56 protein-coding genes and 1 riboswitch (1 of these 57 only partly in view) are annotated in these 54,586 nt (G+C 41.9%); of the genes, 13 read left to right on the forward strand and 43 right to left on the reverse strand.

Translation table 11 applies throughout. From position 1 onward, the window contains the following. On the forward strand, positions 1-93 hold the end of the coding sequence (locus FILTAD_RS09070; protein WP_124070289.1) for a hexameric tyrosine-coordinated heme protein. Its footprint begins 132 nt before the window's first position; only the last 93 of its 225 coding nucleotides appear in the window; the start codon falls outside the window, past its left edge; it ends in the stop codon at positions 91-93. A 401-nt stretch (positions 94-494) separates the two neighbouring features. Here the strand turns inward: FILTAD_RS09070 and FILTAD_RS09075 are convergent, their stop codons facing one another. Further along, a complete protein-coding gene (locus tag FILTAD_RS09075; protein ID WP_124070290.1) occupies positions 495-710 on the reverse strand; it encodes a hypothetical protein in 216 nt (71 codons plus the stop codon). A 219-nt stretch (positions 711-929) separates the two neighbouring features. Between FILTAD_RS09075 and FILTAD_RS09080 the strand changes: the two genes are divergently transcribed. Next, positions 930-1,304, forward strand: a complete 375-nt coding sequence (locus FILTAD_RS09080; protein ID WP_238988203.1) for a hexameric tyrosine-coordinated heme protein — start codon at positions 930-932, stop codon at positions 1,302-1,304. A gap of 159 nt (positions 1,305-1,463) precedes the next feature. On the opposite strand, the gene FILTAD_RS09085 is transcribed toward FILTAD_RS09080, so the two are convergent. The 14 genes from FILTAD_RS09085 to FILTAD_RS09150 all read right to left on the reverse strand — a co-directional run bounded on the left by FILTAD_RS09085 (position 1,464) and on the right by FILTAD_RS09150 (position 13,817). Continuing rightward, positions 1,464-2,420, reverse strand: a complete 957-nt coding sequence (locus FILTAD_RS09085) for a tRNA dihydrouridine synthase (protein WP_203229684.1) — start codon at positions 2,418-2,420, stop codon at positions 1,464-1,466. A gap of 149 nt (positions 2,421-2,569) precedes the next feature. After that, positions 2,570-2,890, reverse strand: coding sequence for a hypothetical protein (locus tag FILTAD_RS09090; RefSeq protein ID WP_124070294.1), 321 nt, complete (start codon positions 2,888-2,890; stop codon positions 2,570-2,572). A 107-nt stretch (positions 2,891-2,997) separates the two neighbouring features. Beyond that, entirely contained in the window at positions 2,998-3,264 is a 267-nt protein-coding gene (locus FILTAD_RS09095) for a hypothetical protein (RefSeq protein ID WP_124070296.1), read from the reverse strand. Positions 3,265-3,449: 185 nt separating this feature from the next. After that, positions 3,450-3,692: a hypothetical protein gene (locus FILTAD_RS09100; protein WP_238988204.1), complete on the reverse strand. Its 243-nt coding sequence runs from the start codon at positions 3,690-3,692 to the stop codon at positions 3,450-3,452. A gap of 531 nt (positions 3,693-4,223) precedes the next feature. Next, on the reverse strand, positions 4,224-4,985 hold the full coding sequence (locus FILTAD_RS09105) for an energy-coupling factor transporter transmembrane component T family protein (protein WP_345788894.1): 762 nt from the start codon (positions 4,983-4,985) through the stop codon (positions 4,224-4,226). Beyond that, a complete protein-coding gene (locus FILTAD_RS09110) occupies positions 4,972-6,420 on the reverse strand; it encodes an ABC transporter ATP-binding protein (protein WP_203229685.1) in 1,449 nt (482 codons plus the stop codon). The genes FILTAD_RS09105 and FILTAD_RS09110 overlap by 14 nt, the downstream gene beginning before the upstream one ends. Then, a complete protein-coding gene (locus FILTAD_RS09115) occupies positions 6,413-6,994 on the reverse strand; it encodes an ECF transporter S component (RefSeq protein ID WP_124070298.1) in 582 nt (193 codons plus the stop codon). Before FILTAD_RS09115 ends, FILTAD_RS09110 begins: the two co-directional genes overlap by 8 nt. A 1-nt stretch (position 6,995) precedes the next feature. Then, entirely contained in the window at positions 6,996-7,601 is a 606-nt protein-coding gene (locus FILTAD_RS09120) for a YkoF family thiamine/hydroxymethylpyrimidine-binding protein (protein WP_124070300.1), read from the reverse strand. Between the two features lie 80 nt (positions 7,602-7,681). After that, positions 7,682-7,788: riboswitch (TPP riboswitch) on the reverse strand. Between the two features lie 183 nt (positions 7,789-7,971). Further along, the gene (gene glpX / locus FILTAD_RS09125) at positions 7,972-8,931 is read right to left on the reverse strand and encodes a class II fructose-bisphosphatase (RefSeq protein ID WP_124070398.1); all 960 of its coding nucleotides are present in this window, start codon (positions 8,929-8,931) and stop codon (positions 7,972-7,974) included. A gap of 115 nt (positions 8,932-9,046) precedes the next feature. Then, positions 9,047-9,697 carry a dihydroxyacetone kinase subunit DhaL gene (gene dhaL / locus FILTAD_RS09130; RefSeq protein ID WP_124070302.1) on the reverse strand — a complete coding sequence of 217 codons (651 nt, stop codon included), beginning with the start codon at positions 9,695-9,697 and terminating at the stop codon, positions 9,047-9,049. 13 nt (positions 9,698-9,710) lie between these two features. Beyond that, positions 9,711-10,715, reverse strand: coding sequence for a dihydroxyacetone kinase subunit DhaK (locus tag FILTAD_RS09135; protein ID WP_124070304.1), 1,005 nt, complete (start codon positions 10,713-10,715; stop codon positions 9,711-9,713). Then, on the reverse strand, positions 10,712-11,182 hold the full coding sequence (gene rpiB, locus FILTAD_RS09140; protein ID WP_124070306.1) for a ribose 5-phosphate isomerase B: 471 nt from the start codon (positions 11,180-11,182) through the stop codon (positions 10,712-10,714). Before rpiB ends, FILTAD_RS09135 begins: the two co-directional genes overlap by 4 nt. A gap of 175 nt (positions 11,183-11,357) precedes the next feature. After that, a complete protein-coding gene (locus tag FILTAD_RS09145; RefSeq protein WP_124070308.1) occupies positions 11,358-12,623 on the reverse strand; it encodes an MFS transporter in 1,266 nt (421 codons plus the stop codon). Between the two features lie 72 nt (positions 12,624-12,695). Then, positions 12,696-13,817: an MDR/zinc-dependent alcohol dehydrogenase-like family protein gene (locus tag FILTAD_RS09150; protein ID WP_124070310.1), complete on the reverse strand. Its 1,122-nt coding sequence runs from the start codon at positions 13,815-13,817 to the stop codon at positions 12,696-12,698. A gap of 469 nt (positions 13,818-14,286) precedes the next feature. Here FILTAD_RS09150 and FILTAD_RS09155 point away from each other — a divergent pair, with 469 nt between their 5' ends. Further along, the gene (locus tag FILTAD_RS09155; protein ID WP_203229689.1) at positions 14,287-15,066 is read left to right on the forward strand and encodes a DeoR/GlpR family DNA-binding transcription regulator; all 780 of its coding nucleotides are present in this window, start codon (positions 14,287-14,289) and stop codon (positions 15,064-15,066) included. 68 nt (positions 15,067-15,134) lie between these two features. Here the strand turns inward: FILTAD_RS09155 and FILTAD_RS16235 are convergent, their stop codons facing one another. Together FILTAD_RS16235 and FILTAD_RS16240 are read right to left on the reverse strand one after the other, a co-directional pair. After that, complete coding sequence (locus tag FILTAD_RS16235) at positions 15,135-15,464, reverse strand: SDR family NAD(P)-dependent oxidoreductase (protein ID WP_345788896.1); 330 nt, start codon at positions 15,462-15,464, stop codon at positions 15,135-15,137. Positions 15,465-15,583: 119 nt separating this feature from the next. After that, the gene (locus FILTAD_RS16240; RefSeq protein WP_345788897.1) at positions 15,584-15,904 is read right to left on the reverse strand and encodes an SDR family NAD(P)-dependent oxidoreductase; all 321 of its coding nucleotides are present in this window, start codon (positions 15,902-15,904) and stop codon (positions 15,584-15,586) included. Between the two features lie 805 nt (positions 15,905-16,709). Between FILTAD_RS16240 and FILTAD_RS09165 the strand changes: the two genes are divergently transcribed. The 3 genes from FILTAD_RS09165 (at position 16,710) to FILTAD_RS09175 (ending at position 21,929) form a co-directional block, all read left to right on the forward strand. Next, positions 16,710-18,740, forward strand: a complete 2,031-nt coding sequence (locus FILTAD_RS09165) for a catalase (RefSeq protein ID WP_124070314.1) — start codon at positions 16,710-16,712, stop codon at positions 18,738-18,740. Between the two features lie 867 nt (positions 18,741-19,607). Further along, on the forward strand, positions 19,608-20,123 hold the full coding sequence (locus FILTAD_RS09170; protein WP_124070316.1) for an STM3941 family protein: 516 nt from the start codon (positions 19,608-19,610) through the stop codon (positions 20,121-20,123). A gap of 303 nt (positions 20,124-20,426) precedes the next feature. Continuing rightward, complete coding sequence (locus FILTAD_RS09175; protein WP_203229686.1) at positions 20,427-21,929, forward strand: arylsulfotransferase family protein; 1,503 nt, start codon at positions 20,427-20,429, stop codon at positions 21,927-21,929. Between the two features lie 166 nt (positions 21,930-22,095). On the opposite strand, the gene FILTAD_RS09180 is transcribed toward FILTAD_RS09175, so the two are convergent. Next, the gene (locus tag FILTAD_RS09180; protein WP_124070318.1) at positions 22,096-22,839 is read right to left on the reverse strand and encodes an IclR family transcriptional regulator; all 744 of its coding nucleotides are present in this window, start codon (positions 22,837-22,839) and stop codon (positions 22,096-22,098) included. A 268-nt stretch (positions 22,840-23,107) separates the two neighbouring features. Here FILTAD_RS09180 and FILTAD_RS09185 point away from each other — a divergent pair, with 268 nt between their 5' ends. From FILTAD_RS09185 to FILTAD_RS16340, 3 genes are all read left to right on the forward strand, one after another. Further along, on the forward strand, positions 23,108-24,472 hold the full coding sequence (locus tag FILTAD_RS09185; RefSeq protein ID WP_124070319.1) for an alanine/glycine:cation symporter family protein: 1,365 nt from the start codon (positions 23,108-23,110) through the stop codon (positions 24,470-24,472). Between the two features lie 22 nt (positions 24,473-24,494). Then, the gene (locus FILTAD_RS09190) at positions 24,495-26,180 is read left to right on the forward strand and encodes a M20/M25/M40 family metallo-hydrolase (RefSeq protein WP_124070321.1); all 1,686 of its coding nucleotides are present in this window, start codon (positions 24,495-24,497) and stop codon (positions 26,178-26,180) included. 64 nt (positions 26,181-26,244) lie between these two features. After that, on the forward strand, positions 26,245-26,466 hold the full coding sequence (locus FILTAD_RS16340; RefSeq protein WP_486599173.1) for a DUF2798 domain-containing protein: 222 nt from the start codon (positions 26,245-26,247) through the stop codon (positions 26,464-26,466). Between the two features lie 134 nt (positions 26,467-26,600). Here the strand turns inward: FILTAD_RS16340 and FILTAD_RS15975 are convergent, their stop codons facing one another. From FILTAD_RS15975 to FILTAD_RS09230, 10 genes are all read right to left on the reverse strand, one after another. Continuing rightward, complete coding sequence (locus FILTAD_RS15975; protein WP_203229687.1) at positions 26,601-26,771, reverse strand: hypothetical protein; 171 nt, start codon at positions 26,769-26,771, stop codon at positions 26,601-26,603. A gap of 56 nt (positions 26,772-26,827) precedes the next feature. After that, entirely contained in the window at positions 26,828-27,337 is a 510-nt protein-coding gene (locus FILTAD_RS09195) for a hypothetical protein (protein WP_238988205.1), read from the reverse strand. Positions 27,338-27,365: 28 nt separating this feature from the next. Beyond that, a complete protein-coding gene (locus FILTAD_RS09200; RefSeq protein WP_124070323.1) occupies positions 27,366-27,992 on the reverse strand; it encodes a hypothetical protein in 627 nt (208 codons plus the stop codon). 78 nt (positions 27,993-28,070) lie between these two features. Next, positions 28,071-29,060: a helix-turn-helix transcriptional regulator gene (locus tag FILTAD_RS09205; RefSeq protein WP_160117591.1), complete on the reverse strand. Its 990-nt coding sequence runs from the start codon at positions 29,058-29,060 to the stop codon at positions 28,071-28,073. Positions 29,061-29,152: 92 nt separating this feature from the next. After that, positions 29,153-29,614: a hypothetical protein gene (locus tag FILTAD_RS09210; protein WP_124070327.1), complete on the reverse strand. Its 462-nt coding sequence runs from the start codon at positions 29,612-29,614 to the stop codon at positions 29,153-29,155. Between the two features lie 81 nt (positions 29,615-29,695). Further along, positions 29,696-32,410 (reverse strand): MBL fold metallo-hydrolase, encoded by a 2,715-nt coding sequence (locus FILTAD_RS09215; protein ID WP_124070329.1) that lies wholly within the window; start codon positions 32,408-32,410, stop codon positions 29,696-29,698. Between the two features lie 58 nt (positions 32,411-32,468). Continuing rightward, on the reverse strand, positions 32,469-32,747 hold the full coding sequence (locus FILTAD_RS09220; RefSeq protein ID WP_148085398.1) for a hypothetical protein: 279 nt from the start codon (positions 32,745-32,747) through the stop codon (positions 32,469-32,471). Between the two features lie 17 nt (positions 32,748-32,764). Continuing rightward, complete coding sequence (locus tag FILTAD_RS15820) at positions 32,765-32,914, reverse strand: hypothetical protein (RefSeq protein ID WP_160117592.1); 150 nt, start codon at positions 32,912-32,914, stop codon at positions 32,765-32,767. Positions 32,915-33,033: 119 nt separating this feature from the next. Next, positions 33,034-34,260 carry a zinc-dependent alcohol dehydrogenase gene (locus tag FILTAD_RS09225; RefSeq protein ID WP_124070333.1) on the reverse strand — a complete coding sequence of 409 codons (1,227 nt, stop codon included), beginning with the start codon at positions 34,258-34,260 and terminating at the stop codon, positions 33,034-33,036. Beyond that, entirely contained in the window at positions 34,257-35,378 is a 1,122-nt protein-coding gene (locus FILTAD_RS09230; protein ID WP_124070335.1) for an MBL fold metallo-hydrolase, read from the reverse strand. The genes FILTAD_RS09225 and FILTAD_RS09230 overlap by 4 nt, the downstream gene beginning before the upstream one ends. 153 nt (positions 35,379-35,531) lie before the next feature. Here FILTAD_RS09230 and FILTAD_RS09235 point away from each other — a divergent pair, with 153 nt between their 5' ends. Then, complete coding sequence (locus FILTAD_RS09235) at positions 35,532-36,449, forward strand: LysR family transcriptional regulator (RefSeq protein ID WP_160117593.1); 918 nt, start codon at positions 35,532-35,534, stop codon at positions 36,447-36,449. A gap of 248 nt (positions 36,450-36,697) precedes the next feature. On the opposite strand, the gene FILTAD_RS09240 is transcribed toward FILTAD_RS09235, so the two are convergent. The 9 genes from FILTAD_RS09240 to FILTAD_RS09275 all read right to left on the reverse strand — a co-directional run bounded on the left by FILTAD_RS09240 (position 36,698) and on the right by FILTAD_RS09275 (position 45,219). Further along, positions 36,698-37,504 (reverse strand): transglycosylase domain-containing protein, encoded by an 807-nt coding sequence (locus FILTAD_RS09240; RefSeq protein WP_124070339.1) that lies wholly within the window; start codon positions 37,502-37,504, stop codon positions 36,698-36,700. A gap of 182 nt (positions 37,505-37,686) precedes the next feature. Continuing rightward, positions 37,687-39,180, reverse strand: a complete 1,494-nt coding sequence (gene glpK / locus FILTAD_RS09245; protein ID WP_124070341.1) for a glycerol kinase GlpK — start codon at positions 39,178-39,180, stop codon at positions 37,687-37,689. Between the two features lie 75 nt (positions 39,181-39,255). After that, the gene (locus FILTAD_RS09250) at positions 39,256-40,053 is read right to left on the reverse strand and encodes an MIP/aquaporin family protein (protein WP_124070343.1); all 798 of its coding nucleotides are present in this window, start codon (positions 40,051-40,053) and stop codon (positions 39,256-39,258) included. Positions 40,054-40,219: 166 nt separating this feature from the next. Next, entirely contained in the window at positions 40,220-40,780 is a 561-nt protein-coding gene (locus tag FILTAD_RS09255; protein WP_124070402.1) for a glycerol-3-phosphate responsive antiterminator, read from the reverse strand. 51 nt (positions 40,781-40,831) lie between these two features. Continuing rightward, complete coding sequence (locus tag FILTAD_RS09260; RefSeq protein ID WP_124070345.1) at positions 40,832-42,469, reverse strand: glycerol-3-phosphate dehydrogenase/oxidase; 1,638 nt, start codon at positions 42,467-42,469, stop codon at positions 40,832-40,834. A 185-nt stretch (positions 42,470-42,654) separates the two neighbouring features. Beyond that, a complete protein-coding gene (locus FILTAD_RS16205; protein WP_282432579.1) occupies positions 42,655-42,783 on the reverse strand; it encodes a hypothetical protein in 129 nt (42 codons plus the stop codon). Between the two features lies 1 nt (position 42,784). Further along, on the reverse strand, positions 42,785-43,084 hold the full coding sequence (locus FILTAD_RS09265; protein ID WP_124070347.1) for a hypothetical protein: 300 nt from the start codon (positions 43,082-43,084) through the stop codon (positions 42,785-42,787). 330 nt (positions 43,085-43,414) lie between these two features. Then, a complete protein-coding gene (locus FILTAD_RS09270) occupies positions 43,415-44,275 on the reverse strand; it encodes a YitT family protein (protein ID WP_124070349.1) in 861 nt (286 codons plus the stop codon). Between the two features lie 275 nt (positions 44,276-44,550). After that, positions 44,551-45,219 (reverse strand): hypothetical protein, encoded by a 669-nt coding sequence (locus tag FILTAD_RS09275; protein ID WP_124070350.1) that lies wholly within the window; start codon positions 45,217-45,219, stop codon positions 44,551-44,553. Positions 45,220-45,391: 172 nt separating this feature from the next. Here FILTAD_RS09275 and FILTAD_RS09280 point away from each other — a divergent pair, with 172 nt between their 5' ends. The 3 genes from FILTAD_RS09280 to FILTAD_RS09290 all read left to right on the forward strand — a co-directional run bounded on the left by FILTAD_RS09280 (position 45,392) and on the right by FILTAD_RS09290 (position 48,000). Next, positions 45,392-46,642, forward strand: a complete 1,251-nt coding sequence (locus FILTAD_RS09280) for an MBL fold metallo-hydrolase (RefSeq protein ID WP_238988206.1) — start codon at positions 45,392-45,394, stop codon at positions 46,640-46,642. A 3-nt stretch (positions 46,643-46,645) separates the two neighbouring features. Next, on the forward strand, positions 46,646-46,909 hold the full coding sequence (locus FILTAD_RS09285; protein ID WP_124070351.1) for a DUF3006 family protein: 264 nt from the start codon (positions 46,646-46,648) through the stop codon (positions 46,907-46,909). 185 nt (positions 46,910-47,094) lie between these two features. Further along, positions 47,095-48,000, forward strand: coding sequence for a cation diffusion facilitator family transporter (locus tag FILTAD_RS09290; RefSeq protein WP_124070352.1), 906 nt, complete (start codon positions 47,095-47,097; stop codon positions 47,998-48,000). Positions 48,001-48,061: 61 nt separating this feature from the next. Here the strand turns inward: FILTAD_RS09290 and FILTAD_RS09295 are convergent, their stop codons facing one another. The 6 genes from FILTAD_RS09295 to FILTAD_RS09320 are packed head-to-tail and all read right to left on the reverse strand — an operon-like array spanning position 48,062 to position 54,174. Further along, positions 48,062-49,036, reverse strand: a complete 975-nt coding sequence (locus FILTAD_RS09295; protein ID WP_124070406.1) for a quinone oxidoreductase family protein — start codon at positions 49,034-49,036, stop codon at positions 48,062-48,064. A 39-nt stretch (positions 49,037-49,075) separates the two neighbouring features. Next, complete coding sequence (locus tag FILTAD_RS09300) at positions 49,076-50,848, reverse strand: acyl-CoA dehydrogenase family protein (protein WP_124070353.1); 1,773 nt, start codon at positions 50,846-50,848, stop codon at positions 49,076-49,078. Further along, a complete protein-coding gene (locus FILTAD_RS09305) occupies positions 50,838-51,605 on the reverse strand; it encodes a 2-phosphosulfolactate phosphatase (RefSeq protein WP_124070354.1) in 768 nt (255 codons plus the stop codon). Before FILTAD_RS09305 ends, FILTAD_RS09300 begins: the two co-directional genes overlap by 11 nt. Next, positions 51,605-52,672 carry a phosphotransferase family protein gene (locus FILTAD_RS09310; protein WP_124070355.1) on the reverse strand — a complete coding sequence of 356 codons (1,068 nt, stop codon included), beginning with the start codon at positions 52,670-52,672 and terminating at the stop codon, positions 51,605-51,607. The genes FILTAD_RS09305 and FILTAD_RS09310 overlap by 1 nt, the downstream gene beginning before the upstream one ends. A 46-nt stretch (positions 52,673-52,718) precedes the next feature. Then, positions 52,719-53,603: a 3-hydroxyacyl-CoA dehydrogenase family protein gene (locus FILTAD_RS09315; protein WP_124070356.1), complete on the reverse strand. Its 885-nt coding sequence runs from the start codon at positions 53,601-53,603 to the stop codon at positions 52,719-52,721. A gap of 1 nt (position 53,604) precedes the next feature. Next, complete coding sequence (locus tag FILTAD_RS09320; RefSeq protein WP_124070357.1) at positions 53,605-54,174, reverse strand: TetR/AcrR family transcriptional regulator; 570 nt, start codon at positions 54,172-54,174, stop codon at positions 53,605-53,607. Positions 54,175-54,586: the final 412 nt, after the last annotated feature.

Here is a 54,586-nt window from a genome sequence, read left to right on the forward strand (position 1 = left end):
TACGCGGAAAATGCCGATAGTCTCACGATGGCATCACATGTTGTTGCAACACATTTTCAAACCGTCGCAGCTGCGAATAATTATTGGAAGTAAGTGAAAAAACAGCATAGGTATCTAATATTAGTTTAATCATATACAATACGGTTCTAGCCACTCATACAAACATGAACGTTTGAGCAATTACCACCCTATTACTCTGTAAAAAATAGCGCCAATTTCTCTTTTACTAGAAATCGGCACTTCGTTTTTCCCGCATTAACGGGCAGTAAGACCCCCAACTTCAAGTCCTTGAGAAAACAAGAAGAATAAGTGGGGGATCAACTGCCCGAAGTGCTTGCGGAATAAAATGCGATTCCGCTTTAAAGCCCGAATGGCTCAACTAACAATCAGTGGGGGATGAGGCAGACTAAATGCGCGACGTCCTGTCGCAACGTCTGCACTAGCACGTCCTGTGCGTCGAAAAACCCCCACTGATTGAAGTTTCGCTTTATTTGCTATTCGCCGCGTGATGTTTTTGGCGGTTGGCACACGTCACATTTACGTTGGTTATTATTGTTAAACTTTGTAAGTGTTTTTTCAAAGTTACTACCACATGCACATTTAAATAGTAGCTTTTGAGAAAAACCATGATATTCCGTCGTTAACAACTTACTATCCGAATTGTTCTCAACAAATATTTTAATTTTATCGATTGTCCATCGTTTGCTCATTCTCTTATACCTCCATATTTTATCGATAGGCGGAGGCTTTTTTCGGCATCCGTTCAATTATGAATAATTATCCTAATCCCCTCATTATAACATGTGCGAGCACACAATTAAACAGAGGGAAGGAATCTTATTCAACTGACCTGTTCCGCTGTAGAATAAGTACCTAGGTCGTACTCAAGAACCAAACGGACGCTACATCATTACCCTTTGATGTAGCTGATGAAGTTCACTGATGGGACAGCTATCAAACTCTTAATGCATTCATTACAAAATGGAAAACAGACACCCGCCGGTTTGCATACGCATATGTATAGTAGTATAAAATATGCAAAGGAAGTGGACTACATGCCAAACGACCAGCTGCAAATGCTGCTAACACAAACGCCGGAAGAAGGGTATAAACTGGCGGTTAAGCTTGCACAAAAAGGGATAGAGCTTACACAGCCTTCTGAAGAAATCAGGCAAATGTTGCGTCCGGTATATTCCAGAAATCCGGATAGCTTAATAGCGGCATCACAAGTCGTCGCGATTCATTTTCAAACAGTAGCTGCCGCAAACAACTATTGGAGGATGTGGACACCACTTTATCGGTAACACCTAATTGATTGGATAGTGAAAGGTACCGGGTTATAAAGCAATTCAAAGTTGTTTTATAACCCGGTACCCAAAATTAATTATTTAAACTTTTACGATCATTTCTTGCATACATCACATTGTTCAATTCTTCTGTTGCGTCGTTCCAACAACATTCTTTCACTCGAAGTTACTAAGCAGTTCGCGCACTTCATCTGTTGACTCTGTGCTCATCAATTGATTTCTCAATTCACCTGCCCCTTTGAACTCACGAATATAGATCTTAAAAAAGCGACGAAGAGGCTTGAATGGTAGAGGCTCCAATTCTGTTGAATATTTATCGTGGAGGTCAAGCTGCAACCTTAAAAGATCAAGCAATTCCTTACTACTATGTTCTCTTGGCTCTTTTTCAAAAGCAAATGGATTTTTGAAAATACCTCGTCCAATCATAACCCCATCCACACCGTATTGTTCAGCGAGCTCCAAGCCAGTTTGACGATCAGGAATATCCCCATTGATTGTCAAAAGTGTATCTGGCGCTACCTCATCACGAAGTTTCTTAATCTCCGGGATTAGTTCCCAATGCGCATCTACTTTGCTCATTTCCTTTTTGGTACGCAGATGAATGGATAGATTTGCGATGTCTTGTTCCAATATGTGTGTCAACCAGCCGCGCCACTCGTCCACGTCCGTATAACCAAGCCTTGTCTTCACACTTACAGGCAATCCTCCTGCTTTTGCTGCTTGTATGATATCTGCTGCATTATCAGGATAATTAATCAGCCCGCTTCCTTTCCCTTTTGCCGCCACATTAGGCACAGGGCAGCCCATATTGATATCCACCCCCTTAAAACCTTGTTTCGCCATACCAATACTCATTTCCCGAAAGTTTTCAGGCTTATTCCCCCATATATGGGCCACAATGGGTTGTTCATCTTCTGTAAAAGTCAAACGTCCGCGCAAACTAAAGATACCTTCTGGATGACTGAAACTCTCCGTATTCGTAAACTCAGTAAAAAACACATCAGGCTTTGCTGCTTCACTCACTACATGGCGAAAAACAACATTCGTTACATCTTCCATTGGCGCTAATATAAAAAACGGTCGTGGTAACTCACGCCAAAAATTATCTTTCATACTCGAATTCAAATCCTTTCATTATTTTCCCGTACCTGGAACGATCAATTATGATTGTTTAAACCTTCACGATAGTATCTTACATAGGCACGTTAAATTCATGTTAATCTTACCACAAAAAGTAGAAAACGAAGGCGCCTAGATTTTTTTTAGTTACCTAGGTTATCGTCTTTCATTTTCATATTTAAAGCATCATAATCCTCTTTACTAAAAGTTACGGTTACCCTGGCGACTCTTTTTGAATTTGGATACAAATATAATTGTTGATTAAACTTCACCCCTAGCGGAGCAATCATTTGATAGATCAGATTTAAAATATGGAAACAATCTAAATCCACGCCATCTTTCAAATGATTTTTCATACTTATAACCACAATATTCTCAATGGTTTCGAATCTAACTTTTCTGAGAGAAATATCATTAACCTTGCACATTTTCTTTATAAGTTGCTTGAAAACATCCGAATCCACTTCATTTCCCCCTATAGTAACTTGTACTTCCTAAACAATCTGGCCCGATCAAGCAAAAATGGGCGCAATGCTTATTCTGCGAAAGTCCGGATAATGGAAATCAATAATTAAAGATGATAGTCAAATACAACGTATACAACACGCCAAATTAGGTATGCAGTAATAATTACGTTGAAAATAATCGGTACCACTTTTTTTAATTCAATATCAAAGTTATTGAGAATAAAGCGGTATAAAAGAAAAATGACAGTTATTAAAACGAAATTAAACAGTGGGAAGCCGACACTATAAACAAGTTTTGAACCAATACCAATGTCACCAGGCGGTCCATCAGCAGCTGTAAAACGTACACTGTAAGTCCACAATATTAGCATCCAGTGAAACCCATAAGTCCAAGCGATTACTCCCATGAAATAAAACAAGTTAGCAAAAAAACCTTCACTTTACATTCTCCTAAAAGACACTCTTAATTAGTATCACTGCAACAAAGTGGCCCTAATACTGAATAAGCGCAGATCCTTACTTTGGAAATGCGCCCATTTATCGAACAAGTTGATACTTATTTTTTAGGCATAGCGAATGTCGCAGAAATACCATTGTTTTCTTCAATTTTCATAAATATTTCATTAAGAACTTCTAATGCTCTTTCTTTTGATTCATACTTCCCCAAGTCTTTACTCCATTCGTCTAAAGTCGAACTGCTAACAAAACCTTTTATTTTTTTCCCGTTTACAGTAACTTCTTTTACATTTATCAAACTTTGGTTATCTTGTGTAGAAATCCATAACATAGAAAAACTCATCCCTTTCATCCATACTTATTTCCAATCTATACCACAACTTGGCCCGATCTTTGAAGTCAGTTCTTATTGAAATTAAATCAGACTAGCACAACAAGTATAACATTTATAATTCACCATACGTATGGCTTTCACATTAATCATCCAGAAGATGTGAAGGGGTAAGCGCCTATCTTTTACAGGTACATTTGTAGTCATTCAGAGAGAAAGCATTTTACGGTGACAGTCACTCACACTTTAGAGTTTTCCATGAAATACGCTTCGGCGACCACTATGAAGGCGCCTGCGCTAGATTTACTTAATTGCGTGAGTGCTGTGCATTGTAAAATGCCATCCTAACACCATAATCCCTGAACCCAGCAACGTTTTCTTACCACACAACATATTCTCGAAAGCTCACAACATAATCCCCGAACCTCGCAACGTTTTCTCCACACCTCACAACGACTAAGGATGCCAGGTACCGCCACCATTTGCGCACTACAAATCGTGGCGGTACCTGGCATCCCGTGACAAATTTTAGTTATTCGTTTTTCATGTCCACAAAACCCCTACTATACAACTAGCGAACAGAAGGAGTAGAAATAAGGCAGAGAGTATCCAGTCATTAATTCCCAGCGGTATTGGTTTATAGAATTCGCTACGCGGCGCACCCGTGAAACCTCGTGCTTCCATCGCGAATGCCGCCCGTTCAGCTTTTCGTACCGCAGCCGCAAGGAGAGGGATCAGTATTCTTTTCATCCCAAAAATGCGCTGCCACCACCATTTTTCATCCCCAACGCCTCGCAACCTATGGGCGTGCCGGATTTGAATGAATTCATCTTTGACAACAGGCAAGAATTGATAGCCAACCAACATCCCATAAGCAAGTTTCGGCGACAGTCGGAACTGCTGCATTAAACTCATCACGAATTTCACCGGTTGTGTTGTCAAGGCAAAAAGAAGCGAAATAGAAGAAAAGGCGATGACGCGAAAGGATAGCGATAACGCCCGTGACAATTGTTCGTTCGTTACGACAATACTTTTCCATGTCCAAATGACCATACCTCCAGTTTCAGCGGCAAATAAAACCGTCGTCCACAAATAACCGAAAGCCGTAATAGAGAAAGGAATCATCATAAGTAGCCACAGTTTCCAGTTCACACGACTTAGAACCAATTGAATAGATACAATCCCAACAAAAAACAATGCAGGTGTCCAAGGGTTGAAAAACCAAGCCAGCGTCAACATGGAAACGACGACTACGAGAAATTTAATAGCAGGATTCATGTCATGAAGTTGTTCACGAAATTCCACAAAGAACACCCCCTACAGGTGGGAGTAGCGCATGTTCATATAGAAGCGTTTCATTTCCCCAAACGTCTGCCGCATTAAATCGACCTGTTACTTGTCCTTCTTTCATTAAATAAACAGTATCGGCAACGGATGCTGCAAACTCCATATCATGCGTCACGATGAGCACAGCAAGACCCTCTTCTGCCCGAGCGTGAATCAGGTGGTGAAGTTCCAACAAAGCCGCTTCATCTTGCCCACTCGTCGGTTCATCCAACAGTAAGACAGGTCGTTTTTCAGCAAGCATGGCTGCAATTGCCGTTCTTCGCTTTTGCCCATGACTGATTGCAAATGGGTGGGCGTCACGAATGTCGTCCAAACGCAACCGGTGCATTAAATCATCGACGAGTTCGGGCACCACATTTTTTGAAAAGAGAATTTCATCTTCCACCCGTTGTGAGACGAATAAGTGTTCAGGTGACTGGGGAACGTACCCCGGTAAAATGGTTCCACTTTCGATTATTCCTTTTGACAGAGGAATGATTCCACAAATCGTTTTCAATAGCGTCGATTTTCCGCTACCATTATGTCCTGCCAGTACGGCGATTTCCCCACGTTTCAGCTGTATGGACACATCTTTCAAAAGTTTTTTTCCCTTCACTTCCACAGAAATACCCCGCGCTTCAAATACAGTTTCCTCTTCGATAGATGTAAATCTTTTGGTGAATGAAATCGGAGCAGCTACTACGGAATCCGATTGTTCGACGAATCCGCCTGTAACTACTTTCAAACGACGACGGAAAAAGTCTTTCCAAGAATCAAGGCGATGTTCGACCGCCACAACTGTCCATCCGTATTTTCTTTGCAGTTCGTCCAACCAAATCACATATTCTTGTGCAGTTACTGGATCAAGATGTGACAAAGGCTCATCAAGTATAAGAACGTCCGGCTTCATCAAAATGGCACATGCTGTAGCAACGCGTTGCTTCATACCACCGGACAGCGTTTGAATACGTGCATTTCTTACGTGGGTTAACCCGGTCACATGTAGCGCTCCCATAATCCGTTCTTCCATAAGCGCACGCGGTACCTGTAAATTCTCCAAAGTGAACGCCATTTCTTCTTCCACCGTCGGCATGCAAAATTGGGAATCCGGATCTTGAAACACCGTAGCTATGCGGGCATTTACTTCACCAGGTGAATAGGCATTATGATTTTTTTCAAATAACGTGATTGAACCCGTGACAATTCCATCACAACTTACCGGATACAGGCGATTCATCAAATAGAGAAGTGTGCTTTTTCCACTTCCACTTGGGCCTGTAATGACAACACGTTCTCCTTGATGGATTGTGAATGAAACGTCCCGAAGAATAGGTTCATCGTCTTCGGGAAACTGGAATGTGACAGTACTGAATTCAATCACAACCGGGACGCGGCTTTCCTTTAACTCACTCAACAGACGTCTTCCTTTTTCCTAAAGATATTGCATAGCCACGGAGTGCCCCAGTTGCAAGAAGACCGTTAGAAACCCATTGCCCACCGAGTCCTGCAATGAGTGCACCACTCATGATACGAAGTCCGAGCATTAATGCTAAATAAGAAGGCGCCAATGCCGAGTAGCCCGATACGAAAAAGCCGTACGCGAAACTAAACAATGCAGCGCCGATACCTGCAAGAATCAGAACCCATGTATTGAAACGTTTATAGCCCGTTATCGCAAATGCAGCCTCCGCACCAAGGCCTTGCACCAGTCCACTCAAAATAAGACGGGGGCCGACTGCGTTGCCGATCATCACTTCAATTACCGCTGCCATTGTTTCAGATAAAACTGCGGCCCCAGGTTTCCGAATAATGTACATAGAAATGATGGAAACAATAAACCAAATCCCAAACATCCATTCAAACGCAATCGGTCCGATAAAACCCGACCAAATATTACCGACATGGACGAATAATAAATAGACAACGGCGAATACGACGGAAAACACGGATAGCAGAACAACTTCTTTTAGTTTCCATGATTTGAGCATATTATGAACCCCCTTTGTGTGAAGGGCTGTTAATGCTCATGTTTACTGTCATGACGAGGTGCTTATTCTGTTCGGAACGTGCGTGCATAAATGTTTCTTCCAAAAAAGCAAATACATCATGAATGTCCCCGTGCAATCCACTTGCATAATGCATACTTTCGTTAAAGACACCGCATTCTTTCGCACGTTCTACTTCTTTGTAAATAATCGCCATATAATCTGGATTGTTCATCGGATATAACCCAAATTGCGAAGATACATATTGACGATAGTCTTTAACGTTAGGTTCATTCACCAAGACATCCTCTTTTTCTAAATAACTGTCGCCCGTAGTATCGCCAGGACAACCAATTGAAAAAGTCCCATTAAATGCAACATGCGCTCCTGTTGCCGCTGCATGTAAAACGATGGCCTTCGCTGTATCAAAAACGTGAATTTCCTTCCCACGCATGACGGTACTAACATCATCTGTATGCATCCACACATTCGATGTATCCGCTTTGGAGAGAGCCCCTTTAATAATTTCTACAAAGTTGTCCGCCATTGGATGGATTGAAAACCTCAATCCAACAATCGGACTCGTACCGCAAGACAAAGATGATTTCAAAATCGTTTCCCCCTATTTTTCTCCACAAAAAAAGCCGCACCCGTGAAGCTGCAGCTATTTTTCACGTATAGAGATCTAGTGAAAAAGTAACCGCACTTCCCCACGCCAGTATTACCTGGTTCGAGTTATAAGGGATTGTAGCAAATGCTCTCATCTCAGCCAAAAATAGGCACCCCTAGTGCAGAAAACGTATGCGATTTTTAATGTGAATCTATTATTTTGCCGAAGTCTCTTCAGCGCCTTTAGTGTATAGTATGAATCTTTCTTTGTAAAGCAATAATTCAAAGTTATATAATCTTCAGTAGCTGCGTGAGAAACAATCATGATTGTTTAAACCTTTACGATAATTTCTTGCACAGGTAGATTACACTCAATGACGTGCTTCAATAAACTGCGAATGATTTTTCGTCGCGATAAAGGAATGCGTGAACATCTTGCCGTCTTCTTTTTTACGTACACCCTTTAATAAGGAACCGTTTGTAATGCCTGTGGCAACAAAGAAACAAGCGTCGGTTTTTACGATTTCATCCATTGTTAATACAGCTAGTGGATCAGCTATGCCCATCTTGATGCAACGCGCAAATTCTTCATCATTTTCAGGAACAAGTCTTCCTTGGAAGTCTCCTCCAAGACACTTCAAAGCGACAGCAGCAATGACGCCTTCTGGTGCACCGCCAGTGCCCACTAACAGATCTACATCCTCTTCATCAATAGCAGTCGAAATCGCACCCGTTATATCTACATCAGAAAACATTCGTACTTTCGCACCTACATCATACACTTGTTTTATCAAATGATCATGCCGCGGTCTGTCCTGTATCATTACTGTCAATTCACTTACATCTTTCCCTAATGCCAGTGCAACTGATTTCATGTTTTCTGTTAGAGAAACATTCAGATTGATGCTACCTTTTGCTTTTGTCCCGACTGCAATCTTTTCCATATACATATCAGGTGCATGTAATAGTGTCCCCTGCTTTGCCACCGCGATGACAGCCAGTGAATTATCCTGCCCTTTTGAGACAAGTGTCGTTCCTTCAACTGGGTCAACTGCTATATCAACAGAAGACCCATTACCCGTTCCAAGCCTTTCGCCAATATAAAGCATTGGTGCCTCATCCATTTCCCCTTCTCCAATGACAATACGGGCATCCATGTCTATGTGGCCCATTGCATCCCTCATCATTTTTGTTGCAGCGCCATCCGCCTTATTCTTATCCCCTCTACCAATCCACGGGTACACAGCAGTTGCAGCTTGTTGTACGACTTTTAAAAACTCACTGGTTAGTAACTGTATATCTTGACGTTTTTCCACCTGTAATTCCGTCAATCCGTTCACCCTTCCCATAACTATTTAATTGTTTTTGATAGTAAAAACTACTTAAATAAAAAACCACTGCCCATTTATCCAATTACGACTGTCGATGGGCAGTGGATATTAATTGTTAAACTACTTTTTTAGCATTCATTGTTTTTAAAAATGTTTCAAGAATCAGATAGGCTGATGCAGCACCAGGATCTATCGTCCCCAGAGAACGCTCTCCAAGACGGCTTGACCTTCCTCGTTTGGATAACATATCTTTAGTCGACTCCATACCTTGATATGCACTAGCAACTGCTTCAGTAAATGAAACTACGAAATTATTGGATTTATCAAAGCTGGCCTGCAAAGTTTCTAAAGCAGGTTGAAGTGAATCAACCATAGTTTTATCGCCGACTTCAGCTTTACCACGTTCTTTGATGCCTTCGACAAATGCTACCCAGAAATCTTTCAGCTCTACATCATTTACCTCTGTTTTACCTTGAAAAGCCTTTGCCCCTCGCATAAAGCCAGTTGCGTAAAGCGGCCCTACTGACGATCCTACTGCGCTCAAAAATGTGCGGCCCGTCATGATAGCAATTTTGCCACAGTCCTGCTCGTATTTCAGTTCATCATTCAACTTATCATTGATTGCCTGCCAGCCAATTGACATTGTGACGCCATGATCACCGTCTCCAAGTTTCCGATCCAGTTCACACAAATATTCTTTTTGTTCTTCTATCATTGTTACCACATTCATTAAAAAATTTTTCAACTCATCGGCAGTCATTTTCATTGATAGGTCCCCCTTATTTTTGAGTGTACATCGCGCAATCTGCCGGATGATCGACCAGCTCAGCTAGCTCGTCATCCAATTTCATGATTGTAATAGATGCGCCGCCCATTTCAAGTGATGTACTATAGTCGCCAACATATGAACGATGAATAACGATTCCTTTTTCATTCAATAAATGTTTAACCCGTCTAAACATAATGTAAAGTTCCATTCTTGTTGTAGAACCTAATCCATTGACCAGTACAGCGACTTTCTCGCCGGATTCAATTGGCATATCAGCGAAAATGTCTCGTACAAGACGATCCACTACTTGGTCAGCAGGCTGCAATTCACCTTTTTCAAGACCAGGCTCGCCATGATGTCCCAAACCAATTTCCATTTCGTTTTCTTCAAGTTCAAAGCTCGGTTTTCCAGTTTGCGGAAGTGAACAAGGTGTCAAACCTACACCCATTGTCCGCATGGAATCATTTGCTTTTTGTGCAATACGTACAACATCATCAAAACCGAATCCCTTATCTGCAGCAGCACCAGCTGCTTTCGTAACAAAGAACTCACCCGCAATTCCCCGGCGTTTTTCCATTTCGTCTTTCGGGGCGGAAGCAACATCATCTGTTACAATCACTGAACCCACTTTAATACCACTTTCAAGGTCTGCAAGTTCGGCTGCCATGCTGAAGTTCATAAGATCTCCTGCATAGTTACCATATATATAGACAACACCTTCGCCTTTGTCAATCACTTTTGTTGCTTCCAAAATCGGATCAGGAGGTGGTGAAGCAAAAATGTTACCTACCGCCACGCCATCTGCCATTCCATCTCCGACATATCCCATAAAGGCCGGTTCATGACCGGAACCGCCGCCAATCAGTACGCCGACTTTCCCTTCACGTGTTTCTTTGGCCGTTACGATTGAGCGTGCATTTTCCGATAACTGTCTCACATGGTTTGGGTGTGCCAATACATACCCTTCAATCATTTCCTCGACAACATATCTTGGGTTATTAATTAGCTTTTTCACGCTTGAACCCCTGCCTCTTTTAGAAACTCTTGTTCTTTGTCCATAATTTGCTGTACTTTTCTAGCTGAGTTCCCACCAGGAAATTCGGAATCAAGGTACATTTCCACTACTTTTTTAGCTGCCTCTATGCCAATCACATTTGCACCCATTGTTAGAACTTGTGCATCATTACTTTTTTGTGCACGTTCAGCAGAATACGTATCATGGCATAACGCCGCTCGAATGCCTGGTACTTTTCCTGCTGCAATCGCCATCCCGATTCCAGTACCGCAAACAAGGATAGCGCGATCTAGTTCATTTTCATTAATAGCTTCCGCTACATCAAATGCAACTTGTGGATAATCTATTTCCGTACATGAGTCCTGGGAGCCATAATCGACTACCTCATGTCCAAGTCCTTCTATGTATTTTATTAAACTGCCTTTCATATCAAACGCGTTATGGTCAGATCCTAATCCTATCTTCATAATACATCGCCCCTTCAATAGTTTCCTTGTTTTTCATACAATCTATATTCACATTTTTTCATTTCCGCACACAAAAGTCAATCCTGTTTTTCATTTACTTTCATTTATAATCGTTTGGCGATAATTCATAAAAAAAGCAGGAACATCTTATGAAAGACGTTCCCTTTTTCAATTATTATTGAGTAATTGCTATATCTGCTGCCTTAGCTGTTGCGTTCTCTTTCTTAGGTAATGTTACAAAAATCATCAGGATTGAACTGAAGACGTATAGACCTGAGTAAATCCAGAGGACACCCAGCGTGCCGACAGTACCGATGAAAATACCAACAATTGCCGGGCCAAGAAATGTACTGAGTCCCGCACCTAAATTTAAAATCGACATTGCTGCTCCCCTGTTTTCTGGTGCAAGCGACGGGATTAAAGCAGACAATGGTACAAACGCCGCTACACATGCTCCGAAACAAATTGCCACAGCCATAGTGGCAAGATAATTCGGACCGAATGTATGGGGAACGTAGTAGAGTCCCATGATGAAGACGGAACAACCTATTCCACCAAACCACATAACCGTATTTCTCCAGCCTACACGATCTCCGACAATCCCCCAAATTAAGTTGAAAATTACATTACTTGTCCAAAGCGCTCCATAAATTTGCAGCCATTCGGTACGCGTGAAACCGACATCCATCATAAATGCAGGTAAGAAGACTACTAAACCGTAAGCTCCTGCCGTATTGATTGTACGGACAATGCCGCCAATTCCAACCTTGGGCCGTTCGAATGCAATCGTGATCCCCTTAGATATATATTTGAACATAGCAGCTTTCGATTCAAACACCTTTCGGTTACTTCCATCATCTTTATTTAAAAAGATAGCTAATACCGAACCGATTGCTACAAAAATCAGTGCGCTCCAGAGTGTTTTCATTTCACCCAGATAAGGCAGTGCAAAGCTTGAATAATAAGCACCGAGCACATTCAACCCTCCTGCGAATGAAACCCAGAACCACCCTACAGCCGTTCCAAGTCTTTCAACTGGTGCATGATATGTCAGCCAAACTAAGAATGAATAAGCAAATAGCGGATAACCAAGTCCACGTAATGAATATGTGGGTATCATGACTGCTAGATTCATTGTCGGGATACCAACTGTCAAAAATACCACTGTCCCCGTAACGAATAAAATTAGTCCAAGCGTCATCACTTTCTTCGGCCCTAGTACTTCCGCAAGCACACCGGAAAGCCATGCTGCTACTGCAACCGCAAAACCATAGACGCTAAATAGGAGCGCGGATTGTTGTACTGATAAACCATTATCAATCAAATACGAAGATAACCAGCCTAACTCTAGCCCATCCCCCATCATAAATAGCAAAACGCCGAAATAGCCCAGAGCCATCTTGGAATCCATCCCCAGCTTTCCTAAAAGCCCCTTATTCATTGCACTTCCCCCAGTTCATTTAAGGTATAATGGATCCTACCAAAAGATAGAATTCTATTCTTTCACAGTTCTTTACAGACTTGGGTTTAGGATTACTTTAAGTGAGTCTGTTCCACTTCTAACTAAATCAAAGCCTTTTATGAAATCTTCCAAGGGTAACTCATGTGTCACGACACCTTCTGTTGGCAGGTCACCATTTACTATTCCTTTCATTACCGGTTCATAGCAGTACGGACCAAGGTGGGATCCTAGAACATCCAATTCTTTACGATCACTAATAATGCTCCAATCCACTGTTACAGGATCTTTAAATACACTGAACTCGACGAATGTACCTAACTTTCGGATCATGCTTAATCCTTGCTCAACAGATTTTTGTGCACCGGTTGCTTCTATATAGACGTCGCAGCCGTAGCCTTCCGTTAAGTCCTTCACAATTTTATCCACATTGTCTCTCATTGGGTTCAATACCATGTCTGCACCAAATTGCATTGCTAATTCGAGACGATCATCGAATAGGTCAAGGACAATTAGTTTACCAGCCCCTGATTTTTTAATAGCACCTATCATCCCAAGACCAAGTGTTCCTGCACCTGCAAGTACAACAACATCGTCAAGTTCTATTTTAGCGCGTTCCACTGCATGATAAGAGCATGCGTATGGCTCTATCAATATTGCCTTTTCAATCGGTAGACTCTCTGGAACTTTGTAATTAATAGCTTCTTTTGTGAACTTCATATACTCGGCCATTCCACCGTTTACATTGCTTTGAAATCCATAAAGATCGTGTTTCTGGCACATCCAGTACTGACCTCGGTTACAGAAACGGCAATCCCAGCACGGAACGATTTGTTCGGAAATAACTCGGTCACCAATTTGGAAATCCCCTTTAACACCTTCGCCAAGTTCAACGACATGCCCAATAAATTCATGCCCCGGTATCATTGGGGCTTTGATATAGGCTGGTTGTTTTTCATCTCCCCAAAAACTAGGTGCTCCATCAAAAGCTTTCAAATCTCCGGCGCAAATTCCACATGCTTCAACTTTTATAAGAATTTCACCATCAGTGATCTTAGGAACAGCTACTTCTTCAAGCCGGTAATCACCCGGTTCATAGGCTACAACCGCTTTCATCGTTTTAGGTATAGTTGTTTCCAAACTAGTTTTTTCTTCTATTTGATTGTTTGTAGACATTTAACATCTCTCCTACTAATAGTTTTTTTATTTCATGTTAATTGACATTCCACTAATAAGTTATTTCAGATTGTTTAATTTTACTTATGTAATCGTTTTCATTATAATATTTTTGTTATCGAACAGTCAATATATTTTATCGGTTTCTTTTGTTTATTTTCATTTACACTCGACCTTTTAAAATAATAACAATCGCAACTATTATTCATATCGATTCAATTCGAGTATAATTTTATGTGATATAAAAGTTTAATTACCCCTACTATTGAAAACGGCCCGTTTATCCTTTAAACTTTTGGTCTGGGGTGCTAATCTGGATATAACGATTTAATCGCTTTTTTATCTAGTATATAAATTCTTAACTGTCTTTGTATTTGTCCATATACTTTATTTAACTTTCAGTTGTTGTTATTTTAGGGAGTATTCATCGGAAAAATAATGTAGATACGCAGGTGATTGTGTGAAAAAGATGTTTGCACCGGAAAGAAGAAAGCTTATTTTAGATAAATTAACTGATCAAAAACGTGTAACGATTAAAGATCTTTCAAAAGTGATTGATGTCTCTGCAGCAACATTGCGGACTGATTTATCGAAGATGGAAGAAGAAGGTTTGTTAAAAAGAACGCATGGCGGTGCTATGTTGGCAAACCAAACAGACAGCGAAACAAGCTTTTTCATCAGGGAACAGAAAAACCGTTGTGAAAAAGCGGCAATCGCACAAAAAGCTTTACAACTTCTCTCAAACGGCCAATGTATTATGCTCGATGCAAGTTCAACCGCATTGGAATTGGCTAGATTATTAAAGGAAACACCGTTACGGTTAACGGTGGTTACAAGTGGTATAAATACGGCACTCGAACTAAACTCTCATCCGAATATTACGGTGATTCTGCTGGGTGGAATCGTAAAGAAAGGTTCTGAATCGCTAGAAGGTACTCTTGGCATCAATATTTTAAATCAGATTCATATTGATATTATGTTTACTTCCGCAAACGGCTTTTCCATTGAATCCGGTTTAACGGACTTTAGTATGTATGAAGTTGAATTGAAAAAATCGATGGTCCAAGCATCGAAAAAAATAGTTGCGTTACTTGACCAAACGAAAATGAATAAAATTTCCATTGCCTCCTTTGCAACGACTGACCAAATTGATATGATTATTACTGACCACGAAATGCCCGAAGGATATAGCGAAAAACTCGCTGAACATCATGTAGATATTATTATAGCTTCCTCTGATAGCTATTAAAAAAGGTAGTTGGATTTTCCTCCAGCTACCTTTTTTTATCATTCTTTCGTCTTGCTGCAAAAAAATTCTTACCAGATTGTGTATCCACCATCGACGATAAATGACGATCCAGTAACAAATGATGAGGCTTCGGATGCTAGATAAATCGCAAGTCCACCTAGTTCATGCGGTTCGCCTAGGCATTTCATCGGAAACATATCGAGTACATGGGCAAGTTCGCCGCCCAGTTCGAAAATCAGTTTGGTCATTTCCGTTTTCATATATCCGGGTGCAATTGCGTTGACACGAATATTGTCTCCTATCCACTCGGAAGTCATAGTTTTTGTCATCATCGCTACAGCCGCTTTTGATGTATTATAGGCAGACTGTGCTTCTGTATTCGCAATGAAGGTGGACATCGAAGCGATATTGATAATCGAGCCACCCCCTGCACTTTCATCTGTTTCCCGGAATATTTGGAAACGAGAAAAACACCATTAACGTTAACATCCATCGTTTTCTTCCAGTCTTCAAAACTTTATTCTTCCACAGTTATCTTTTGACAAATTCCAGCGTTGTTGATGACAACGTTAAGTTCTGTGAACTCACTGACAATCCGATTGACCATTTCCTTCACTTGTTTTTCATTTGTAACATCTACTTTCAAGCCTAATGTTTTTCCACCAAACAAAGACAACTCATCGGCTGTTTTTTCTGCAGATACTACATCCATATCAGCAATAACGATATTAGATCCAGATTGTGCCAATGCTTCGGCCATTGCCTTACCTAGTCCCCTTGCACCTCCCGTAATAAGAGCGGTTTTCCCCTTTAAACTAAATAGATTTTTATAATCCATTATTTTAGCACCTCCATTTTTTTAGGTTATCAGAGTATGCTAATAATAGTTTCCATTTCGTCAATTGGATTTTTGTATTTTTTTACGTTTTTTCATATTCTCTTTTTCGTTTATCGAAAGCATTCTACAAGGTTTTATCCCGATTCGAATGGAACTAAAATGCTAACCAATACAAAAAGTCAGTCATTGCAATCTTGCCGGTTCTTTAGTTGTGCGGGTACCTACAACAAAAATAAATACAGACAATCCATACAATTCGATAGAGATACAATAAAGATCAGACATCAATCTTTCGCCCGATCTTCATTGTATCTCTACGTAATTAATAGCAATAGGTATAGCTTTGAAATTAACTCCACCTTACCCCCTGCTTCACACCGTACGTGAGACTTTTGTATCATCCGGCGTTCCATCTTAATCTGCTAGACTAATTTCAACCAAATTACACTACTTAGTTTCTTGCACCGCTTTAAATCGAATTGCGTGGGTGCTGTTCAATTTAAATGCCAACCTAGCAACAAAATCCCTGAATCTAGCAACGTTTTCTACGCACCTCACAACGTTTCACCAAAACCCTACAATTATCCAATTCCCAGCTCATAAATATGAAATTATAGTGTATTGTCAGAATAGCACTATGAAAAGGTACCCGTTTTCGAGAATAATACCATGCATAGGTACCCGTTTTCTATTGCTCACCAGCAAGCAGAACTGTTATATTTTACCCATTAGTTTGTGTTAAAGGAATTATAAATTGGACAGTATAGATGAGGATGGAAAAATTAATAGAAGGAAAGGTGATTTCATGGATGGAAAGTCATCGTCGGAAAACAAAAAACAACAGCAACTCGATCAGTACCGCGTAACAAATTCCGGAAAGCCATTAACGACAAATGTAGGGAGAAAAATATCAAACGATGAGGATCAATTAAAAGCCGGTGTACGCGGTCCTTCATTACGCGAGGACCAGCAGTACCTTGAAAAAATGACGCATTTTGTAAAAGAAGAGATACCGCAAAGGGTGGTTCATCCTAGAGGTTACGGGGCGCATGGGGAATTTGAATGTTATAAATCCATGAAGCATGTGACAAAAGCTGGATTTTTACAGGAAGCTGGAAAAAAGACCCCTGTATTTAACAGATTTTCTACCGTACAAGGGAGAAGTGGGTCCAAGGATACGGCAAGGGATATGCGTTGCTGGGGCGCCAAGTTTTATACTGAAGAAGGAAACTACGATCTGACAACGATTAATAATCCCGTACTTATTAATAACGACGCGATGAAGTTTCCTGATGCGATGCATGCGTATTTTAATAACATACGTGATGATATGCCAACAGCTAGTGCTGCACACGATACTTTTTGGGATTATGTCGCCAATAATCCGGAAGGTCTTCACCAGGTTCTTTGGATCATGTCTGATTATGGTATTGTAAGAAGCTACCGAATGATGCCAGCGTGGTCAATAAATACGTACCTGTTTGTTAACGCGGAAGGGACAGCAACATTTGTTCGATTTGTTTGGAAGCCTGTCCTCGGTACCCATGCCTTACTTCAGGATGAAGCACAGAAAATCGGTGGAATCGACCCCGATTACCATCGAAGGGATCTTCGAGAGGCAATCGACCGTGGGGCTTACCCTGAATATGAATTAGGTGTCCAGTTGATACCGATGGAAGATGAATTCAACTATGACTTTGATGTCCTTGACCCTACAAAGTTCTGGCCGGAAGAAGTTATACCTGTTGAACTTATTGGAAAGTTAACGTTAAATAGAAATGTGGATAATTACTTTGCGGAAACGGAGCAAGTAGCCTTTAGCCCTGGAAATGTCGTGCCAGGAATCGATTTTTCAAATGATCCCGTTCTGCAAGGAAGGTTAGCTGCATATCTACCTGCACACTATCATCGACTGGGTCCCAATTTTCAGGAACTACCTATCAATCAACCCGTCTGTCCGTTTCATAATAATCAGAGAAGAGGCGGTGCGAGGTTTCGAATCGACGTTGATCAGGTATCGTACCATAAAAATTCGCTAGCAAATAATACGCCCCACACAACTCCTCCGGAAGAAGGTGGCTATGAGCACTATCCGGAGAAAATAGAAGGCCACAAGATTAGAGGACGAAGTGAATCGTTCAACGATTATTTTACGCAACCAAGAATCTTCTGGAATAGTATGGAACCTGTTGAAAAGCAGCACTTAATTGAAGCAATTAGTTATCAACTGGGGAAAGTAAAGAGTGAATCGGTTCGCCAGCAAAGTGTCAATTTACTGGCCAACGTGGATAAGGAAATGGCTTGTGCCATTGCTGATCATGTCGGTGTCGATCACCCTAGCGGAACCCATGTCTCCGTCTCCACGAGTTACCCTTCACTTAGCCTGATGAATACACCAAAGTCCGCATCTACGCAAAAAGTAGGTGTACTGGTTGGAAATGGTTTTGACAGTAATGAGGTAACAAATCTGATTAACCTATTGGAACAACATGGAGTTTTTGTTGTCACCATTGGGGAAAGCCTTGGCACTGTTACTGGTACCGACGGCACAATACTTAAAGTCGATCAAACATGTCTTACAGCCAGCCCTTATTTGTTTGACTCACTTTATATCGTCGGAGGAAATGCTAAAAATGAAGCAAAATTCCATCAAGACGTTATGTATTTTATAAACGTGCTGTTTAAGAGTTATAAACCTATTGGTGTTGCGACAGCTGCATCGTCTCAGTTTCAAATTAGACCGGCAACCGGCATTGTTTTTGCTGAAAACAGCCAAAACTTCGGAGAGGAATTTGTCTCCGCCATCACCCAGCAACGCTTTTGGGATAGAATCTAATTAATCATCAATTATGGGGGAATAGCGTTTGTTATTCCCCTGTACTTCCAGTATGAGGAAATACCTTGATTCAAACATCATTACCCTATAAAAGACAGTTGTTGTCGTTTCAATTCGGTTCCAGGTGCTGCCATAATTTTAAGAGCACAAATGGTGTGTCAGTTTCCGATACCCAGGTATATTAAAATTAGTTTGCTTAAAAGGTTTATCCTCCCCCTCCATGGGTATAGATAGATTACAAGGCGGAACAACCGTAGGATGAACCCAGTAGACGAGTAACCTGCTGGTGATTCTGTGGATGAACTGCACAGCCTTGGCGGAAAAATTTGCTTTGCTGACGATCGGTACACTTTTCAAGAATCACGTTATGGGATTCTCAGCTTTATGTGTTAACCAAGCAGAAAGCGTTCAGTTTTTTGTTAAAGTGCAATTTGAAGACTGACTTCAGTAATGTAGATCGCGTACTAAACACCCTGCGACTGCATGGTCTAAATGGCTAATTGAGTCAGCCCTATCCAACTGCACTGCTAGGAGATAGGTAATAGTCGTCAGAAAGAATAGTTTTTTAATCGAAAAAAACGTTCAAATTTTCCGAGTGCAACCCTCTTTTTATTGGAGGAATAGAAAAAGCATGGTCCTTTAGTTTGTGGGTCATGCTTTTTCTTTATTTGTAAAAAATAAGATGCGATTACTAAGGAGGTATTCATGGATTCCTCAGCCCTCTCTGATTCCCCCAATTTCCCCATTCCCCAGTGATTAGTAGCAAATACTTTTTACCTTCATATAAATACGATTTTATTCATTTGTAGATGAGAACGTTTAGATATATAGTTAGATTTATACATTACAGAAAGTTGTGGATTACTAATGAATGATTTTTCCTTTGAATGGCCAAGAAAGAAATTGATACTGCTTGCTAGTTTATCACTTTTGTTTATCGCGGTTGGACTTATTCTTTTGGTCATCCCTTCAGACAAAGGCATCCTGATAATCATTTTAGGACGAATTACTGGCATAATAGCCATCCTTTTCGGCGGTTGGCCTTTACTCTTCGTATTGAATGTAGCGCTTACTAAAAAACCGGCATTTTCCATAACTAAGGATGGAATTATTGATCATTCGACTGTGATTGACGTAGGGTTAATACGTTGGGAAGACATAGAAGATATTATCTTCAGTTCTGGAAGTATTAAGATTTTCACATATGATCCCGCTCTTATTATTCATCGTACAAGAGGCATAAAAAGATGGTTACATACGGCAAATCAAAATTTAAAAAGTGCACAAGTAAATGTGATTTTTGATACTCTACCCTGTTCGCTAGATGAACTTAAACACGAAGTTTCCATTCACTGGAACAAAAAAAGTGAAGATTTGATTTAGTGAAGTAGGAACTCCGTAAACGATATGTGTAGTTTGCGGACGTTCTATTCCCAAAGAACGTTACACGCTATGGTAGATAAACGTAATATCTTAGACACTCTCGTCTACTATAGCGGGAAAAGTAAATAGACCTTAGCGGATAGTAGCAAAGGTCTTTGGCGGGATAGTTTATTATTTATTTCTAACTAATGAAAGACACCTAAAACCCGCCTTGAAGATACATATTATTAACCCCGCCTCATATACTTTACCAAACAATCGGTTCTTGTCAGTTACGATTGATCATGAAAGCGGGTGATGGTAATGGATGATTCAAAACCGAAGAACCCATCTCTAAAATCTACAAACAATCCAAGCTCACAAGTATGGGACTTCGCCTCGGCCCCTTTCTTGCATCCAATGAAAGTGACTGTAAATGTAAATGAACCCGGAACAGCTCCCGGTCTTATATTCGTTGCGCCCTATACATTGTATGGAACACCTATGATTGGGCAAACGGGCACACTCATTATGGACCAGGAAGGTAATCCCGTCTGGTTTAGACCACTTGATAACTACACGCAGAATCGGAATTTCAGATTACAATCCTACTTCGGGCACCCCGTTCTTACGCTATGGCAAGGAACGATATCCGGCTCACAATCTGCACATCCACCTCTTCCAATGGGAGATCCCTTACCTGGTGCTCATTTTCAAATTATCAACCAGAATTACCAAGTCATCAAAACAATTACTGCCCAAATGGGATACACGGCTGGTGTTCATGAGTTTGTTATTACAAAACGGAATACAGCTTTGTTTGCCGCCGTTAAACCCGTGCCTGCGGATTTATCGCCTTATGGGGGTCCGGTAGATGGATATATTGACAATTACGCCATTCAAGAAATCGATCTTGTGACAGGAAAGCTCGTTTTCTTTTGGGATACGCTTTCCCATGTTGACCCTGCAGATTCAATGGTTTCTATTTCTTCTGCAACATTTTCCAATGGTATTTGGGACTGTTTCCACATGAATTCAGTTGAGGATGGTCCGGATAATACAGTGCTCATCAGCATGCGTGACATGGGGGCCATTTATAAGATCGACAAAGCAACAGGAAAGATTATTTGGCAACTAGGTGGAAAACAAACTGATTTCACGTTTGGTCCAGCTGCGACATTTTCTTGGCAACATGATGCCCGTTTCAGACCGGGAGAACGAATCAGTTTGTTTGATAATTCGTGTTGTGCGTCTTCAGACTCCCCGCCTGAAGGACCGGCTCGCGGATTAATCCTTCAGCTCGATTACCAGAACATGACTGCAAAAGTGGATCGAACCTATTACCATGATCCTCTGCTAACTGTTTCACATCGTGGAAATCTTCAAGATCTTCCGGGTGGCAATCAATTTGTCGGCTGGGGAGCACGACCCTTTCTCTCTGAATTTAAAAATGCTGGCAATACAAAAGAGCATCCTTCAGTTAACTTTATCTATGATATGCAGTTTCCTGGCTCAAATTTTTCTTATCGGGCATTTAAGAATGAATGGGTGGGTTTGCCACTTTATCCGCCAAGTATTGCAGTAAATCCGGTAGGTCATGATTCGGCGAATGTCCATGCATCATGGAACGGTTCAACTGAAACTGTCGCCTGGCAGGTGCTAGCCGGTCCAACACCTAATACATTGTCCGTGGTAGTATGTAAAACCCCTCATACCGGATTTGAGACAGCCATTCATGTTGATTCAGTCGGCCCCTACTTCCAGGTGCATGCGTTGAATTCGAAGTGTGAAATCATCGGTAGGTCGTGGATTTCTTGCGGCTATTAAATTCTTTATTACTATAAAAGGGACTTCCAATTATATCGGAAGTCTCTTTTATTTATTCGTATACATTCCTTTTGAGTGGCCGAAGTTGCTTGGAGTGCAAGTACAGGAACGATAAAGCAACCGCACCTTTGATAGTATAAACTTTCGTTTGTACTATACAGGATCTTTACCCTAGTTGAGCTCCACTAAGTTCCGATGAAATTTGTTGCGCGGCCTCATATACTTTTTCAATAAAAAAACGCATGCGTTCATCGGTAATGTCGTACGCTAAAACTTCAATGCTAATCGCTCCTACCACCCGACCATCAAAGTCAAAGACTGGTGATCCAATTGCAATCGTCCCTTTCGTCTTCTCACCATAACTAATTCCATATCCCTTTTGTTTAACGCTGGCTAGTTCCTTTTTAAACTCCTCCCTCTCCAGTTTAACGGGTACTAGTCTTTCAAGAATTTCCTCAACTTCCTTATGTGGCATGTTCGCCAAAATCGATTTGTTCGCCCCTCCTATATGTAAAGGTATTCTCTCTCCAATACTGTCAAGGATTTTAACATTTCGCGGACTATCTATTCGTTCGATAATAATCGAATGGAACCCGCGCGGAAGATTTAAATAGACAGTCTCCTCCACCTCAAGTGCCAACCTTTCCAAAACGGGTCTAGTGACATCTCGAACATCTAACTTTTCAAACATTTTCAATCCTAACTCCATCCACTTATAGCCAAGCTCATAGTGTTTCGTAGCTTCAATTTGTGTAACGAGCCCATGTTGAATCAGGGACTGCGTGATTCGATATACAGTACTAATGGGGAGCCCCGTCTCCTCGGCTAATTCTGAAGCTAACCACTGTTCCTTTTCGTTCTGGGATAGCGTTTCTATAATTTGCATTGCACGGTTAATAGATTGAATCATTTCTTCATCTCCATTCTCAACTTACCAAGTTTGTATCTCTTCTATTTTTAGCGTTCCATAATTTATAGCCTATAAGCTAGAGTTTACAAGACCTCGTTAGTTGTGTAAATTACTAGAACCTTCCCGTTTTTGAATTAAGTGATTGACAACCCCTCAAAAATGAGATTAAATAAAGTTTATCAAGTCATTCCACAATGCAGAATCTATTCCGCATTGTGGAATGAAAGCGCTTTCCATACATATTTTATAGATTGAAGGGGTTGGCAATGTGGAAAACTTCACTAATTTCATAGCAAAAGCATCAAATTTCATCTGGGGGATGCCACTTATTATTCTACTTATTGGTGGGGGGTTCTTTCTTACAATTCGGCTTAACTTTTTCCAATTCCGTTATTTTCCTCATATTATGGCTCAAACATTCGGGAAAATTTTTGCCAAAAGCGATGCTCCTGGCACATTAACACCGTTCCAGGCTACAACAGCCGCACTTGCTTCAACAATGGGGGCCGCGAATATTGTTGGTGTACCTGTTGCGATTGCATTAGGGGGGCCTGGTGCAATTTTTTGGATGTGGCTTGTCGCATTAATTGGAATTGGCACGAAGTATTCAGAGGTTGTTCTCGGCATTCATTATCGCGAAAAAAATGTGAATGGCGAATACGTCGGCGGGCCCATGTATTACATAAAAAAAGGATTAGGGTGGAAAAATATTGCCTACTTCTTTGCATTTGCGTTAATGATAGAAGTTGTGGCTAGTACAATGGTTCAATCTAACTCAATAGCCGCAACATTGGATAGCTCATTTGGAATTTCTCCTTTAATGACTGGGATCTTTGTTGCAATTCTTGTTATTTTAGTTACATATGGTGGCATTAAAACGATTGGGAAAGTATCTGAAAAACTTATTCCAGTTATCGTTGTTCTTTACTTGCTAAGTGCTTTTATCGTCATTGCGGTGAACATAAAAGAAGTACCAACTGCTTTTACTCTTATTTTCGAGCATGCATTTATGCCTATCTCGGCAGCTGGTGGATTTGCTGGAGCCGGTGTAGCTGCGGCAATACGATGGGGACTGGCGCGCGGACTTTATTCAAACGAGGCTGGAATGGGAACGGCACCTATTGCCCACTCAGCTGCTATGAATGATCATCCTGCAAAGCAAGGTTTCTGGGGAATTTTTGAAGTAATTGTCGACACTTTGGTTGTTTGCACGATTACAGCACTCGTCGTTCTAACTTCTGGCGTTTGGAAAGACATCCCTACAAATGATGCATCGACGATGGTAGCAGCTTCATTTGTTCCAGTCTTTGGCGCTTCAATCGGCGGATTCATTGTTTCGGCAACGCTGTTTTTATTCGTAATTACGACGGTTGTAGTCATTATCTTCTATGGGGAAAAACAAGCAGAGTTTTTGTTTGGAACAACTTTTGCAAAGGTCATGCGTTTCGTTTACATTGCAGCGATTGTCGTTGGAGCTGTTGGTGGATTGCAATTCATTTGGCAATTTCTCGACCTTTTACTCGCAGCTGTTGTCATACCAAATGTCATTGCTGTTTTATTCTTAAATGGTAAAGTACGTGAAATCACGAAAGATTACTTTACGAACTTTTATCCTAAAGAAAAAAGAAAATAATTATTAGTAGGAGGCAACTGACATGTATCAACAAATCCATTCACTGAAAACTGAACAACAAATTGAAGCAATAGCAAAACATTTGGTTGGCATCAACAGCATCAACGGCACAAATGGAGAAGTATTAGTAGCTGAGGAACTCTATTCAATTTTAAAAACGTTTCCATACTTCCAACAAAATCCAGATCTTCTATGGATGCAATCGATCAAAAACGATCCAATTGGTCGAAAAAATGTCTTTGCGTTTGTAAAAGGAGAACTTTTTACTAAGAAAACCATTATCTATCACTCACATATTGATACCGTAGGCGTTGAAGACTTTGGCCAATTAAAAGATAAGGCTTTTTCTCCTGATGCATTGGCTGAGTTCTTTTGTTCCTATGATAATGACAAAGAAATACAAAAAGAAGCGCGCTCGGGAGATTGGATGTTTGGCCGTGGTTCGGTTGATATGAAAAGCGGCGCCGCCGTTCATATGGCGAATATTCTCCACTTCTCAGAACACCGTGAAGAACTACAAGGAAATCTTTTATTAATGCTAAATGGAGATGAAGAAAGTGAGCATCGCGGCATTATCGGTGCACTTGCTGAATTAAACCGACTTCAGGCAGAACAGGGCTTGGAGTATGTACTTGCCATTAATACAGATTTTATCACTCCTCTTTATGATGGAGATCCCCACCGTTACATTTATACTGGGGCTGCCGGTAAAATTCTTCCGTGCTTCCACATCTACGGCCGTGAAGTGCATGTAGGCGATACGTTATCGGGTATCGATCCAAACTTCATCGCTGCTAAACTTACGGAACATATTCATAATCGTTATGAATTGGCAGAAAAAATTCCTGGTGAATTGGTATTACCACCCACGTGTCTCTACCAACGTGATACGAAAGATATATACACTGTTCAAACAGCATCAAGTAGCCATCTGTATTTTAACTACTTTGTTTACGAAGATACACCCGAACAAATTCTCGAAAAATTACTTCATGAAACAAAAAAAGTGTGCTTAGAAGCTGAAACGTACTTGAAAGAACAATTTCATCAGTACATTGAATTTACAGGACTTCCAACTCGTGATCTAACATGGGATATCGAGGTAACTACGTATGAACAATACGTAAACATGTTATTGGCTAAAGGTATCAATGTACATTCCATCATTAAAAAAGCAATTCAAGAAAAAACAGCAGATGATTTCAGGGAAATAAGTTTTGAAATTGTTAGCGCCCTACAAGCCGCAGATCCGGCTAAAAAAGCTCGAGTTATTCTATTTTTTGCACCGCCTTTTTTACCACATAATTATTTAAAAGAAACAGATTCACGTGATAAACAAATACAGGACTCCATTACCGGTATCCTTCAAAAAATGGAAGTTGAAACGGGAGAGAAATTCGCATTGAAAAAGTTCTTTCCTTACCTAGCAGATGGTAGTTTCCTATCTATTCACGAGACGGAAGAGGAGCTTTCCCCGTTGCTTAATAACTTACCTGAATGGGAAACCTTCTTCCCTATTCCTTATAAGGCGATACAGAAATTGAACATCCCTTCCATCAACATGGGGGTTTACGGAAAAGACGGACATAAATGGACAGAACGTATTTATAAACCCTACTCATTTGGTGTATTGCCTCAGCTAATACAACAGACGACAGTTAAGTTGTTAGTAGAGGCTACAGAAGAAGAGCTCATGCTACCTGTATAATTTTGGTGAAAGTTATTATGGTGAATAGAAAGTAATCAACTTCATTGCGGCGATTGCTTTTTGTATGGTCTCTATAATGGTCCCGATTATGTCAGTTTACGGATTTATTTTAACGTGCCACTTAACAGAGATTGGAAGGTCAATTTTCATGGCTCACCTTAAAATAATGAGTCTAAACTTTATCGTGGCGCTTCCATCGCAGTTACTAATTGTGGGACCCATCTCACGGAAGCTATTAAACAAATATATTAAACCATCGACACAAAAGCCTGAGGCAAACGTTTAAAGATGATAACAAGGAAAAGGCATGATCCTCATTTCGAGGATTATGCTTTTTCTTTGAATTTTCATTACCGTTATAACTTCCGTTAATGACAGTACTATTATGCACGATCGCCACACCTATATAGGAAGTCCAATCTACTTCACCCCTACTACTTGCTGCTTTTTCAACTTCAAAAATCCTATCCCCGAAAGTATCGCACTTATCGAGCCAATCGCTGCGGCAATGCCGATATCGCCGAACATCATAGACGATAGGATCAATCCAATTCCACCAACAATGAGTAAAAGAATGCCAATGATTTTCATATACTACTCCCCCTTGTATTCGTTGTCAGCACCTGGCACCGAAGTGTTAGTACTTACTAGCTAATAAAACACAACCGGTTATACCATTTCCTCCAACGCATCTGGATAGACAACGATGCCAAAGATTTCCCCTGTGCCAGCATCTTGTCGACGACTACTGTGAATTCCGAGAAAGAACCATTGGATTTAACGTCTTTAATCGATGGAAGCTCTTCGTCACTGATCAACTCATCGACATAGGTCGTTACATTCGTTTTCATTTCTTTCATCATTTCTTTATGTTTAGCTTTTGACATTTCATATGTTACGGATCCATCCTCGTTTTTCGTTACATTTTTAATGCTGTTCTCTTTTGCTTCAGCAATTATTGTATCGATGTCTTCCCCTTCCATAAACGTGGAAGGGATTGTCACCTCTACAGATAAGAGTACTTTATCAACTTCAAGAGCACCTTCTTTTCCATCCTTTTTTTCTTTTGTTCCTTCTTCATTCGCACCATTACCAGTCGAACAAGCCGTTAATGTGAACAACGCGGCTATGATAGCCATAACTAAAACTTTCTTCATCATTTTCATCTCCACTCTTACTAGTCAGTTATTGCACGCTAAAGAAAATAGGTGAACCTTCACTCGAATCGTACGACACTTTGAAGTCATCACCGGTTTTCACTTGGTTGACGAGAAAGCCCTCACCTGTCGCACCATTGAAAAGCTCTTTAGAAAGCCCGTTCGGAATGACAACGGAGATGAATTCAAGAACTTCCCCTTCATTCGTCACGAAATTAAAATTCATATCTGAAAAATAAAGACTGTCATCATCTGTTTCAGATTCCTTCAAAAATCCTTTTACTTTAATAAGCACATATTCAAATCCATCAGTAGCCGGCTCATTATACATATTTTCTCCCTTAATAATTGCCCAAGCTTCTTCTCCACGAATCGTTTCAAGTAGCGTAATGTCAAGATTCGATTCATAGGCGTTAGAGCTGTCATCATAAATGTTTTCCTTCACGGTGATTGTATCTCCAAATGGCAAAGGGTTCGACCTTGTACCGACTGGCTTTTCCTTTTCTTCTTCTTGTTTATCTCCTTCTCCCGCTTGTGCTTCTCCGGCTACGTCGCCTTTTGGTGTCACTTCCCGGCTATTTTTTTCATCGATATCACCACAAGCCGCAAGCACCAACACTAGTAACATGCCCCATATCAAAATAACTTTTTTCATATGATTATCCCCCTCTTATTGTTTACTCTTTCATTATAAATGCCCATAAAAAATAACCTTTGCGTATATCCACAAAGGTCATCGGTATTGCTCGTACATTTTTTCCGATTCTTGTTTCATTCGTTCGACAAGCTGGGTGGGATGGAGGACTTTGACATCGCCGCCCCAGCGGAATAGCCAACGGACTGGGCCTTCACTCATCGCGACTTGGGCCTTCAGCAAAAATGTGCCATCCTGTTGATCCACAATGTTGGCATCTAAACCAAAGCGATCAATGACGACATTAATTAGTTTCTCGTGAAACTTAGCTTCCAACGAAATCATATCACCGCCGAACATATGGATCATCTTGCTTGTATACACATGTAAATCGAAATAAGGATCGGTTACAAATTGCTCGTCCAGTATTCGGACATTGCGCATGCGATCCACACGATATTGCCGGATTTCATCTTCTTGCATAAAATGCGCAACCAAGTAATAGCGATCATTATTCCATACAAGCCCAAGCGGTTTGACGAAATAGTCATTTCCTTCATGACTTACAACGAATTGAAGATTCGTTTCGTACCGTCCATATTGGAATGCAACAATTCGTTTGTCATGGATTGCTTCATGCAATAACTGTACGGTTGAAATGATTTCGACTGCCCCTTGTGTCGATTGCTCAGCTACGACCAATTCATTCGTCAACTGCTTGGCCAAACTCCTGCTTGTCAGTTTCCTTATTTTCATCAGCAACTGATTTGTATCTCGTCTGGGAATGAATTTTGCTGCTGAAATGGCATCCATCAATAAGCGTAATTCATGTATTTCAAAAAGTTGTCCGTCATAATAATAACGTTTAGGCAACCCGTTTTTCTGTTGGACAGCGACAACTGGAAAAGCAATCGAGTTTTCAAGCGATTGGATATCGTCACGAACTGCCCCAATTCCTACTTTTACATGTTCCGGAAAAAAGCTGTGAATGTCGTGAATCGTCAACATCGTTTTATCATCGGTATATTCCTGTAAAATACGAATCACTTCCAACAAACGGTCCCTTGCTGTTACTGGTTTGGTAGTCATTGCACTTCTCATCCTTTAATGAAAATATTGATTAATCCTTTTATCTTATCAGCGTTTCATTTAAATGACTACCCAGCACCGCTCACCAATCTTCATATCCCGCAATGGTACAAATAGAAGTCACCTCCAGCTAACCTTTCTACCAATGAAATCATCTTGTCCAGTTGCTTCAATACTTCATCACGATTGAGTTTTAGCTTTTCATAGTGTCCTTCCTGGTCGTCATCCCCTTCCACGAAATTCCCAGTAAGTTCAAACGTAGGGATTGCATTTTTGAAAAGGTCTCTCCAAGAATTGAAAATGCCTAGTAAAGATTCGGAAGACTGCTTGTCAAAAAGCGTTACGCCCCAGTAATTGATGCCGTGGCTTGTTGGATTTCCTTCTTTCCCCGGATTTTTACTTGGAATCCAATTTAACGTATCCATCATATAGAGAACTAAATCATCATGTATGATTGCCTTGTCAATGAAACTTTCATTATTTTCCATATGCATCCAAAAGTACTTTGTATCGGTAGTGCTGGAAATAAGGTAAAATTCATGGCTTAAGCCCATATTTCCCTCCTTACAATTAATGGTATTTTATTCTAAAACGCTATTGATTTGTTTTAGAATCAGGTGCCTCACACTTTGTATTCACTTATTCACTTCAAGCACATAACCCGTTTCTCCCTCAATCTTCTGACTAACTTTCTGCAGCTCTTCGTCTCTCGGCATCTGTTCTAGCTTGACGGCAAGTGTTTTCCTATCCATGTGAATGGATGGATTTTTCTTCGGTTGCCATGAAGGCGGGAAAGATTCTATCGCGACACGGATGATTTCATTTTGCTTAGGATTTTTGGCATAGGCGACAGGCATACCGATGCGCCAAGATAGCTCTTCCAATTCCATTTCGTGTTGTATGGCGATCTCAGGCGAGATGAAGTGGACTTCCATCACTTCTTGTTTTATGCCTGCCTTGTAAATCGTGATGTTCCGCTCCGCCGCCCATTTTCTCGTTTCTTCGAGGGCTTGATTGTTTTCCATTCGCCCTTCAGCGCTGGCGACCTTGAAGACATTCTGATTATTTGGATTCAATGGACTAGTCGATGCGGCATCTATAAATTGTAATGTAAAACCCGTTGTTTCTTTGAATTGAATACTCATTTCCTCAGCGTTTTCTGGTTTTGCCAATGAAACACTTACAACTCGGTCATGTAAATGGATGGATGGCGTACCTATAGAAGCACCTAGTTGTTTAACAAGCCTATTTTGTAATAAGTCTTGACGGATGGAATCGGAAAACGCTATTTCCCAGCCAGTTTCATCTCTAAAACGTTTGATGAGCAGCTTTCTTTCCGGATCCATAAGTACATCTGGAAAGTCGAAGTAAATCATTAGTTGTTCGTCAGGCGTTCCAATATTATTCACACCACAGCGCATAAAACGTGGATGTTCCGCAAGCCCATTCCTGACACTTTCCAATGCTGTTGCTGAATTCATCTTAATCGCTTGAATGGGTAGTGTTAGTTGTTCCAACTCTCGTTCCATTTGTGCATCCATTTTGTAATACTTCACGCCGTCCGCATGTTTGATGTGATGGGTTGCTGGAAAGCTTTGAATCGCTAACGCAATGGCTAGTTTATCTTTAATGTTTGCTACACCAAGTATTTCGTATATCCTATTCAACGACACGATTTCTTTCGGAAGCTTTGACCAAGCTATTTGCTTTATAAAAGGTCTCGAAAAAGAAAAGACTTCGTTCGTTGCTTCCGTCAATTCATCGATTGGGCCATCCCATCGACCAATTGTTTCAACGACTTGATTGGCCTGCAGACGAACAGGTTTCCCCTTTAACGTTTGACAAATAAGAGTATTAGTTTTCGGATGAACACCTGTGCACATGGCAAGCTTCAGCACATGTTCATCTTCCGAACTATAGAACAAAAGACTTCCAATTTTGTCGCGTAACTGTATCGCGTCGTCATTGACTCTGTATCTTTTCCCTTTGACACTTTTTCCCGATGTCCGCTTTTCAAACGAATACGATTCACCATTCTCAACCAAAGTCGGTTCAAATCTTGGGTCAATCAGTTCGCCAAGTCGGCTTCTTGCCTCATCGTCCCCATGGACAAGCAATGTATGGGAAGGTTGCAAGGTTTGGATGAATCGGTTCATTTCATTCGCATCGGCATGTGCAGACAAGCCATATTTGCCGATGCGACATTTGACTTGGTGGCTTGTCCCATTCAATTCAAGTGTTTGTTCAACACCATTGGCAAGGTCAAGCAGTTTTTTTCCAGGACTTTCTTCGTCTTGATAGCCTGTGATGAAAATCGCATTCTTTTCTCCTGAAACGAGCCGCTCGGCATACCAAGAACTGGCTCCTCCAGTCAACATACCCGATGAGGCGACGATGCAACCGGGCTTTCCTTGTAAAACAGCTTCACGTTCTCTTGGATGAACCGCCTTACATCTACCTTCCGTTAGAAACGCATCTCCATTTTTTCGAACACGGTGCGCTACAGGTCCTTTTAAATAATGTGGATAACTTTTATAAATGCCACTAATCGGTGTGACGAGTCCATCTACGAAAATTGGAAACTCGGGAATCAGGCCTTTATCCATATAGTCTTGCAGAACAAGCAGGACTTCTTGAGCACGTCCGAGCGCAAATGCAGGAATAAGTGCGAATCCTCCACCTGCAATCACTTCGACGACATGATCAGCAAGACGTTTTTCTTCTGTATTCCGATCGGTATGGATGCGATTTCCGTAAGTCGATTCCATCACAACGACATCAGGTTGAACTGTATGCGGAACCTCTGCACCCGAGATTGTCCTTCCAGCCTTGAAACTTAAATCTCCCGTTACAAGCAAACTTTCTCCATCACTTTCCAGTAAAAACATGACAGCCCCTAAAATATGGCCTGCCCTGTAACTTGTGATTTTCACGTTCCCCACTTTCAACACACCACTGGCCGGAAATAATAGCAATGACGCTAGCAATGCATTCACTTGCTCTTCGCTATAAGGCGGCAAACTGTTCGTTAGTTGAGCGCGGCCAGCCAAAATCTTATAAGCATCTTTCATCATGATTTTCATCAAATCTGCGGTAGGTGGTGTGGTATAAACAGGTACAGTCGAAAATAGTGAATGGACAATCGGAAGTGCTCCTATATGATCTGCATGCGCATGCGTCACAAGAATGCATTCCGGAACATCAAGTCCATCCAACATGCCAAGTGCAGGAAGTAAATCATCCCCTTGCATCCGCATTCCCGCATCGATCAATAGATTCGTACCGCCTATTTCAATATGTAAACAGGAAGCGCCGACTTCGCTTCCTCCCCCTAAAATACTTATTTTCATTCTGTATCCTCCTCTTCACGTTTAGCTATTGAATCTTTCACATGTATCATAAATTGTATCATAATTTCCGCTGGGCAAAATAATTATGCAAGCTTACTATCATTAAACTTGGGAAGCGATCATTCATCAACGCTTTCCGCTCATTCAACCCCGACAAGCGATCATTCAACAACGCTTTCCGCTCAATCAACACCAACAAGCGATCATTCATCAACACTTTCCGCTCAATCAACACCAACAAGCGATCAATCATCAACGCTTTCCGCTCATTCAACACCAACAAGCAATCAATCATCAACGCCTTCCGCTCATTCAACACCAACAAGCAATCAATCATCAACGCCTTCCGCTCATTCAACCCAACAAGCGATCATTCAACAACGCTTTCCGCTCAATCAATCCCAACATGTGATCAACAATCAACGTTTTCCGCTCAATCAATCCCAACATGCGATCAACAATCAGCGCTATTCGCTCAATCACCCTCAACATGCGATCATTCAACAACTCGTTTCGCCCATTCACCAATAAAAAAAGTACCCGATGCCGATACAATTCAAAATTGTATCAACATCAGGTACCCAAAATTGCCTGGCACCTTAAATAACACAGCTACCCGTCACTTACATGCGAAACAACGTTTTTACAGACTTATACTTTCCACGATCCAGATTCGCAATAATCGCCTCCTGGTATTGCCCCAGGGAAAATTCGTGCGTAACTAACTGTTCAAGTGGATAATCCTTATTCTGCTCAATTAGTTCTATTAGTAGTTCCTGTGTAGATTTTTCTTTCCCTTGCCAAGACTCTTTTTTCGAATACGCATGGGTTCCCACCACGGACAATTCGTTGGCCCAAACAAAAGTCCAATCCAATTTTTTTATTTCCCCTGCACAGCCAACGAGTGTCACTTTGCCACGTTCACGCGCCATACTGAGTGCATCATCCAGACTTCCCTGGCTACCAATGCAATCATAGACGGCATCAAAACCGCCAAGGAAGACGTCTTTTCCAATCATCGGCTTATGTTTTGTCGTTTCAGGCAGCGTCAACATGAAATCCTCCACTTCTTTCCGAGTGGTCAATGCTTCATCTGCGCCTAAATTCAACCCCATTTCTCTCTGATAATCCAACAAACTTAAATGAGTGATATGACAATCAATTCCAAGTAATCGAATTGCCGCAATAACGGTATATGCAATCATCCCACCGCCGATAACGAGAACGTGTTCCCCGCTCTTGGGCGGTTGGCGAAGCACGGCATGCAATCCAACGCTCAACGGTTCGAACATGGCTGCAACCTTATCGGATATCGTGTCGGGAACCGGGATTGCCATTGACTCATGAACAACAACCGACTCACTCCACCCCCCGGGCAGGTCTTTACAAAACCCCAGAATCATGCCTGGGCCGAAATTTTCAGTCCCCCCTTTATATCTGCACAAACTATGAAATCCTTCACTACACGCAGGACAGAGATTTTCTCTACCACGAACTTCACATGTAATATATGGATCAAGCGCAATGCGTTGACCCACTTTCACTTTCTGGACGTCTCTTCCAACCTCCGTCACAACACCGACCACTTCATGTCCCAAAACAGATGGAAAAGAATTGAAAGGTGTGAGTGCTGGCGATGTTTTATAAATGATAGCGCCCATATCCGATCCACAAACGCCCGAATACGTAGGCTTTACCTTAAGCCAGTTAGAACTTGGAAGTAAGGGTTCATCGATATTTCTCATTTCAAGTGCGGAAGGCTTCCCATAATAAAGTGAAGGAAATTTCTTACCTAACCCTTTTGCGACGATATATTTGGGCACTGTAAAGTCGTAAACAATCGCCTTCATACTTTCCCCGGTTCCGGTCGCTCAATTGTCCCAAACGCAATCCGTTTATGCATAAAAGATGGCCTTGCGCGGATTGAAAGGAAATTAGGCGTTAATTCCGAGCTTGGAAAAAACTGTGGAAACTTTGGGTTTGCTTGACTAGGGTCGGCCATTAATTTTTCTTGTACCATCGAGTTATATTGTCTAGCCGTCTCTTCAATTGTATTCGCGTTTAAAACGACCTCAAAGCCCGTTTTCTTTGCATACTTTTTAAAACCTGGAATACCACTTTCTTCCGGTGCATAACTTTCGGCGGCAATACCGTTTTCACTGGTGACCCATATCCCTGTTTCAGTATTTACAACAAGTGAGTGATTCCCCTGTGTATGTCCCGGCGTCCAGATTAAGGACACACCGGGCCCCAAAAGGACGTCCCCATCGATGAATAGCAACCTATCTCCGGGAATATCATCGTATTTCTCCGGCTGATACCATATCTTTTGCATCGGATGCAGGTACGGTAAGATATCCCATTCTTTCTGTTGGACGATAAGTTTTGCATTAGGAAAGTAAGGCTTGATCGGTGCATTTGGGCTGATGTCAGGTTGTGGTTTTGTCGTTCCTACCCAACGGCGCACATCTTGGGTATGAAGGTGATCATACGTGATAAAGTCGATATCCTCTGGTTTTAATCCTACCTTTTCCAAATAGTCTTCAACGGTTCCATGGTACTTGGTAAACACTTTTCTGCTTAGAAAATCACCATACTTTTTAATAAGTGAATCATAATAAGGGGTTTCTTCAGCCAATTCTGTTTCTGATGGCTCATTTATCATCGTCCATGTGCGTCCTTGCGATTTCCATTGAACAATAAACATACGATTAGTGAACCAAATAAACGGCGTTGGGCTTGTTCCCGCTCGCCACAATCCATATTTAGTCGGATAAGGAATCGTAACCAAGTCAAACGAATGATACGCAGTTGCCTCCCCCGTCGATTTAAACCACTCTTTAAATCCCGGGATAGCCTTTTTAATCTTTTGCAATTGCCTACCTGGATTACGATCATTATGGGCTTCTTCGAAGTGTGAAATGTTTTGAAATAAATTCGGCACTGCTACTTCTTCCATCGTTTTCATAACAATTCTCCCCTTCTCTATGTGCATCAATTACAAGTTTCGGTTATTAATAATACAAAATACTCTGATTCCATTATACAATCCTAGTTCCATAAAGTATAATTAACAATAATGATAGTTCGTTAAGTTTTAGTAATGGAAGGAGCGTGCGATATGAATTTCGAGCAGTTGAAGTATATTGTTGAAGTGTCTAAAGCGGGATCCCTTTCAATCGCATCCCAAAAACTACACGTTACGCAGTCTGCCCTCAGTCAATCCATCACGAATCTGGAAACTGAATTAGATGTGAAACTATTCAATCGTTCGCGGAATGGAACCACGCCTACAGATACAGGCAACCTAATTATTAAGAAAGCATTTGAAACATTAGGGAAGGTTCAAGAACTAAAAGAGGTTGCTTTTTCGAATGCCCATGCCATCAACGGCACATTAAGAATTGGGACAATACCAGGCCCTTTAATGCTATTGCCAAGAACACTGTCCATATACAAAACAGACTATCCCACTATACAGATCTCGATTGCGGAAAAGGAATCACAAGCTATTATTGATGATATTAAACAGGACAAGCTAGACATAGGAATAATCGGTTTAACTAGGGAAGGAAAAGAAATGAATGACGAGGATTTCGATCTTGAAGTAGTATTGCGCGGGAAAATGGTTGTCGCTGCAAGTAAACACTCCTCTTTAGCTTTTTCCGAATCAGTCACACCACAAGAGATTCGAAATCATTCGCTTGTCATCTATAATGACGATCGTATGTGGGAGTTTATCGATGATTTCACTTCACTTTGCGGCAAGGTTTCTATTTTATTTTCCACCAATAACTTGGATGCCATTCGAAATGCCGTACTTGAAAATTTGGCCATCACCATAGGACCGGATTACACAGTGGAAACTGATTCCTCTGTAACCAGTGGAGAAGTTGTTCCCGTCACAATTACCGAACTTGTGCAAGATTATCCAGGAATGGCTTTGGTTTGGTCAAAAACAAAGCGCAATTCGCCCATCCTAAAAAGTTTCGTTTCGAGACTGAAAGCTCAATTGGACGAATTAAAAATCCATTCTTAAGCTGCTGTAATAGTTGTAATAAAGAATTCCATCGAATACGCCGTGGCGCTCGGGGGTGGCTCCCCGCTCATTCATCTCCGACAAGCGATCATTCAACTACGCTTTCCGCCCAATCAACCCCGACAAGCGATCATTCAACTACGCTTTCCGCCCAATCAACCCCGACAAGCGATTATTCAACTACGCTTTCCGCTCAATCAACCCCAACAAGCGATCATTCAACAGCGCTTGCCGCTCATTCCCCCACCTCACCGTTGAACAGGTAACTCATCAACGCTTTTCCAAACAGCGGCTTCTTTTTCCGTCTGCGTAATAATCCCGAGGTCATTCATTCTTGTTAACACAACGGCTTGCCTATTGAACGCCTTTTCGGGATGTTTGAATGGTGAATAGATTTCGGGCCCTTTTGGCAATGAAGCAAGTGTTGCCGCCTCACTTAACGTTACCGGTTCCTTGCTGTTTGAATCGCCAAAGAATGTTTTGCCGAAGTAAAAATTAGCCGCTTGTTCAATGCCGTATTGTCCGTGGCCGAAATAAATCGTATTCAAATACATTTCCACAAGCTCATCTTTTGTATACATACGTTCCAAGTTAATGGCAATAATGATTTCTTTCAGCTTTCGCTTGATGGATTTTTCCTGTGTGAGAAACTGGTTTTTGGCTAATTGCATCGTTATGGTGCTCCCGCCTTGGGCAAATGATTGTGTTTTTAAATCAACGAAGAGTGCTCTGGTCATCGATATGGGGTCTATACCGAGATGATGGTAAAACCGGTGATCCTCTATACTGATGAAGGCTTCTGGCACATATTCAGGCATTTGCTCAGTTGTTACAAAGGTTGCGCTGCTTCTTATTTGCTCGAGTTCTGTAAGCTTGCTGTCGTCCATGAGAATGGAACCTGCCGCAATCACTGCACAGTATGTGATAAGAATTAAGAGTAAAGGATAAAAAAAGAGCCATTTCTTTTTAGAGAACTTTTTGCGTTCTTTTATAATTTGTTTTCGAGTTTTTATCGCTGGACGAACCGTTTCGGACGCCAAATGGCTTGCATTCATCGGAGACCTCTCCTTTTCACTAGGCTTTCTATATATAGTATAGAAGGAAAAGTTTATTGGTCCTATCGAAGTTCATTTCACACACCTTACAGTTTCGTCATATTGAAACACCCATACAAACAGAAAAATACCTAACAAGCAAACGACTAAAGGCCGTCTGCCCATTAGGTATTTTTGTTCAATCATTTAAACGTCATGGCCGATTTAACTGCTTTTTGCCATCCACAGTATAAGTCTTCCCGTTGTTGTTGCTCCATTTGCGGTTCAAACGGTCGGTCAAGATTCCAGTGGGCCGAGATTTCCGAACGATCCGTCCAAAATCCGACTGCAAGACCTGCCAAGTAAGCGGCTCCGAGGGCTGTTGTTTCGCTGATTAGTGGGCGCTCGACAGGCACATTTAATAAATCCGCTTGGAACTGCATAAGGAAATCATTTTCAACTGCACCGCCGTCTACACGCAATGTTTTTAAAGAAATCTCCGAATCTGCTTCCATTGCATCAAGGACATCTTTCGTTTGGTAAGCGAGTGATTCCAATGTGGCGCGGATAAGATGTTCCTTCTCCGTCCCGCGTGTCAATCCAAAAATAGCGCCTCTTACATCGCTATCCCAGTAGGGTGTCCCAAGACCGACGAATGCCGGGACCACATAAACCCCTTCCGTTGAATCGACTCGTTTGGCATATTCCTCACTTTCCGAAGAATTACGGAACATCCGTAGTCCGTCACGCAACCATTGAATAGCCGATCCCGCAACGAAAATACTACCTTCAAGTGCGTATTCCACTTTGCCATCGATTCCCCACGCAATAGTTGTCAACAAGCCATGTTCGGACTTGACTGCTTTGTCACCGGTATTCATCAACATAAAGCAACCTGTACCGTATGTGTTTTTCACCATGCCGCTTTCAAAGCAGGCTTGTCCGAACAATGCAGCTTGTTGGTCGCCAGCGATTCCAGCAATCGGCGCAGCATGACCGAAGAAATGACTTTTTTCCGTATGCGCATAAATTTCAGAAGATGGGCAGACTTCCGGAAGCATGTTGGAAGGAACGTCTAAAATAGAGAGCAATTCCTCATCCCATTTTAATTCATGAATATTGTACATCAATGTTCTGGAAGCATTCGAATAGTCCGTTACATGCCGTTTTCTGCCGGATAGTTTCCAAATAATCCATGTGTCTATCGTTCCGAATAAAAGATCTCCGCGTTCCGCTTTTTCTCTTGCCCCTTCTACATTTTCCAAAATCCATTTCACTTTCGTACCAGAGAAATAGGCATCGATAAGTAAACCTGTTTTGTCACGGAATAAATCGTTGTAACCGCTTTCTTTCAGCTCTTCGCATATTTCAGCAGTTTGACGTGATTGCCAAACGATTGCATTGTAAATTGGCTTACCCGTGTTTTTATCCCATACGACAGTTGTTTCACGCTGATTTGTAATACCGATTCCTTCTATTTGTTCGGCTGAAATATTTTTCTCAGATAATACGCCTGCAATAACCGCTAAAATTGAGCTCCAGATTTCGTCTGCGTTATGTTCGACCCATCCTGATTTTGGAAAGTACTGTGTAAACTCTTGTTGTGCTGTGTGAAATACCTTACCGGTTTTATCGAATAGAATTGCACGTGAACTGGTTGTCCCTTGATCGAGCGCCATTATATACTTTTCAGTCATCAGTTACTCCCCCAACTAATCATTTTTTCGTTATACAGAATATGCTTACCTATACTACTACTATGCATTACCTCGTTATGCTTGTTCTTTCCTTATAGAATAGTGTGCACCTAACAGTATTGCTAACACAATACCACCAACTACCCAAAATGCAACGCTATTGACTCCTTCAAACACTTGCTGGTAAAACAATGCACCGAACGTTCCACCAAGTAATGGGCCTACAATCGGTACCCATGCGTAGCTCCAATCCGATTTCCCTTTGCCTGGAATCGGTAAAAAGAAATGCGCAATACGCGGGCCTAAATCACGTGCCGGATTAATGGCGTAGCCTGTTGGTCCACCGAGTGATACGCCGATAGCAACAATCAATGCGCCCACAATTAGTGGATTCAGCCCTTCCGTAAAGGCATTCGCCCCGATAGCCAGCAAACCAAGTAGTAAAACGAACGTACCAATTAGTTCACTTGTTAAATTCGAAAGCGGGTGACGGATCGCTGGTATTGTCGCAAATACACCTAATTTCGCTTCTTTATCCTCCGTTTTCTTCCAGTGTGGCAAATAATTGAAATAAACAATGGTTGCACCAAATATCGCGCCAATCACTTGTGCCACAATATACTTGGGAACATCCGCCCATGGAAATTCACCGATTGTAGCCATTCCAAGTGTCACTGCGGGATTCAAATGCGCACCACTGGCACCCCCGACAGCGTAAACACCCATTGCAACAGCAAGTCCCCAACCGATTGTGATGACAATCCACCCCGAATTTTCCGCTTTCGACTTTTTCAACACCACGCCACCGACTACTCCAGCACCGAAAATGATTAAAATCATTGTACCAACGAGTTCTCCTAAAAAGGGTGTCATCTATCTTTCACCTTCATTTCTATATTTGTGCGGTTGACTAGTGAACGAAAAAAAGCCCACATTTAAACCCTTGCGCAACGCAAGGTTCAAATGTGGACTCCTAGGCTCAACCACTAGTATTGACTTGCACCTAGTATATGCCTATTCAAATAATCGGTCAACACATTTAATCGTCTATGAATGATTCCCATAACTCATGATCTGAAGTTGTCACTGCAACAGCACCCGCATTCAATGCATCTTGCACATGCTTTCGTGTACGGATCAAGCCTCCGTTAATGATTGGAATGCCTGTTCTTTCAAAAACTTCGTTGATAAGTTCCGGTATGACCCCGGGCAACATTTCAATATAGTCGGGCGCGGTCTGGTCAATAAGCGAATAACTTTTTTCCAATGCAATTGTGTCCAGCAAAAACATTCGTTGAATAGCGATAATCCCTTTAGCCTTCGCCTTCATAATCATATTGGATCTGGTTGAAATGATGCCGTCAGGTTTAATGTCATTGCATAGAAAATCCGCGGCGTAATTATCCGTTTTCAGTCCTTGAATTAGGTCCGCATGGATGATTACTTTCTTCCCGTGTTTTCCTGCTTCAGTTTTAAGTGTTTTGAGGTTGCCGACATGGACTTCCAAAAGGACAATGTATTCAAATGGGCTTTTTAACAATTGTTCAAATTGCTTTAGGCTTCGTGCAGCGGGTAGAATTTTTTGATTGTGAAAAGGCATCTTCTGCATTTCCTCCTTCATGCTCCATCTCGCATGCGGTGCCAGTTGTACTTATTGTACAGTCGTTGCAATTGTCATCTCAACTTCAAGTTCTTTTTCATATTGTTGACGCAACGCATCGGACCAACCGAAAATGAATGCCATTTCTTCCACTACATCTTTTTTCCCAGCTTTAACATTGTCGATATTGAAGAACAAATCACCTGTTCTACGGACAAAGAAGTCGGTTGGTTTAACTGTCATTTCATGCTCAATTGCGTATCGTAATTTCACATAGAGAATGCGTGGAATCGCTGTATGTGCTTCATAGGGAATCGCTAGTACTTGGTCAACATTGGTGCCGTATAGAGCTGCCAAATGGCGACTTTGTCGTTCTGTAAATCCAGCTGCTTGTCCTTTTTCAATCGCTTGAGCCATAAAACGATCCATATTGGGTGAACCACCAATATCTCCGCCTGAGATTGGCATATTCTTCGTCGCGCATTTATTGAAATGACGCATTTCTTCATGGCTAAGTTGTTCTACAATTTTATCCACAACGGTTTCCGCCATTTTACGATAACCCGTTAATTTACCGCCTGCAATTGTAATGAGGCCTTTTTCCGATTCCCAAATTTCATCTTTTCTTGAGATTTCAGATGGGCTTTTTCCGTCTTCATGAATAAGCGGTCGAACACCCGCCCAACTCGATTCAACATGCTCCTCAGTCAGTTTGAGACTTGGGAACATATAACGGATTGCTCCTATTATATATGCCCTGTCCTCTTCTGTAATATGCATCGCTTTCGGATCCCCTTCGTAGAATGTATCCGTTGTCCCCACATACGCTTTTCCATCACGCGGTACAGCAAAAATCATCCGTTTGTCAGGTGTATCAAAGTATACGGCTTGTTTTAATGGAAAGTCTTTTTGGTCGAATACAAGATGGGCCCCTTTCGATAAAATCAGGTGTTTCCCTTTCTTTTTCCCTTCGATGTCCTTCACATCATCCACCCAAGGACCTGCGGCATTGACGACTCGTTTGGCGTTGATGGTAATTTTGTCAGTTGAAAGCCGATCAGAAACTTGTACGCCAGTGATTTTGCCTTCGTTGTAAACAAAGCTTTCGGCTTTTGCGTAGTTTACGATGACAGCGCCATTTTTTTCTGCTGCTTTCATGACTTCGATAGTCAATCGGGCATCATCCGTACGGTATTCCACGTAAATACCCCCGCCTTGCAGTCCTTCCCTTTTTACAAGTGGCGCTTTGTTGATCGTCTCTTCTTTTGTCAACATCGTTCTTCTTTCCGATTTCTTTACGCCTGCAAGGAAGTCATATACTTTCAGTCCAAAGGAAGTCGAGTACTTCCCAAACGTTCCCCCTTTATGGAAAGGAAGAAGCATCCATTCTGGTGTCGTAACATGTGGTCCGTTCTCATAGACGATTGCCCGTTCTTTTCCGAGTTCCGCCACTTCTTTTATTTCAAATTGTTTTAAATAACGTAATCCGCCGTGTACAAGTTTAGTGGATCGACTTGAAGTACCCGATGCGAAGTCCTGCATTTCAACAAGCGCTGTTTTCAATCCTCGTGCAGTGGCATCTAAAGCGATTCCAGCCCCTGTAATTCCGCCGCCGATAACAAGTAAATCAAATTCCTCTTCTAACTTATTGAATACCTCAGTGCGATTTAGCGATGAAAAGTTTGTCATTTCTCTCGTCTCCTTCAAAAATATGGAATATTATAGTTGAAAAAGAGACCTCAAGAAATAAGTTGCGATAGGCAACCCATTCATGAGGTCTCTCAATAGCTCAAACCTTACATATTAACTTAAGTCCAGTTTACCACTTATCTCTTCAATTACAAAATGGTTTGTCTCGGTGTATGTGTATATAATCAGTCCTCACCCGGGGCATCTGTCAACTTTTCTAAATTGGATGAGCCGAATAAGAGTAGTAGTAGAAATAGCAGTAACAGCACTTTATTTATAAAACCGACACCATCGAATCCGTCTATTCCAGCCAATTCAGCCACCCCCTTCTTTTGTCATCCGTTTTTTAATCCCTTCAAATACTTCGTCCAATGTTATATCTCCATTTTTCTCTAGGAAATTCGCCATTTCATTTACATTCTGATCATTTATGTTGTTGAATTTCCCAAGTAGAGAGACAGCGATGACAGGCTCAGTCCGGAAAAGTTGTACTGAATCCACTTTTAACTTACCAAGTAAAAGCAGCGATGCAGCAATTATTTCCAAGTCCTTCCCCTTCAATAAATCCTTCAACGTATAATTAGGATGCTGACTGTTCTTGAGATTAGTAGACAAAACGATGACACATCCTTTTTCTTTACGTATTCTTTTGTGGGTACTTATGATGTAGTGTATGTCATCCCATTGTCCGGTGTTCAGGCAGTTGATATAGATTATTCCATTGAATCCGCTACAGCGCTTCATTTTACATAAATATGTCGACTGAATGATTCTATCTAATCTCCAGCGAAGGCACCTAACTGGGGTAGCCGAGCGTTGTCGAGAGGATTCTTTATGTCAACATATACTGATTCATTAATTCAACATAACTAAAAAAAGCCAGCTGCAAAAACGATTAAAAATCGAATTTACAGTTGGCCACTTCTATCGTATATTCATTTACTTCTACTTGTTGATAACTTCGCCTTCGCGTCTAAAGAATCCGAAAACGCCTACTGTTTGAACAATATTCGTAAAAGCATTTGGATCCACTTCATTGATAATAGTTTCCAAGTCATACAGTTCATAGCGAGTAATCACAAGATACATCATATTTTTATCCTCTTTTGTATACGCACCTTTTGCAGGGATAATCGTTATACCTCTTACCATCTTATCGTGAATGGCTTTTTGCAGTTCATCGGCTTTGAGCGTCACAATCATTGCAGTCACTTTTTCATGACGTGTATGAATCATATCGATTACGGCAGTTGTTACGTAAAGTGCCAACATTGTATAGAGGGCGTTTTCTGGTTCATACAAAATGCCTGCCAAGACGATAATGACACCATTTAGAACCAAGAAATACATCCCAATCGGTTTATCCTGCAAGCGGGACAAGACCATTGCCACGATATCCATTCCTCCAGTGGAAGCACCAAGTTTCAACGAAATCCCAACGCCTACCCCGGAAATGACACCGCCGAATACAGCATTTAAGATAATATCATCAGACACGGAAATGACAGGTAAAATAGCCATAAAGAAAGTCGCGAAAATAACGGAAACGATACTATAAATCGTAAATCCTTTCCCTACTTTAAACCAACCCAATATAAAGACTGGTATATTGAATAGGAGTAATAAGACCCCGGTACTTACTTGAAACCCAAAATAATCCTTGAATACACTTGAGGCCAACTGTGCGGCACCCGCAAATCCACTTGAATAGACATTTGCACTAATAAGGAAAAAGTTGAGCGAGATAGCAAGTAACAAGGATCCGAAAATAACAACAACAATTCGTTTTGCCTCAATAAAAAACATAGGCGCCTCCTTCTATATATGTAGCGGACAGAACATCCAATTTCATAGACATTCATTGTACCGAAGTTAGTCGGAAAATGGAATTGTTTCGGTGTCGGCGGAAGCGGACACCATTCCAACGCATAAAAAAAAAGCTTGAAACGCCTGTCTTATTGTAAGACAATCCCATCGTTTCAAGCCCATTTTTATCGCTAGTACGCAATTTGTTTGTGAATCAACTAATCCAGTAGGCGTCTTCACTGGAGATTAAATAGAAGCATTTGCCCAACAGTTGCTTAATCCAACGCCATAATTTTTGTTGGGGGCGTTTGCGGTGGCAGGCTCCTCGTTGTCATCGCATAAAAGACGACTAGTTCTTTGCCATGCAATTCTTTTTCTGTGATTTCTTTTCCTTGTTGGTTTACAAGGAGGGTATCTTTACTTACATTTAATTTCAACTCACCGTCAAGACTTAAGAAATCTTTATCGAATTTCGATACTTTTACTTCACCGAATACAGACTCGTCTTTTACGATGATAAGTTCAGGTGTTACTGTGGCTGGGTAGATTGTTAGCATCGGTTTGTTTTTATCGTAATAAGCTTCGACTGTCGCTCCTTTTTTGAGACTCGTTTTCTTAAGTTGCTCAGTTGTTCCACTATTAAATAAAAGCGAATCGTCATTGACACGCAAAATCATGATCATTTCGTCTTTGTCTTCAACGGTCAGACGAATTTCTTTTGTATCTTCTTCAATTTCCGTAACAGTCCCTACGAACTGCATGTAGTCTGTCGTGTCCTCCTCCTGATCAGTTGTTGCATCCTCTTCTGTTTCTGTTTCCGTTTCTATTTTTGCTCCTGTTCCTGCTCCTGTTTCTTTCCCTTTTTCTCGTGTAAGGACTGTATAACTTCCAATAATAATTCCGATTAATAATACAGTCATGATGATTGCACCAAGTCTCTTCATATACTTTCCCCTCACTTTTTAATAGTTAATGGATTTGACGGGTACAGTTGGAAGAAGTTACACTTCTGCGGAGAATTTCCCCCTTATCCCGGCGTCAGTAACTGATACCAGGTGTGACTCCTTTTTATGATAGAATAAGCATGTAATTAATAGATATCATAGGAGGATTAAAATGATTAAAAAAGCGTTCGCCTCCTTTTACTTGCTTGCCGGTTTACTACTTTTTGCAGGCTGTGGAACCGAAACCGCAGAACCTACTTCAATAATAGAGGATGAGGCAAGTACGGCTGAAGTCGAAGTAGAACAAGTTGAGAAAAAGCCTGCTAAAGAGGTCGAAAAAGAGGTTGAGGAAAAGGTTGGAGTCACAGCCGATAAAAAAGTTGCGCTGTCGAAGATGTCCGTCCACTATATTGACGTCGGACAAGCCGATGCAACTTTGTTGGAATTCAGTGATGGAGATGATGCCTATTCCATGCTGATTGATACAGGTGACTGGAATTCTTCAGAAGTGGTTTCTTATCTTCATGCACAGGACATAAAAGATATCGATATTATTGCAATCACCCACCCGCATGCCGACCATATCGGACAATTAAGTCTTATTTTGAATGAATTCAATGTCGCGGAAGTGTGGATGAATGGCGAAACAACCAATTCAATGGTATTTTCGAAGGCTTTGGAAACCATTGAAGAAAAGGGCGTGGATTATTACGAGCCTGAAGTGGGTGATGTATTCGATATAGGACCACTTGAAGTCGCCGTTTTACATCCAGGAAACCTGTCGGGCGGTACAAATGACAATTCAATCGCAATGCGCTTACAGTACGGCGGAATCTCCTTCCTCTTTACAGGGGATGGTGAACTGCAGGCGGAAAGTGATTTACTAGCAAGCGGAGCTACTTTATCCGCAGATATTTTGCATCTTGGGCATCACGGCTCCGATACGTCAACAAGTAGCCGTTTCCTAGAGGCGGTACATCCGAAAGTAGCAATCTATTCCGCCGGGATTGATAATTCATACGGTCATCCTCATGCCGAAGTCATTAATCGTGTACAGACATTTGGCGCTGAACTTTACGGTACCGATGTCGATGGCACGATTATTGTTGAAACAGATGGGACTACATTTAATGTACTAACGCAAAAAGATGGAACTGTCTCACCTGGATCATCGACAGAAGTAGAAACCAAAACAGAGCCCGAAAAGGAAACACCGCCAGTATCGACCGGATCTTGTGTTAACATTAACACAGCGAGCGAGGCAGACATTCAAGGTATTATGCACATTGGTCCTGCCCGGGCAAAGGATTTAATACAACTTCGACCATTTGCTTCAGTGAATGATTTAAGTCGTATCAAAGGCATCGGACCTGCTCGTATCGATGATATTATTGCGCAGGGAATCGCCTGCACTGGAGGTTAAACGATGTATGCAGCTTATTTTGAACGATTAACGGACAACAACCAAGCGCTTCTTTTAGTTGAAGAATTGCAGAAACAGTTCCATGTCGATACATCCGCCCTTCCGGTTGGAAGTAAGGTCGGAATGTGGTTTTCGGTTGGGGTGGAAGATGACCAGCTTGTATCGATTTTACTTGATGAGGATAAAACACAGACGATGAAACAGGAAATCGATGATCGTATGCAACGTTTGCAATCAAAGAAAACGAGCCGTTTTAAACGGAACTGACTGTTATCCTTGCTTCCTAACGACCCACATGCTATGATTCAACAACGTCTTCATTTAGCGAGTGATAAATATGTATAAATCCATATTCAACCAAAAAAACTATTTCAAACGCCAAAACCCTTGACTGAAACCAGTCGAGGGTTTTTGTTGCCCAAGGGAAAGTCTATCACTGGAGGTGCTAGGTTATGAGTCAGCAGACCAATTCAAATGCTTCAATCGTTGCGGTATGGATCAGTTTACTTAGCAATATCGTTTTAACCGTACTTAAAATCACGGTTGGTTCCCTTTTCCATAGCCCCGTTCTTCTCGCTGATGGTTTCCATAATGCGGGTGACGTAGTAGCCACGGGCGCCGCCTTAACAGCCATGCGTATCTCCAAACGCCCCGCTGACGAAGACCATCCATATGGCCATGGTAAGGCTGAAGTAATCAGCTCCGCAATTGTGGCGCTCATTTTAGGATCGGCGGCCATCTTTATTGCCTACGAGGCAGTAAAAGCTATTTTTGAAGAGCCCGCAAAGGCAAGTCTGCTGGCATTGCTAACCGCCATCATTTCAGTTATATGGAAACAAGCCTTATATGTATACACAATCCGTATCGGAAAAAGTTCGAACAGTAAAGGTCTAATCGCAACAGCGTATGACCACTTGGCAGATGTCTACGCCTCATTAGCTGCTGTAGTGGGAATCGGACTTGCGTGGATCGGCGGCCATTATCATATTCATATTCTTGTTTACGGTGATCCGATTGCAGGTATTATTGTCTCTGTCCTAGTATTTAAGCTTGCCTATCAGATTGGCAAAGAAGCACTGGATACACTAATGGAAAAAAGCGTGGGAATCGACCGTTTGAACGACTTCGCTATCCTGATCAAATCAATTCCTGAAGTGAAACGTATCGATCGTCTACGCGCTAGAGAACATGGGCATTATATATTGGTCGATGTCCGTGTAAGCATCCCTGGTGAATTAACAATCCAAGAAGGACATGATATTATCCGCGAAATGAAGAAGAAGATCATGGGGAATCACCCCGATGTGGATGAAGTTCTTATCCATTTAAATCCTTGGTATGATGATGCGTTTGATTAATAATAGAAAAATGCGTAAGCAGGTTAGTACTGCTTACGCATTTTTTCGTTTGCATATATCGTTAAGGCACAAGTACAAGCTTCCCAATTGTTTTACGTCCCTGCAGTAAACGGTGAACTTCCACTGCTTTTTCCAACGGATAGATTCCACCGATTGTGAGTTTGAGTTGGCCATTGGCGACGTAGTCCAACAATTCTTTGAAGCTACTTTGATACATTTCGGGTCTATTCATAATTTGCGGCAGGAAGAAACCGATGACGGACTGGTTGCGTTTCATCAATTGTCCCCCGTAGAGCTGTGACTGTTCGCCACTTGCTGCACCAAAAACAACTAGTCGGCCAAATGTAGCGAGGCATTTAAGCGATTTCTGGAAAATATCGCCGCCCACCATTTCAAGTATGATGTCAACACCTTTACCGCCTGTTAACTCGCGTACTTTCAATTCCCATCCTTCTTCTGTATAGTTCACAAGGTGATCGGCGCCCAATTCCTTGGCATGTGCAAGTTTCTCATCACTACTTGCTGTTGCAATCACAGTGCCTGCCCCGAACAGCTTAGCTAGTTGGACGGCAATCGCGCCGACACCACCCGCTGCTGCATGAACCAATACCGTTTCCCCTTTTTCGAGTCGGCCCATCGTTTTCAAAATATGGTATGCCGTCTGTCCTTGTAAGGGCAGTGCAACAGCATCAGTGAATTCAACGCCATCCGGTACAGGCGCAAGAGCCATTTCGTGTACGGCTGCATATTCCGCATAGCCTTTCGATTCGATGAGTGACACGACACGCATCCCGGGCTTGAACCGTGTTACATCCTTGCCGACCGCAACAATTTCGCCAGCTATTTCCGCACCGGGTATGAACGGCAACTCAGTCGGTACGACATACTTCCCTTCACGACGGGCCGTATCCGCATAGTTAACGCCGATTGCTTTCACTTCAACTAAAACTTCCCGGTCCCCCATTTCAGGTATTTCGATAGCGACCATTTTCAAAACATCCGGAGACCCATATTCTTCAATTCTAACGGCTTTCATTGTGTCGACTGCATTGACTGTTGTCATTTCAATTCCCCCTTAGGAAGTATAGTGTTGTGCTTCATTTATATAATCCGCGATTTCCCGCTTCGTTTGGATCGTTCCTGTGCGTGACAATTGGCTTAGTTTTCTCGTCACATCTGTGAGCATTGCTTTCTGTTTTTCTGTTGTCGCAATGCCTTGGACGATTTTTCTCGCCGTCATTTCAACGTTAAGTATCGTATCATCGATAAAAGCCTGTGCCAGCTTCACTTTTAGAGAAGATGAGTCATTTCTATCGTTCCCTACAGCTTTTAAGCTCCGTAACACGACCGATTCTGCGGCGTAAAGTGCAATGCCCAAATCAGCAAGTTTCAACAGTATTTCTTGTTCATTCGCGATGCCTTTGCCGGCAGTTTCATAGCCAAGTCCCGCACATAGTAAAAAGACATTTCTAATCGTACGAACCGCTTCTTCCTCACGTGAAAGGGTTGCATTCGTATAGCTAGCAGGTTTCCTTAGTTCCGTAGTCGCCTGAATGACCAGTTCAGAAAGTGGAACAGCGCCTTTTCCTGCCTGACGGAGAAGCGTCATTGGAATGAGAAGGCGGTTGATTTCATTGGTTCCTTCAAATATACGGTTAATGCGCGAGTCCCTGTACACCTGCTCGATTTTATATTCTTTGATGAAGCCGTAGCCACCGTGAAGCTGAAGCGATTCGTCCGAAACTTGATGAAGTGTTTCCGATCCATACACCTTGCACACGGCACATTCCACCGCATACTCCATCATCCGTTTCGCAATAAGTTGGTGGTCGTCTGAATGAGACAAGTCCCCCAATGCCTCTTCCAAATAAGAGGCTGTCCGATACTGAATCGATTCAGATGCGTAGATTCGAATAGTCATGTCCGCGACCTTTTCTTTTGTTGCCGTGAAAGAAGCGATTGTTTGCCCGAATTGCTCACGCTCTTTTGTGTAATGAAGCGCCAATTCGAGACCGTATTTAGCTGCACCTGTACATGCTGAACCCAAGTTGAAGCGTCCTAAATTTAGTACGTTCAATGCGATATGATGACCTTTTCCCACTTCTCCCAGTAAATTCCTTGCAGGAACCTCACAGTTTTCAAAAAACACTGCAGTTGTTGATGAACCTTTAATGCCCATCTTCTGCTCTTCAGGTCCAAGTGATAGTCCAGGAAAATTCTTTTCAACGATGAAAGCGGTGAAAGCTGTGCCATCCACTTTCGCATACACAATAAATGTATCTGAAAAAGCGGCATTCGTTATGAACATTTTTGTCCCGTTTAGAATATAATGCGTGCCCGCTTCATTTAACTTTGCAGTTGTCTTTGCAGCTAGCGCATCCGAACCAGCAGATGGTTCGGTCAGACAGTAAGCACCGATGAATTCACCCGAGGCGAGTTTCGGCAAGTAATATTCCTTCTGCCACTGCGTTCCAAAATAAGTGATCGGCAACGTCGCGATGCATGTATGATTTGAATGTGCAACGCTGTAACCGCCTCCCGCGCCCAAATATTCACCGACGAGACCTTTATTTATTTTATCAAGCCCTAGTCCGCCGTACTTTTCAGGTATGCTATGTGCAAGTAATCCAAGACTGCCTGCTTTTTCAAGAAGTGTCTTGACGAGTGAAAAATTCTGTTTTTCAATTTCCTCATTATTTGGTCGAACTTCCTTTAGTAAAAAGCTTTTCGCTGTGGTAGCAATCATCCGGTGTTCATCCGTAAAATCTTCCGGGGTGAAAGTATCCTCTGGTTGGGATGGACTGTAAAGAAATGCCGCCCCTTTATACAATAGTGTTTCATTTGCCATAAATGATTTCCCCTTTCACAACCATCAATCCATTTTCAAACTGCGGAACAACAGGAGCAATCCCCTTGTTTGCCGCAAACCGAACGTCGTCCAACAATCCAGCCTTCACCATCATTTCCCCAGTTTTGGACGCTTTTAAAACTTCTTCCGCCTTCCCCTCATTACCTTGGTAAAAAAAGAGCGCCGCTTTCGCTGAATCTGTCAGTTTCAAAGTAGTATTCCGTCCAATCAATTCGCTGATGAAATACCCCGCGCCGTAAAAGTCCTCCATAGCAAAATGTCCGCCTGAACCCGCGCATAAGACAATGATGTCGTCATAGGCATGTTCTTTTGCAATCTTAGTTGCGACAGCATTTCCATTCAATAAGGATGCTGCATATACTGTTCCAGCCGTTGATGCATTTAGAATTGTAACGGTCCCATTCGTCGTTGAAAGCACAACAGATTTCCCTGAAACAGTGTTTTTAAGATAGGTCGGAAGCGGGTCTAAAAATCCATCAATCGTCTTTCCCCCAGACTCCCCTGTAAGAATTACCGTGGACTCGGCCAGACTAACCTTCACTTGCTGCGCTTGTGCACCATCCATTACGGGAATGATTTCTTTTGCACCATAATGGAGTAAAGCAGAGATAGTCGTTGTCGCAAGCAATACATCAAAGACGACCGCAACTTTTCCCGCACCCAGTTTATGGCTAAGAACTTCCTCTTTCGTAAAGACTACATGCAACTTCGGTCCCTTTTCACGTGAATGTCCCATTACGCTTGCGTCGTTCCATTCAGTGCGTGACGGACAAGACTATGGACAAACTTATCCATATGAGCGAAACGCGGATCTTTTGTTTGCCCTACCGAATAACGGTAGTAAATTTGTTGGCAAATGACAGCCAGTTTAAAATAAGCGAATGTCACGTAATAATGGATATGTGATACATCGCGACCGCTTTTTTCAGCATAACGGGCGATGAACTCATCTCGCGTATAGAACCCTTCGTGAACGGTGATCGGTGGTTTTCCCAGTGCGGTCAGTAGCATTTCGGGATCATCCGCTTGCATCCAGTAACTCATCGCCGCCCCGACATCTAGAAGCGGATCTCCTACAGTCGCCATTTCCCAATCGAATAATCCAGTCATCCCGGAAAAATCACCGGAAAACATGGCGTTATTCAACTTATAGTCGTAATGAATGATTGTAGGCGAAGAAGATGTAGGCATATTCTTTTCAAGCCAAGTAGTTAACTTCGCAATTTCAGGAAGTTCGGCGGTCTTCGACTTTTCATAACGCCCAATCCAGCCCGTTACTTGTCTTTCCACAAACCCAGCCGGCTTCACCATGTCAGCAAGTGCAGTTTGCGTGTAATCAATCGCATGCAGCTCGACAAGTTTATCTACCATCATTTCGGAAAGTTTCCTTGCGAGTTCAACCGATCCCTCGACGCCATCCGGGTATGCTGTATCTAACACAACACCATGCCGCCTTTCCATGATGAAGAACGGACTCCCTATAATCGATTCATCAGCCGAAAAGACAAGCGGCTTTGGTGCAGTGTCAAATACGGGATGAATGGCCGCCAGTACATTGAATTCCCGCTCCATATCATGCGCTTTCGGTGCAACAGGCCCAAGTGGCGGACGTCTAAGTACAGCTTCCCAGTCCCCGATTTCCAGGGCATATGTCAAATTGGAATGACCCGCGCCGAATTGTCGAATATGCAGTTCGCCTTCCGGTAGATTGTCAATCGTTTCACGAAGGAATTGTGCAAGTCTTTCTATATTCAGTTCTTCGCCGATTCGGATTGGTATCGTATCTTTTAGTGTCTTTTCCACTGAACACACCCCTTTACATTGCGTTTCTATTAGTGTTTCATCGTTTTTATTGCGTAACTTTTTCCTTATTATAAGTATAGAAACCTTGACCCGTTTTTCGGCCGAGGTCCCCCGCCTTTACTTTCTCCTCGATGCAGGCAGGTGGTTTATCCTCACTATTTCCTGATTCCGTAAAGCGATGTTGCATGGCATTGTACACAACATCCGCTCCCGATAAGTCGATCAATTCAAAAGGTCCGAGTGGATGCCCAAGAGATTTTTTGACAATGCAATCGATGTCTTTGAAATCTGCAATACCTTCTTCGTAAAGATGGATTGCTTCCTGATGGATTGCTCCCAATATACGATTGGCGACGAAACCGGCTATTTCTTTTTGCAGGAGAATGCCAGTCCGACCAATTTGCTTACAAACAGCCATTGCCGCTTCTGCTGTTTCATCTGCCGTTTTTTCACTCTTAACGACTTCTACACATTCCATGACAAGTGGTGGGTAAAAGAAATGCATATTACAGACCTTTTCAGGACGATTTGTTGCTCCTGCTAGTAGTGAGTTCACGATTGTTGAGCTATTTGTCGCTAGAATCGTATGATCCGGTGTTAGCTGGTCGAGTTTCCTGAACAATTCACGTTTCGCATCTACTTTCTCTACAATTGCTTCGATAACCAAATCGGTATTTCTCGCTGCCTCTTCGAGATTTGTTGTGTAGGTGAGATTTGCAAATGCCGTCTTTTTCTCTTCATCGGTCAGCTTTTTCTTTTCTACCCATTGATTCATCCGCCCATTTAGGCTAGCTTCCGCTTTTTGTAATGCTTCCTCATTTACATCTTGCAAAATGGTTGTATAACCGCCAAGTGCACAGAGCATTGCGATCTGGTGACCCATTTGACCTGCTCCAACTACAACAATGTGTTTGACGTCATGTGTTTTCATTTCATTCCTCCTCTGATTGAATACCGTATAATACAAAGTCGGCGAACATATAAGCTAATTCTTTAGCCGATACTTCCCCGGCAGGATTGAACCATTGGTAGCTCCAGTTTGTAACACCTAAAATTGCAAACGAAGTCATTCTAGGATGAAGGCCTTTCCGGAATTCACCCGTTTGAATACCTTGCCGAATTATTTCTTCAATAGTAAGTTGAAACGTTTCCCGTTTTGCTTTGATGATTTTTGCATTGTCCGGCGCTAAATTTCGCATTTCCCTGAAATAGACGCGGCCGTTCGGACCTTGTGTTTCAATGTCCTCGATGAGAAGCATCACAGTTTTCACGACTTTTCCCCGGTTGTCACTTTCACTTTCCATGATTGCTTGTTGTCTATTAAGCAAGTCGTCGATGTAGCGCAAATGGATATCCATGAGTAGCGTTTCTTTACTTGTGAAGTAATAGTAGAATGTACCTTTTGTGACGTCTAGCGCGTCGACAATATCTTGTATGGATGTTTCGCTGAATCCTTTTTGTTGAAAAAGAAGGACGCTTTGTTTTATGATTTTTTCTTTCATGGGTGCACAACGCCTTTCTCTGTCGATTTAAATTGTCTTAAATGTTGGCATAAAGAATCCTCTCAACAACGCTTGGCGCTTGGGGATGCCTCCCGCAATAAGCCAGACAAAAGACCGCGAGGCCGCTGAAAAAGTCCGACTCTCTTCAAATCCCGTTGATTTTCGTTCCGAGCGGACGCTTTCCGCGGGCACGGCTTCAGCCGCTTCCCTCGCTGCGCTCAGTCCAGGGTCTTCAACTCGTGCTGTTCCCGCTGGAGTCGCCGCTCTCCACTACAATCAACTAGTTCTTACTATAAAAAAGTACCCCAGATAAAACGATCTTTCACTCAGTAGAGAAAAGGTCGTTTTTTTTGTATAATGAAAGTAACAATTATCCTAGGCGGTGTTCCCGATGATCTCCAACCAACAGTCC

Origin of the sequence: Filibacter tadaridae (genome assembly GCF_900609045.1) — a bacterium.
GTDB classification, from domain to species: domain Bacteria; phylum Bacillota; class Bacilli; order Bacillales_A; family Planococcaceae; genus Sporosarcina; species Sporosarcina tadaridae.

Excerpts from the sequence above, each read along its gene's own strand:
- FILTAD_RS09225 (WP_124070333.1), bottom strand. The coding sequence starts at position 34,260 with ATGAAGGCGATTGTTTACGACTTTACAGTGCCCAAATATATCGTCGCA.
- FILTAD_RS09205 (WP_160117591.1), bottom strand. The coding sequence starts at position 29,060 with ATGACTACCAAACCAGTAACAGCAAGGGACCGTTTGTTGGAAGTGATT.
- FILTAD_RS09170 (WP_124070316.1), top strand. The coding sequence starts at position 19,608 with ATGAATGATTTTTCCTTTGAATGGCCAAGAAAGAAATTGATACTGCTT.
- FILTAD_RS09260 (WP_124070345.1), bottom strand. The coding sequence starts at position 42,469 with ATGACAAACTTTTCATCGCTAAATCGCACTGAGGTATTCAATAAGTTA.
- FILTAD_RS16340 (WP_486599173.1), top strand. The coding sequence starts at position 26,245 with ATGGTCTCTATAATGGTCCCGATTATGTCAGTTTACGGATTTATTTTA.
- FILTAD_RS09270 (WP_124070349.1), bottom strand. The coding sequence starts at position 44,275 with ATGTTTTTTATTGAGGCAAAACGAATTGTTGTTGTTATTTTCGGATCC.
- FILTAD_RS09085 (WP_203229684.1), bottom strand. The coding sequence starts at position 2,420 with ATGAAAGATAATTTTTGGCGTGAGTTACCACGACCGTTTTTTATATTA.
- dhaL (WP_124070302.1), bottom strand. The coding sequence starts at position 9,697 with ATGAAAATGACTGCCGATGAGTTGAAAAATTTTTTAATGAATGTGGTA.
- FILTAD_RS09220 (WP_148085398.1), bottom strand. The coding sequence starts at position 32,747 with ATGATTGATTGCTTGTTGGTGTTGAATGAGCGGAAGGCGTTGATGATT.
- FILTAD_RS09150 (WP_124070310.1), bottom strand. The coding sequence starts at position 13,817 with ATGTCTACAAACAATCAAATAGAAGAAAAAACTAGTTTGGAAACAACT.
- FILTAD_RS16240 (WP_345788897.1), bottom strand. The coding sequence starts at position 15,904 with ATGGATTATAAAAATCTATTTAGTTTAAAGGGGAAAACCGCTCTTATT.
- FILTAD_RS09280 (WP_238988206.1), top strand. The coding sequence starts at position 45,392 with ATGATTAAAAAAGCGTTCGCCTCCTTTTACTTGCTTGCCGGTTTACTA.
- FILTAD_RS09145 (WP_124070308.1), bottom strand. The coding sequence starts at position 12,623 with ATGAATAAGGGGCTTTTAGGAAAGCTGGGGATGGATTCCAAGATGGCT.
- FILTAD_RS09180 (WP_124070318.1), bottom strand. The coding sequence starts at position 22,839 with ATGATTCAATCTATTAACCGTGCAATGCAAATTATAGAAACGCTATCC.
- FILTAD_RS09315 (WP_124070356.1), bottom strand. The coding sequence starts at position 53,603 with ATGAAAACACATGACGTCAAACACATTGTTGTAGTTGGAGCAGGTCAA.
- FILTAD_RS09200 (WP_124070323.1), bottom strand. The coding sequence starts at position 27,992 with ATGAAAAAAGTTATTTTGATATGGGGCATGTTACTAGTGTTGGTGCTT.
- FILTAD_RS09215 (WP_124070329.1), bottom strand. The coding sequence starts at position 32,410 with ATGAAAATAAGTATTTTAGGGGGAGGAAGCGAAGTCGGCGCTTCCTGT.
- FILTAD_RS09275 (WP_124070350.1), bottom strand. The coding sequence starts at position 45,219 with ATGAAGAGACTTGGTGCAATCATCATGACTGTATTATTAATCGGAATT.
- FILTAD_RS09190 (WP_124070321.1), top strand. The coding sequence starts at position 24,495 with ATGTATCAACAAATCCATTCACTGAAAACTGAACAACAAATTGAAGCA.
- FILTAD_RS09295 (WP_124070406.1), bottom strand. The coding sequence starts at position 49,036 with ATGAAAGCCGTTAGAATTGAAGAATATGGGTCTCCGGATGTTTTGAAA.
- FILTAD_RS09250 (WP_124070343.1), bottom strand. The coding sequence starts at position 40,053 with ATGACACCCTTTTTAGGAGAACTCGTTGGTACAATGATTTTAATCATT.
- FILTAD_RS09300 (WP_124070353.1), bottom strand. The coding sequence starts at position 50,848 with ATGGCAAATGAAACACTATTGTATAAAGGGGCGGCATTTCTTTACAGT.
- FILTAD_RS09095 (WP_124070296.1), bottom strand. The coding sequence starts at position 3,264 with ATGCTAATATTGTGGACTTACAGTGTACGTTTTACAGCTGCTGATGGA.
- FILTAD_RS09320 (WP_124070357.1), bottom strand. The coding sequence starts at position 54,174 with ATGAAAGAAAAAATCATAAAACAAAGCGTCCTTCTTTTTCAACAAAAA.
- FILTAD_RS09235 (WP_160117593.1), top strand. The coding sequence starts at position 35,532 with ATGAATTTCGAGCAGTTGAAGTATATTGTTGAAGTGTCTAAAGCGGGA.
- FILTAD_RS09075 (WP_124070290.1), bottom strand. The coding sequence starts at position 710 with ATGAGCAAACGATGGACAATCGATAAAATTAAAATATTTGTTGAGAAC.
- FILTAD_RS09290 (WP_124070352.1), top strand. The coding sequence starts at position 47,095 with ATGAGTCAGCAGACCAATTCAAATGCTTCAATCGTTGCGGTATGGATC.
- FILTAD_RS09305 (WP_124070354.1), bottom strand. The coding sequence starts at position 51,605 with ATGGGACATTCACGTGAAAAGGGACCGAAGTTGCATGTAGTCTTTACG.
- FILTAD_RS09165 (WP_124070314.1), top strand. The coding sequence starts at position 16,710 with ATGGATGGAAAGTCATCGTCGGAAAACAAAAAACAACAGCAACTCGAT.
- FILTAD_RS15975 (WP_203229687.1), bottom strand. The coding sequence starts at position 26,771 with ATGAAAATCATTGGCATTCTTTTACTCATTGTTGGTGGAATTGGATTG.
- FILTAD_RS09240 (WP_124070339.1), bottom strand. The coding sequence starts at position 37,504 with ATGAATGCAAGCCATTTGGCGTCCGAAACGGTTCGTCCAGCGATAAAA.
- FILTAD_RS09155 (WP_203229689.1), top strand. The coding sequence starts at position 14,287 with ATGTTTGCACCGGAAAGAAGAAAGCTTATTTTAGATAAATTAACTGAT.
- FILTAD_RS09255 (WP_124070402.1), bottom strand. The coding sequence starts at position 40,780 with ATGCCTTTTCACAATCAAAAAATTCTACCCGCTGCACGAAGCCTAAAG.
- FILTAD_RS09175 (WP_203229686.1), top strand. The coding sequence starts at position 20,427 with ATGGATGATTCAAAACCGAAGAACCCATCTCTAAAATCTACAAACAAT.
- FILTAD_RS09195 (WP_238988205.1), bottom strand. The coding sequence starts at position 27,337 with ATGAAGAAAGTTTTAGTTATGGCTATCATAGCCGCGTTGTTCACATTA.
- FILTAD_RS09210 (WP_124070327.1), bottom strand. The coding sequence starts at position 29,614 with ATGGGCTTAAGCCATGAATTTTACCTTATTTCCAGCACTACCGATACA.
- FILTAD_RS09100 (WP_238988204.1), bottom strand. The coding sequence starts at position 3,692 with ATGAGTTTTTCTATGTTATGGATTTCTACACAAGATAACCAAAGTTTG.
- FILTAD_RS16235 (WP_345788896.1), bottom strand. The coding sequence starts at position 15,464 with ATGTCCACCTTCATTGCGAATACAGAAGCACAGTCTGCCTATAATACA.
- FILTAD_RS09115 (WP_124070298.1), bottom strand. The coding sequence starts at position 6,994 with ATGCTCAAATCATGGAAACTAAAAGAAGTTGTTCTGCTATCCGTGTTT.
- FILTAD_RS09230 (WP_124070335.1), bottom strand. The coding sequence starts at position 35,378 with ATGAAAACGATGGAAGAAGTAGCAGTGCCGAATTTATTTCAAAACATT.
- glpK (WP_124070341.1), bottom strand. The coding sequence starts at position 39,180 with ATGACTGAAAAGTATATAATGGCGCTCGATCAAGGGACAACCAGTTCA.
- FILTAD_RS09285 (WP_124070351.1), top strand. The coding sequence starts at position 46,646 with ATGTATGCAGCTTATTTTGAACGATTAACGGACAACAACCAAGCGCTT.
- rpiB (WP_124070306.1), bottom strand. The coding sequence starts at position 11,182 with ATGAAGATAGGATTAGGATCTGACCATAACGCGTTTGATATGAAAGGC.
- FILTAD_RS09080 (WP_238988203.1), top strand. The coding sequence starts at position 930 with ATGAAGTTCACTGATGGGACAGCTATCAAACTCTTAATGCATTCATTA.